57 protein-coding genes (2 of these 57 cut by a window edge) are annotated in these 57459 nt (G+C 49.0%); 29 read left to right on the forward strand and 28 right to left on the reverse strand.

Annotation, left to right across the window (positions count from 1 at the left end):
• From LLH06_RS02325 to rpmB, 6 genes are all read right to left on the reverse strand, one after another.
• Positions 1-151 carry the 5' end (the start) of an ABC transporter permease/substrate-binding protein gene (locus LLH06_RS02325; RefSeq protein ID WP_228171651.1) on the reverse strand. The gene continues 1421 nt to the left of window position 1, outside the view, so 151 of the gene's 1572 nt are visible here — the first part of the coding sequence; it begins with the start codon at positions 149-151; its stop codon lies beyond the left edge, outside the window.
• Positions 148-1113: an ABC transporter ATP-binding protein gene (locus LLH06_RS02330; RefSeq protein ID WP_228171652.1), complete on the reverse strand. Its 966-nt coding sequence runs from the start codon at positions 1111-1113 to the stop codon at positions 148-150. Before LLH06_RS02330 ends, LLH06_RS02325 begins: the two co-directional genes overlap by 4 nt.
• Before the next feature lie 120 nt (positions 1114-1233).
• The gene (gene ftsY / locus LLH06_RS02335; protein WP_228171653.1) at positions 1234-2199 is read right to left on the reverse strand and encodes a signal recognition particle-docking protein FtsY; all 966 of its coding nucleotides are present in this window, start codon (positions 2197-2199) and stop codon (positions 1234-1236) included.
• Positions 2200-2391: 192 nt separating this feature from the next.
• Entirely contained in the window at positions 2392-2553 is a 162-nt protein-coding gene (locus LLH06_RS02340) for a DUF4295 domain-containing protein (RefSeq protein WP_228171654.1), read from the reverse strand.
• Positions 2554-2652: 99 nt separating this feature from the next.
• The gene (gene rpmG, locus LLH06_RS02345; RefSeq protein ID WP_074490316.1) at positions 2653-2835 is read right to left on the reverse strand and encodes a 50S ribosomal protein L33; all 183 of its coding nucleotides are present in this window, start codon (positions 2833-2835) and stop codon (positions 2653-2655) included.
• 101 nt (positions 2836-2936) lie between these two features.
• On the reverse strand, positions 2937-3170 hold the full coding sequence (rpmB, locus tag LLH06_RS02350) for a 50S ribosomal protein L28 (RefSeq protein WP_228171655.1): 234 nt from the start codon (positions 3168-3170) through the stop codon (positions 2937-2939).
• A 261-nt stretch (positions 3171-3431) separates the two neighbouring features.
• On the opposite strand from rpmB, the gene acs reads away from it, so the two are divergent.
• Both acs and LLH06_RS02360 read left to right on the forward strand, forming a co-directional pair.
• A complete protein-coding gene (gene acs, locus LLH06_RS02355; RefSeq protein ID WP_228171656.1) occupies positions 3432-5333 on the forward strand; it encodes an acetate--CoA ligase in 1902 nt (633 codons plus the stop codon).
• Between the two features lie 111 nt (positions 5334-5444).
• Complete coding sequence (locus LLH06_RS02360; protein WP_228171657.1) at positions 5445-6791, forward strand: alpha/beta hydrolase family protein; 1347 nt, start codon at positions 5445-5447, stop codon at positions 6789-6791.
• Between the two features lie 83 nt (positions 6792-6874).
• Here LLH06_RS02360 and LLH06_RS02365 read toward each other — a convergent pair whose 3' ends face one another.
• From LLH06_RS02365 to LLH06_RS02395, 7 genes are all read right to left on the reverse strand, one after another.
• Positions 6875-7414 (reverse strand): RNA polymerase sigma factor, encoded by a 540-nt coding sequence (locus LLH06_RS02365; protein WP_228171658.1) that lies wholly within the window; start codon positions 7412-7414, stop codon positions 6875-6877.
• A 296-nt stretch (positions 7415-7710) separates the two neighbouring features.
• Complete coding sequence (murB, locus tag LLH06_RS02370) at positions 7711-8730, reverse strand: UDP-N-acetylmuramate dehydrogenase (RefSeq protein ID WP_228171659.1); 1020 nt, start codon at positions 8728-8730, stop codon at positions 7711-7713.
• 120 nt (positions 8731-8850) lie between these two features.
• On the reverse strand, positions 8851-9585 hold the full coding sequence (locus LLH06_RS02375) for a head GIN domain-containing protein (RefSeq protein ID WP_228171660.1): 735 nt from the start codon (positions 9583-9585) through the stop codon (positions 8851-8853).
• 142 nt (positions 9586-9727) lie between these two features.
• Entirely contained in the window at positions 9728-11227 is a 1500-nt protein-coding gene (gene araA / locus LLH06_RS02380) for an L-arabinose isomerase (protein ID WP_228171661.1), read from the reverse strand.
• Between the two features lie 111 nt (positions 11228-11338).
• Entirely contained in the window at positions 11339-12040 is a 702-nt protein-coding gene (locus tag LLH06_RS02385; RefSeq protein WP_228171662.1) for an L-ribulose-5-phosphate 4-epimerase, read from the reverse strand.
• A gap of 64 nt (positions 12041-12104) precedes the next feature.
• Complete coding sequence (locus LLH06_RS02390) at positions 12105-13811, reverse strand: ribulokinase (protein WP_228171663.1); 1707 nt, start codon at positions 13809-13811, stop codon at positions 12105-12107.
• Between the two features lie 85 nt (positions 13812-13896).
• Entirely contained in the window at positions 13897-14604 is a 708-nt protein-coding gene (locus LLH06_RS02395) for an NUDIX hydrolase (RefSeq protein WP_228171664.1), read from the reverse strand.
• A 224-nt stretch (positions 14605-14828) separates the two neighbouring features.
• Between LLH06_RS02395 and LLH06_RS02400 the strand changes: the two genes are divergently transcribed.
• The 9 genes from LLH06_RS02400 (at position 14829) to LLH06_RS02440 (ending at position 24328) form a co-directional block, all read left to right on the forward strand.
• A complete protein-coding gene (locus LLH06_RS02400) occupies positions 14829-15692 on the forward strand; it encodes a beta-1,6-N-acetylglucosaminyltransferase (RefSeq protein WP_228171665.1) in 864 nt (287 codons plus the stop codon).
• Between the two features lie 4 nt (positions 15693-15696).
• On the forward strand, positions 15697-16071 hold the full coding sequence (locus tag LLH06_RS02405; RefSeq protein ID WP_228171666.1) for a sugar 3,4-ketoisomerase: 375 nt from the start codon (positions 15697-15699) through the stop codon (positions 16069-16071).
• A complete protein-coding gene (locus tag LLH06_RS02410; RefSeq protein WP_228171667.1) occupies positions 16068-17156 on the forward strand; it encodes a DegT/DnrJ/EryC1/StrS family aminotransferase in 1089 nt (362 codons plus the stop codon). Before LLH06_RS02405 ends, LLH06_RS02410 begins: the two co-directional genes overlap by 4 nt.
• Before the next feature lie 124 nt (positions 17157-17280).
• Entirely contained in the window at positions 17281-18012 is a 732-nt protein-coding gene (locus LLH06_RS02415) for a TolC family protein (protein WP_228171668.1), read from the forward strand.
• Positions 18012-20180 (forward strand): exopolysaccharide transport family protein, encoded by a 2169-nt coding sequence (locus tag LLH06_RS02420; RefSeq protein ID WP_228171669.1) that lies wholly within the window; start codon positions 18012-18014, stop codon positions 20178-20180. The genes LLH06_RS02415 and LLH06_RS02420 overlap by 1 nt, the downstream gene beginning before the upstream one ends.
• A gap of 23 nt (positions 20181-20203) precedes the next feature.
• The gene (locus tag LLH06_RS02425) at positions 20204-21391 is read left to right on the forward strand and encodes a glycosyltransferase (RefSeq protein ID WP_228171670.1); all 1188 of its coding nucleotides are present in this window, start codon (positions 20204-20206) and stop codon (positions 21389-21391) included.
• A 3-nt stretch (positions 21392-21394) separates the two neighbouring features.
• Positions 21395-21544 (forward strand): hypothetical protein, encoded by a 150-nt coding sequence (locus tag LLH06_RS02430; RefSeq protein ID WP_228171671.1) that lies wholly within the window; start codon positions 21395-21397, stop codon positions 21542-21544.
• A gap of 30 nt (positions 21545-21574) precedes the next feature.
• Positions 21575-23101 (forward strand): O-antigen ligase family protein, encoded by a 1527-nt coding sequence (locus LLH06_RS02435; protein WP_228171672.1) that lies wholly within the window; start codon positions 21575-21577, stop codon positions 23099-23101.
• Positions 23102-23110: 9 nt separating this feature from the next.
• On the forward strand, positions 23111-24328 hold the full coding sequence (locus LLH06_RS02440; protein WP_228171673.1) for a glycosyltransferase: 1218 nt from the start codon (positions 23111-23113) through the stop codon (positions 24326-24328).
• On the opposite strand, the gene LLH06_RS02445 is transcribed toward LLH06_RS02440, so the two are convergent.
• Both LLH06_RS02445 and LLH06_RS02450 read right to left on the reverse strand, forming a co-directional pair.
• Positions 24300-25067: a glycosyltransferase family 2 protein gene (locus tag LLH06_RS02445; protein ID WP_228171674.1), complete on the reverse strand. Its 768-nt coding sequence runs from the start codon at positions 25065-25067 to the stop codon at positions 24300-24302. The genes LLH06_RS02440 and LLH06_RS02445 overlap by 29 nt on opposite strands.
• Positions 25068-25100: 33 nt before the next feature.
• The gene (locus tag LLH06_RS02450) at positions 25101-25898 is read right to left on the reverse strand and encodes a glycosyltransferase (protein WP_228171675.1); all 798 of its coding nucleotides are present in this window, start codon (positions 25896-25898) and stop codon (positions 25101-25103) included.
• Between the two features lie 78 nt (positions 25899-25976).
• On the opposite strand from LLH06_RS02450, the gene LLH06_RS02455 reads away from it, so the two are divergent.
• Both LLH06_RS02455 and LLH06_RS02460 read left to right on the forward strand, forming a co-directional pair.
• A complete protein-coding gene (locus LLH06_RS02455) occupies positions 25977-27311 on the forward strand; it encodes a lipopolysaccharide biosynthesis protein (RefSeq protein WP_228171676.1) in 1335 nt (444 codons plus the stop codon).
• Between the two features lie 50 nt (positions 27312-27361).
• On the forward strand, positions 27362-28240 hold the full coding sequence (locus tag LLH06_RS02460) for a beta-1,6-N-acetylglucosaminyltransferase (RefSeq protein WP_228171677.1): 879 nt from the start codon (positions 27362-27364) through the stop codon (positions 28238-28240).
• Here the strand turns inward: LLH06_RS02460 and LLH06_RS02465 are convergent.
• The 4 genes from LLH06_RS02465 to LLH06_RS02480 are packed head-to-tail and all read right to left on the reverse strand — an operon-like array spanning position 28232 to position 30774.
• Entirely contained in the window at positions 28232-28741 is a 510-nt protein-coding gene (locus tag LLH06_RS02465) for a hypothetical protein (RefSeq protein WP_228171678.1), read from the reverse strand. The genes LLH06_RS02460 and LLH06_RS02465 overlap by 9 nt on opposite strands.
• A gap of 8 nt (positions 28742-28749) precedes the next feature.
• Positions 28750-29091 carry an STAS domain-containing protein gene (locus tag LLH06_RS02470; RefSeq protein WP_228171679.1) on the reverse strand — a complete coding sequence of 114 codons (342 nt, stop codon included), beginning with the start codon at positions 29089-29091 and terminating at the stop codon, positions 28750-28752.
• Positions 29088-30230, reverse strand: coding sequence for a SpoIIE family protein phosphatase (locus tag LLH06_RS02475; protein WP_228171680.1), 1143 nt, complete (start codon positions 30228-30230; stop codon positions 29088-29090). The genes LLH06_RS02470 and LLH06_RS02475 overlap by 4 nt, the downstream gene beginning before the upstream one ends.
• A gap of 1 nt (position 30231) precedes the next feature.
• Complete coding sequence (locus tag LLH06_RS02480; RefSeq protein WP_228171681.1) at positions 30232-30774, reverse strand: hypothetical protein; 543 nt, start codon at positions 30772-30774, stop codon at positions 30232-30234.
• A 65-nt stretch (positions 30775-30839) separates the two neighbouring features.
• On the opposite strand from LLH06_RS02480, the gene LLH06_RS02485 reads away from it, so the two are divergent.
• From LLH06_RS02485 to LLH06_RS02495, 3 genes are all read left to right on the forward strand, one after another.
• Positions 30840-31757 carry a glycosyltransferase family 2 protein gene (locus LLH06_RS02485; protein ID WP_228171682.1) on the forward strand — a complete coding sequence of 306 codons (918 nt, stop codon included), beginning with the start codon at positions 30840-30842 and terminating at the stop codon, positions 31755-31757.
• A 4-nt stretch (positions 31758-31761) separates the two neighbouring features.
• Positions 31762-32934, forward strand: coding sequence for a glycosyltransferase family 2 protein (locus LLH06_RS02490; RefSeq protein ID WP_228171683.1), 1173 nt, complete (start codon positions 31762-31764; stop codon positions 32932-32934).
• Between the two features lie 133 nt (positions 32935-33067).
• Positions 33068-33682, forward strand: a complete 615-nt coding sequence (locus LLH06_RS02495; RefSeq protein WP_228171684.1) for an acyltransferase — start codon at positions 33068-33070, stop codon at positions 33680-33682.
• On the opposite strand, the gene LLH06_RS02500 is transcribed toward LLH06_RS02495, so the two are convergent.
• Positions 33679-35556, reverse strand: coding sequence for a mechanosensitive ion channel family protein (locus LLH06_RS02500; RefSeq protein ID WP_228171685.1), 1878 nt, complete (start codon positions 35554-35556; stop codon positions 33679-33681). The two genes, LLH06_RS02495 and LLH06_RS02500, sit on opposite strands and share 4 nt — an antisense overlap.
• Positions 35557-35677: 121 nt before the next feature.
• Complete coding sequence (locus LLH06_RS02505; RefSeq protein ID WP_228171686.1) at positions 35678-36406, reverse strand: zinc metallopeptidase; 729 nt, start codon at positions 36404-36406, stop codon at positions 35678-35680.
• 185 nt (positions 36407-36591) lie between these two features.
• Between LLH06_RS02505 and LLH06_RS02510 the strand changes: the two genes are divergently transcribed.
• Entirely contained in the window at positions 36592-36987 is a 396-nt protein-coding gene (locus LLH06_RS02510) for a hypothetical protein (RefSeq protein ID WP_228171687.1), read from the forward strand.
• Position 36988: 1 nt separating this feature from the next.
• On the opposite strand, the gene LLH06_RS02515 is transcribed toward LLH06_RS02510, so the two are convergent.
• Entirely contained in the window at positions 36989-38296 is a 1308-nt protein-coding gene (locus LLH06_RS02515; protein WP_228171688.1) for a UDP-N-acetylmuramoyl-tripeptide--D-alanyl-D-alanine ligase, read from the reverse strand.
• Between the two features lie 60 nt (positions 38297-38356).
• The gene (locus LLH06_RS02520) at positions 38357-38980 is read right to left on the reverse strand and encodes a LysE family translocator (RefSeq protein ID WP_228171689.1); all 624 of its coding nucleotides are present in this window, start codon (positions 38978-38980) and stop codon (positions 38357-38359) included.
• A gap of 108 nt (positions 38981-39088) precedes the next feature.
• Here LLH06_RS02520 and LLH06_RS02525 point away from each other — a divergent pair, with 108 nt between their 5' ends.
• The 6 genes from LLH06_RS02525 (at position 39089) to LLH06_RS02550 (ending at position 45988) form a co-directional block, all read left to right on the forward strand.
• Positions 39089-40012 (forward strand): cobalamin-binding protein, encoded by a 924-nt coding sequence (locus LLH06_RS02525; protein WP_228171690.1) that lies wholly within the window; start codon positions 39089-39091, stop codon positions 40010-40012.
• A 436-nt stretch (positions 40013-40448) separates the two neighbouring features.
• Complete coding sequence (locus tag LLH06_RS02530) at positions 40449-41828, forward strand: rhamnogalacturonan acetylesterase (protein WP_228171691.1); 1380 nt, start codon at positions 40449-40451, stop codon at positions 41826-41828.
• A gap of 12 nt (positions 41829-41840) precedes the next feature.
• Positions 41841-43073, forward strand: coding sequence for an oligogalacturonate lyase family protein (locus tag LLH06_RS02535; RefSeq protein WP_228171692.1), 1233 nt, complete (start codon positions 41841-41843; stop codon positions 43071-43073).
• Positions 43074-43132: 59 nt separating this feature from the next.
• Positions 43133-43900: a rhamnogalacturonan acetylesterase gene (locus tag LLH06_RS02540; protein WP_228171693.1), complete on the forward strand. Its 768-nt coding sequence runs from the start codon at positions 43133-43135 to the stop codon at positions 43898-43900.
• A gap of 6 nt (positions 43901-43906) precedes the next feature.
• Entirely contained in the window at positions 43907-44701 is a 795-nt protein-coding gene (locus LLH06_RS02545; protein ID WP_228171694.1) for a rhamnogalacturonan acetylesterase, read from the forward strand.
• 150 nt (positions 44702-44851) lie between these two features.
• Positions 44852-45988 carry a glycoside hydrolase family 88/105 protein gene (locus tag LLH06_RS02550; protein WP_228171695.1) on the forward strand — a complete coding sequence of 379 codons (1137 nt, stop codon included), beginning with the start codon at positions 44852-44854 and terminating at the stop codon, positions 45986-45988.
• Positions 45989-46057: 69 nt separating this feature from the next.
• On the opposite strand, the gene LLH06_RS02555 is transcribed toward LLH06_RS02550, so the two are convergent.
• The 3 genes from LLH06_RS02555 to LLH06_RS02565 form a co-directional block, all read right to left on the reverse strand.
• Positions 46058-48142, reverse strand: a complete 2085-nt coding sequence (locus LLH06_RS02555) for a TonB-dependent receptor (RefSeq protein ID WP_228171696.1) — start codon at positions 48140-48142, stop codon at positions 46058-46060.
• Between the two features lie 84 nt (positions 48143-48226).
• Positions 48227-49549 (reverse strand): PQQ-dependent sugar dehydrogenase, encoded by a 1323-nt coding sequence (locus tag LLH06_RS02560; protein ID WP_228171697.1) that lies wholly within the window; start codon positions 49547-49549, stop codon positions 48227-48229.
• A gap of 241 nt (positions 49550-49790) precedes the next feature.
• Entirely contained in the window at positions 49791-50312 is a 522-nt protein-coding gene (locus tag LLH06_RS02565; RefSeq protein WP_228171698.1) for an NADPH-dependent FMN reductase, read from the reverse strand.
• Positions 50313-50469: 157 nt separating this feature from the next.
• On the opposite strand from LLH06_RS02565, the gene LLH06_RS02570 reads away from it, so the two are divergent.
• Genes LLH06_RS02570 through lepB form a run of 5 tightly spaced genes read left to right on the forward strand, consistent with a single transcriptional unit; the run spans position 50470 to position 54808 of the window.
• Complete coding sequence (locus tag LLH06_RS02570; protein WP_228171699.1) at positions 50470-51279, forward strand: ParA family protein; 810 nt, start codon at positions 50470-50472, stop codon at positions 51277-51279.
• Positions 51279-52193, forward strand: a complete 915-nt coding sequence (locus tag LLH06_RS02575) for a ParB/RepB/Spo0J family partition protein (RefSeq protein WP_228171700.1) — start codon at positions 51279-51281, stop codon at positions 52191-52193. Before LLH06_RS02570 ends, LLH06_RS02575 begins: the two co-directional genes overlap by 1 nt.
• Complete coding sequence (locus tag LLH06_RS02580) at positions 52194-52883, forward strand: DUF5683 domain-containing protein (RefSeq protein WP_228171701.1); 690 nt, start codon at positions 52194-52196, stop codon at positions 52881-52883.
• A 43-nt stretch (positions 52884-52926) separates the two neighbouring features.
• Positions 52927-53679, forward strand: a complete 753-nt coding sequence (gene dapB / locus LLH06_RS02585; RefSeq protein ID WP_228171702.1) for a 4-hydroxy-tetrahydrodipicolinate reductase — start codon at positions 52927-52929, stop codon at positions 53677-53679.
• 22 nt (positions 53680-53701) lie between these two features.
• Positions 53702-54808 (forward strand): signal peptidase I, encoded by a 1107-nt coding sequence (gene lepB / locus LLH06_RS02590; RefSeq protein ID WP_228171703.1) that lies wholly within the window; start codon positions 53702-53704, stop codon positions 54806-54808.
• Between the two features lie 88 nt (positions 54809-54896).
• Here lepB and LLH06_RS02595 read toward each other — a convergent pair whose 3' ends face one another.
• Together LLH06_RS02595 and lpdA are read right to left on the reverse strand one after the other, a co-directional pair.
• Entirely contained in the window at positions 54897-55316 is a 420-nt protein-coding gene (locus tag LLH06_RS02595) for a DUF5675 family protein (RefSeq protein ID WP_228171704.1), read from the reverse strand.
• A gap of 301 nt (positions 55317-55617) precedes the next feature.
• Positions 55618-57021: a dihydrolipoyl dehydrogenase gene (gene lpdA / locus LLH06_RS02600; protein WP_228171705.1), complete on the reverse strand. Its 1404-nt coding sequence runs from the start codon at positions 57019-57021 to the stop codon at positions 55618-55620.
• Between the two features lie 250 nt (positions 57022-57271).
• Between lpdA and LLH06_RS02605 the strand changes: the two genes are divergently transcribed.
• On the forward strand, positions 57272-57459 hold the 5' end (the start) of the coding sequence (locus tag LLH06_RS02605) for a hypothetical protein (RefSeq protein ID WP_228171706.1). It continues 1108 nt past the right edge of the window; only the first 188 of its 1296 coding nucleotides appear in the window; it begins with the start codon at positions 57272-57274; the stop codon falls past the right edge of the window.

The raw sequence follows: 57459 nt of genomic DNA on the forward strand, positions 1-57459 counted from the left end.
TACGGGCGATCAATATTCCCAATGGCAAGCCAATGATGACCGCTATGATCAGCGAAACGATGGTGAGACCGATATGCTGAACCGTTTGCGCAAGTAACTTGTCTTGCTGCTGATGCATGAACTGCCAAAGCGTTTGTTGCTGTTCGTTCATGCGGTCAGGGTGTTTTGATGTTGATACCAGGCTGACATCAATTGGTCGAACGTTACCGTTTTGGGTTCATGGGCGGGAGAGGGCATGATCAACAAGTGCTGGGGATGCTTGCGCTCCAGGATTTCCATGGCTGCCCAAATATTGGCGGTAGATGGAATGGTGAGGTCGGTCTTCGATACCTCTACCGCTGATGGAAGCAGGTCCCAGACATCGGTCAAATGAACGGCTTTTAACTCGAGCTGTAAGCGCTGCGAACGCAGAAAATCGCTTACAAACGTGTTCACCGGTTTAAAGAGTAACTCGGCCGGTGTGCCTAATTGAACGATGCTGCCTTTATCCATAATGGCAATGCGGTCGCCTAATTCAAAGGCCTCCTGTACGTCATGTGTTACCATTACGATGGTCTTGCGTTGGAGCTCATCCAGCTGCTTGAATTCTGACTGGATATTAGCACGAGTGATGTTATCTAATGCCCCAAAAGGCTCATCCATCAATAGCACAGGCGCATCGGTCATGAGCGCACGGGCCAGGCCTACACGCTGCTGTTGGCCGCCGCTCAATTGACGGGGATATTTATCAAGCAAATCAGTAGGTAAATGCAACTTGCTGATCAGCTCTTCGGTACGTTGACTGATCTGCGCGTTGCTCCATTTAAGCAGCTTCGGAACCACGGCGATGTTCTGCGAAATGGTATAATGTGGAAAAAGGCCAGTGTTCTGTAGTACATAACCTATGTTGCGCCGTAAAAGTTCAGGCTTTTGCAGGGTGATATCCTCATCGTTGATCAGCACCTGGCCCGAAGTAGGCTCAATAAGCCGGTTCAGCATTTTCAGGGTCGTGGTCTTGCCGCAACCGCTGGTGCCCAACAGGATCAGGTTCTCTCCTTCGCCCACCTCGAACGATACATCGTCGACCGCCACGGTTCGGCCATATTGTTTGCGCAGGTTTTGAACCTTGATCATGTTTAAAGTTAATAAGATCAGGCGTTGGTTGTTTGCGCGGTTGTGAAAATATTGGTTGCTTTATTTACAAAAAAGGGCCATCCTCATCGGACGGCCCTTTTTGTGTTCGTATCATTTATCTTACTTCTTAAATAACGAATCTACAAATCCCTTGCGGTCGAAGAGTTGTAGGTCATTCATTCCTTCGCCTACGCCTATATATTTCACCGGGATCTTAAATTGGTCAGATATCCCGATCACTACACCGCCTTTGGCCGTGCCGTCCAATTTGGTCAAGGCTAAGGCATTCACTGCCGTGGCTTCGGTGAATTGTTTACATTGCTCTATGGCGTTCTGGCCGGTAGAGGCGTCTAATACAAGCAAGATCTCGTGAGGAGCGTTGGGGATGACCTTTTGCATCACATTCTTGATCTTGGTAAGCTCATTCATCAAGCCTACCTTATTATGTAAACGGCCGGCGGTATCAATGATCACCACATCCTCACCATTAGATACGGCCGAACGCAGCGTATCATAAGCTACCGACGCAGGATCAGAACCCATGGCCTGGGCAACTACGCGCACGCCTACGCGTTCTCCCCATAGTAGGATCTGGTCAACAGCCGCCGCACGGAAAGTATCAGCAGCACCTAATACCACTTTATTTCCGGCTTGTTTCAGTTGATGGGCCAGCTTGCCAATGGTGGTGGTTTTACCCACACCATTAACGCCAACCACCATGATCACGTATGGTTTGTGGTCGCCGTACTCAAAGTTCTGGAAATCGTTGCTGTTATTTTCGGCCAGCAAGTGTTGTATCTCGTCGCGCAGGAGGGTGTTCAGGTCGGCAGTACTCACATACTTATCGCGGGCTACACGGGCCTGGATACGATCAATGATCTTCAGGGTAGTGGTCACACCCACATCTGAGGTCACCAATACCTCCTCCAGGTCATCAAGCACCTCGTCATCCACGGTCGACTTCCCGGCGATCACCTTAGTTATTTTGGAGAAAAAGCTATCCTTGGTCTTTTCAAGACCCGTGTCCAAAGCTTCTTGTTGCTGTGGTGTGGTGTCCTTTTTCTTAAAAAAATCGAATAGTCCCATGCGTTAAAATGTGCTGATCTTTATGTGCAGTGATGCAAATATAGCTAAAGCCACTCAACCCCTTGATGGCCGAACACTTATTATACAATTATATGAGATAATGCGTATCGCCTTTCGGAATACCGTAACAGAAAAAAGCCATCCCTGTATACAAGGACGGCTTCAAATATCTTTTAGTAAAAGAGCGGATAATTAAGCTTTAGCTTCGCTGATCGCGTCTTTAACGTGATCGTTGTGTACCATTTGCTCTTTGAATGAATAAGCACCTGTTTTAGGCGACTTGATCATCGTAATTACCTTTGAGTACTCTTTACCTTTACCGGTTTTCAGGGTTGCAACTACTTTCTTTGCCATATCTTTGTGGTGTTAGTAATTATTAGGTCATTGTGTTATTAGATCAACGGTCGTTAAATACGACCTGTACCGTATAACAAGTAACTTAATAACTAAAAATTACTTAATTTCTTTGTGAACGGTAACTTTACGCAGTACAGGGTTAAATTTCTTTAACTCTAAACGCTCGGTTGTATTTTTCTTGTTCTTGGTGGTAATGTAACGAGACATGCCCGGCATACCGCTCTCTTTATGCTCGGTGCACTCTAAGATCACCTGAACTCTGTTGCCTTTCTTTGCCATCTTATATGTTGGTGTTTGGGTTATTGAGTTATTAAGGTCATTGAGTTATCCAGCCAGTTGCAGTGAACGACCCAATAACTTTATCAACCAATAACTATCTACTATATATATCCTTTTTTAACAAATTTATTGATACAAGCAGTGATACCATTTTTGCTAATGGTCTTGATCGCTGAAGTAGATACTTTCAAAGTGATCCATTTATCTTCTTCAGGGATATAAAACTTCTTGATCTTCAGGTTAGGATAAAACTTACGGTTGGTCTTAACGTTCGAGTTCGATACGTTATGGCCGTTCAATGGGCTTTTTCCTGTTAAATCACAAATTCTTGACATGACAAAACTTTTTAATGTTTCTTTTTCTAAAAGAGTTTGCAAATATCAGAAAATTAAGAGGATAATGCAATAGTGCCTTCAAAAATAATTTTAAATCTTTTTGAACGACCGCTTGACCCGTCTCAATAACCAAAACCATTGTCTACCCGATCGCATTGTTAAAGATAGTTGTTTAATTATGGCCTATCAGCAACGATAACGATGGGTAAGTATCCAAGATCGTTTATATTGCGCCTACCAATTTAAATATTCTTACTTGTTATGAAAATCAATTCGTTCGACCATTACCACGAGGTCTTTAAACAGAGCGTTGAACAACCCGAGCAATTTTGGGAGAGCATAGCCGATACCTTCCAATGGCGAAAGAAATGGGACAAGACCCTTGAATGGAATTTTAAAGAGCCTAACATCAAATGGTTCCAGGGTGGTAAACTTAACATCACCGAGAATTGCCTCGACCGCCAGTTAGATAAAAATGGTGACACCCCCGCCATTATTTGGGAGCCCAACGACCCTACCGAAGATCACCGCATAATCACTTATAAACAGCTGTATGACAAGGTTTGCCAGTTCGCTAACGTGCTCAAGAACAATGGTGTAAAAAAAGGCGACCGCATTTGTATATACATGCCCATGATACCTGAGCTTGCTATTGCCGTGCTGGCCTGTGCGCGTATCGGTGCTGTACATTCGGTAATATTCGGTGGCTTTTCGGCACAATCTATTGCCGATCGCATACAAGATGCGCAATGCAACGTGGTGATCACCGCCGATGGTGGTTATCGTGGCGCCAAGGACCTGCCGCTGAAATCTGTGATCGATGATGCGCTGGTACAGTGCCCTTCGGTAAAACGGGTGATCGTACTAACCCGCAGTCACACACCGGTAAGTATGATCAAAGGCCGCGACGTATGGTGGGAAGATGAGATCAGAAAAGTAGAGACGCAAGGCAACCCTGATTGCCCTGCCGAGGAGATGGATGCCGAGGACATGTTATTCATCCTTTATACGTCCGGATCCACCGGTAAGCCAAAAGGGGTAGTACATACCTGCGGCGGCTACATGGTGTATGCGGGTTACACATTCGATACCGCGTTTCAATATCAGCCCGGCGAGGTGTACTTCTGTACCGCCGATATCGGTTGGATCACTGGTCATTCTTACATCGTATATGGTCCGCTAACACAAGGCGCTACGGCCGTGATGTTCGAAGGCGTACCTACCTGGCCGGATGCCGGTCGTTTGTGGGATATCGTCGAAAAATTTAAGGTAAATATTTTATATACCGCACCGACCGCCATCCGCTCGTTAATGAGCTTTGGGCTGGATATGGTAAAAGACAAAGACCTGAGTTCGCTGACCAAGCTGGGTTCGGTAGGAGAGCCACTGAACGAGGAGGCCTGGCACTGGTTCGATGAAAATGTGGGCCATGGTAATTGCCCGATCGTTGATACGTGGTGGCAAACTGAGACGGGTGGTTTCATGATATCGCCTATTGCCAACGTGACGCCGCTTAAGCCTGGTTATGCCAGCTTGCCGTTGCCGGGCGTACAACCGATACTGGTGGATGAGAATGGTAAAGAGATAGAGGGTAACGATGTAAGCGGGAACCTTTGTATCAAGTTTCCTTGGCCAGGCATGCTGCGCACCACTTACGGTGATCATGAGCGTTGCCGCACTACTTATTTCGCCACCTATCCTGATATGTATTTTACCGGCGACGGTAGCTTGCGCGATGCTGATGGCTATTACCGCATCACCGGTCGGGTGGATGACGTACTGAACGTATCAGGTCACCGTATAGGTACCGCCGAGGTGGAAAATGCTATCAATATGCACAGTAGCGTGGTGGAGTCGGCCGTGGTGGGTTACCCGCACGACATTAAAGGACAGGGCGTTTACGCATTTGTGATCAGTCCTGACAAACATGAGAACGAAGAACTGACCCGCAAGGATATCCTCATGACCGTAAGCCGGATCATTGGACCGATAGCCAAGCCTGACAAGATCCAATTTGTTAGCGGATTGCCTAAAACGCGCTCGGGCAAGATCATGCGTCGCATATTACGTAAGATCGCCGAAGGAGATACCTCTAACTTGGGCGATACCAGCACACTGCTGGATCCAAGCGTGGTGGACGAGATCAAAGACGGAGCTTTGTAACAAGGCCTTAAAAGTATGATTATAACGACCGGACGTTCGCAGAGCGGTCCGGTCTTGTTTTTAATAAGTGGCCGGTTCATCCATTTTACTTAACCATATTAGCCAGTGTTTATGTGGCGTTATACTTTGATCTTATTTTTTGTCGCTATCGGCCTCAGAAGCCAAGCGACCACTACTGGTAAGTGGCCAAGCCTGGTGACCGGTGGTAGTATTCAATTCAGCATCACCGAAGCTAAAATGCCTCTTAAGGACTTTGACGGCCGTATTATGACGGTAGTTTACCTGGAGCGACTGAAGCTGAGAAAGGTCGGCCGTAATAGTATTAAAAACGATGTGTCTTGGCTGTTGGCTCAGGGCTATAGGGTGGTGGAGCTTGACTATGCCCATCATCAAAAGGCCATCTCGCCCAACATCAACGCCGACATTATTGCCATCAATGACTCTATTAGCGCCGGAAAGTTTTGCGGTTTGCATGACTGCTCGCAATACCGGTCATACGTGCTTTTTGAAGGCTACCGATTGATGCGCGATGTGCCTTACTTTGTAGATGATCCAAAGGTGTACAACACGCCAAAGGAGTATTTTAAAGGCGATAGTTTGTACATGGACATCATTTATCCGGCCAACACGCGCAAACAGGTACCGGTGGTGCTCTCCTTCTCTTACAGCAACAGCTATGCTACCTATGATCAAGCCAAGGGAGTACTTACTGATCAAAACAAACATCAACGGCTAAAGCAGGCATACACACTGGCGGCATTCAATGATTCGTTTTTGGAAGGGGCGCCGGGTAGAGGCATAGCCTGGGCCATTGCGGATCATCCTAAATACTGTCCGTGGGGAAAAGGTCAACCGGTGAATGGCCGCAATGATACCTATCGCTCGTTTGAGGACGGCATAGATGCTGCCCGTAAGGTACGGTCAGGAATAAGGACATTGCGTACGATAGGCAAGAGTATAGGCTTATCGGGTAAGATAGGTATCTACGGCTTCTCAAGAGGCTCTACAGCAGGTTCAATGGCCATTGGCGACAGGAAGGTGCCGGCCATCGATACTGCCGGTTTTAACAAGGAAACTAACGCGCAGGTGCAGGCCGCTGCGCTTGGTCCGGGGGTGTTCGACCACACACAAATTTACAACACTATCAATGATGGCGATGCCAATCTGGAAACGCATTGCCCATGGGTTTGGGGCGAATTGGAGAAGAACCGTGCTGTTTGGGAGCGACAAGGCGCTGCTTACCTGGTCAATTCATCGGCTACTGCGCCTGTGATGTTCTTTCACAATACCGATGATGATCATTACTACGACGACCAGATCCAACATTTCAAGGCAAAGCTTTCATCTTTGAATGTGCCGGTGTTATCGATCACCAATTATGGCAAGGGCCATTCGGTACCGCAAACTGGAGAGGTGCTGTCGCAACTGTATGATTTTTTTGAGCAGTACTTGAAATAGTCAAGAACATCCCAATAAAAAAAGCGGCTGCCCTATAAGGCAGCCGCTTCCAGTTGTATATATTGAGTTTAAATGTGCTCTAACTATTCTTCGTCGGCGTATACCGCTTTTTTCACACCGTTATCATAAGCCTTCAAGTTCTTTTTAAGAAGCTTGCGAGCAACATGGATACGTGTTTTTACGGTACCGATAGGGATAGCTAAGTGATCAGCTATCTCATGATACTTATGGCCTTCAAAGTACATGGTGAAAGGCACATAGTAGTCTTCAGGTAATCTGTCTAAAGCGCGACGGATGTCATCCATGATGAACTTCGACTCGCCTTGATTTTTGGTAGAGCTGAACACCAGGTTCGCTGAAGATATCTCTTCTGACTTGGTAACAAATGTGCTCATCTTAACGAACCTGCGGTAATTATTGATGAACGTATTTTTCATGATGGTATACAACCATCCTTTTAAGTTAGTACCTTCTTTGAACTTGTTATAGTAGGTAATAGCCTTCAACATTGTGTCCTGGACAAGGTCGTTAGCATCGTCTGCATCGTGCGTAAAGTGCAATGCGTATGAACGTAGTGAACTTGCCTGACGCAGTACCATGGTGTTAAACTCAATCTTTGTCATTATGTTATCTGTTAAAGTTTTGTACACAGACAGTGACAAACATGATACCGTTTTGGCCAAAGCCGAAATTATTGATGCCTAAAGCGCGGTGCTTTTGAACTTAAATATCAAAAAAGTGGCCTGGATCAAAACAAAAGGAGGGTGTATAATATATTGTTTACCAGAAATTTACCTATGGTTAATCTGTAAAGTAATTAATTAACTATAAGGTTAAGATGAGGTGTGTTGCATTTTGCATACAATAACCTACGTACTGTTCACATTATTGGATGGTGAAACACAAAATGTTGTATGATCTACTGGATAATGTTCACTTCACGCTCCAATATTACTCCAAAACGCTCCTTCACACTGTCAATGATCTGTGAGGAAAGATCATAGATCTCTTGCCCGGTGGCTCCACCATGATTGACCAACACAAGCGCTTGGTTCTTCCAGGTACCGGTATGGCCTACTACCTTTCCTTTCCAGCCGCATTGCTCGATCAGCCAGCCGGCCGCCAGTTTGACCAGGCCTTCGCCTGCAGGGTAATGTGATATGTTGGGATGCTGTGCTTGTATGGCTGAGAACTGCTCCTGTGTAATGACCGGGTTCTTAAAAAAGCTACCCGAGTTGCCTATGGTAGATGGATCAGGAAGCTTGGATACCCTGATGGCCGATATCACTTGAGATACATCTTTGATGGTAGGATTGTCAATATGGCGTGCTGTAAGTTCCTGCTTAATGGCCCCGTAGCTTAAGTTGAGCTTAGGTATGGTGCTGAGTTTGTATTTAACAGAAGTGATGATGAACTCTCCTTTGAGGGTAGATTTAAAAACACTTTCGCGGTAACCAAAGTGGCAATCAGCATTGGTGAACGTTTTGATCTGCCCGGTGGCGATCTCAAAAGCGCGACAGCTTTCAAAAATGTCCTTGATCTCGACACCGTAAGCGCCAATGTTCTGGATAGGAGATGCACCGACCGATCCGGGTATCAGGCTCAGGTTCTCCATGCCGGCAAAACCATGGTCCACGCAGAAGTTCACCAGGTCGTTCCATACTTCGCCAGCCCCTGCATCAACGGTCACGGTGTCGCCATTGATCTGATGCTCGATACCCCGTATGTTCATGCGGATCACCAGTCCGTCAAAGTTGTTCACCAGTAACAGGTTGCTGCCTCCGCCCAATACAAGCCTTGGTATACGTTGCCAGCGCTCGTCCATGAACAGTTCGCGGAGTTGTTCTTCCCGGCTTATCTCAACAAAATACCGTGCCTGTGCCTCGATACCAAAGGTGTTGAAATTTTTGAGGGATACGTTCTCTTCTATCTGTAACATGGTGTATGGGTGTTTAGCGCGCAAATCTCGTTAATTATTATCAGATCCGCTTCATGGCCGGTGGTATAACATTCAAAGGCGCAACAAGTGCGCCTTTGAATGTATATAATAAGGTTTATGTTAGAACTTGATCAGGTCGCCGCTACCGCTGATATTGCTGTTCACGTTGCGGGCACCGCCGGTGTAACGCACATCCCCCGAGCCTGAGGTAGAGGCATCGATCTTTTCGGTAGCATTTACGGTAGCATCGCCTGAGCCTGAGATGCGAATGGTGGTGCTGGTGGTCACTAAATTCTTGCCGCTAAAATCGCCTGAGCCTGATATGCGGATGTTCGACACATCGGCACGGCCGGTCAGTTTGATGTCACCAGAGCCGCTGCTTACACTTTCAAGGTTCTTTACATCTACCTTGCCTTCAATATCGCCAGAGCCGCTGGTGCTCACCTTTAAGGCCTGTGTGCGGAAACCTTCTTTAAAGTAAATATCGCCGGAGCCGCTCATGCCTATACTTTTCAGATCCTTGGCCACTATGCGTACCACACGTTTGCTGTCGCTATTCCAGTTCCAGGTAAAACCGCTGCTGCTTTTGTTGTAGATCTTCAGCACGCCGTCCTTTACCTCGGTAATGATCTTATCGATCTCGTTGCCATTGGCTTCCACCTTTACCGATTCAGTAGAACCTTGTGTGATATACACATCGAACGAGCCCGAAACAGCAACAGCCGAGAAGCCCGATAAATGACGGTCCTGTACATCATACCGTGATATATTAACAGCAGGTGTTGGTTTAGCGAAAGTTTGAGTGGTGCCTGCGATCAGTGCAGTAGCCAGTAATATGCGAGACAAAGTTTTCATGGTCATTAACGTTAGTTATTGATAAGACGCCGGCTGTTCACGAATGGTTACAGTGAAAAATGAAATTATCTTGGGCGCATCGCTGCCCAATGAAAAAGCCACCGCTGTTGGACGGTGGCTTTGATAACTTTATTAGATCGTATTACTTGATCAGCTTGTAATAAGCATCGTTCCAGGCGATCTCTTTTTGGAACTCGCGTAGTTTGGTGTCCTGACCGATCAACAGGTATTCGATACCGGCCATTTCAGCAAAGGCATGCAAATGCTCGTCGGTAAGGTTCTGGCTGTAGCAAGTATGGTGTGCACCACCAGCATAGATCCAGGCCGCACATCCGTCCTTCATGTTCGGGTATGGTTTCCAAAGTACGCGGGCAACAGGCAGCTTAGGCAGGTCATGAGTAGGCTCAACCGCTTCCACCTCATTAACGATCATACGGAAACGGTTACCCATATCTACGATGGATGCGTTCAGCGCTGCGCCACCGGCCACGTTAAATACTAATCGTACAGGGTCAGCTTTGCCGCCTATACCTAATTGATGCACTTCTACCTTTGGTTTGCCGGTAGCAATGGCAGGATCAACCTCCAACATGTGCGATCCTAACACCAGGGAGTTATTACCGTCGAAGTGGTAAGTGTAGTCTTCCATAAAGGCGTTACCTCCTGGCAGGCCGGCACCCATCACTTTCATGGCACGTACCAAGGCTGCGGTCTTCCAGTCGCCTTCGCCGGCAAAGCCGTAACCTTCGGCCATCAGGCGTTGTGCGCCAATACCCGGCAGTTGTACCATGCCATGCAGATCCTCAAATGTATCACTGAAGCCTTTGAAGCCACCTTGTTTCAGGAACGTACGTAAGCCAACCTCGATCTTAGCGGCCTCCACTAATGACTGGTGCTGGTCTCCACCTTTAAGCAATGACGGCATCACGTCGTACAGGTCAAAATACTCCTGGATCTGCTGGTCGATCAGTGCATGGTCAAGCGAGTTGATCACATGTACCAGGTCGCCGATACCATATGAGTTCACTGAGAAACCGAACTGCAGCTCAGCTTCTACCTTATCGCCATCGGTAACGGCCACATAACGCATGTTATCGCCAAAACGGGCAAATTTGGCACCTTGCCAGTCATGCCAACCGGCAGCAGCACGTGCCCAAACATTGATCTGGTCGGCTACTTCTTTTTCTTGCCAGTGGCCAACCACTACCTTGCGGCGTAAACGCATACGGCTAACCATGAAACCGAACTCGCGGTCGCCGTGAGCACTTTGGTTCAGGTTCATAAAGTCCATATCGATGCTCGACCATGGTATCTCGGCGTTGAACTGGGTATGCAGGTGCAGTATCGGTTTTTTAAGGATGCTTAAACCTCGGATCCACATTTTAGCGGGCGAGAAAGTATGCATCCAGGTGATCAGACCTATACAGTTAGGCGCTACGTTAGCTTGCTGTACCAGGCTATATATCTCTTCAGATGACTTAACGGTAGGTTTGAATACTACGGTCACCGGGATGGTCGCGTTAGCGTTCAGGCCATTGGCTATCTCTTGCGAGTGAGCGGCTACCTGTTTAAGGGTCTCCTCACCATAAAGGTCCTGGCTACCGGTAACGAACCATACTTCTAATTCTTTTAAGTTTATCATTTTTCTGTTGAAAAAAAGTTAAGATGTTGATCAGTTAAATAGTTAAGTTGTTATTGGTGAGCAATGTTATGGCAGTATCAACTACTTTGCCACTCACCGCTCACTCCTCACTTAACTTTGTCCATAATAAGAATCTGGCCCGTGCTTGCGTTCATAGTGCTTGCGGATCAGGGCGTCTTTCAGGCGCGGAGCTTGTGGGTTGATCTGCTCGGTAAGCAAGGCCATTTTGGCTATAGCTTCTAAAACTGCGCTGTTATGCACTGCTTTGGCTGCGGTCTTGCCCCAGCTGAATGGTGCGTGGTTGCCCACTAATACCATCTCCACTTCTTTATGATCAAGGCCCTTGTCGGCAAATACATCCATGATCTGGAAGCCGGTCTTGTACTCGTAATCACCTTGGATGTACTCATCGCTCATTGGAGGTGCACAGGGGATATCCACAGTATTGTAATCGGCATGAGTGGTGCCAAAGATCGGGATGTCCCGTTGCGATTGCGCCCATGCGGTACCGTAAGTAGAGTGCGTGTGGCAGATGCCGCCAACCGTTGGCCAGTGTTTGTACAACACGGCGTGGGTCTTGGTATCTGATGACGGGCGCAGGTCACCTTCAACGGTGTTGCCATCAAAGTCAACGATCACCATTTTTTCGGTCGATAGGTCCTCGTAAGGCACGCCACTGGGTTTGATCGCAAAAACGCCCAGCTCGTGGTCGGCGGCGCTTACGTTACCAAAGGTAAAGATCACCAGCCCCAACTTGGGTAGTTCCATGTTAGCCTCATAGGCGGCCTGTTGTATGTGTGCGTATTTGCTCATTATGCTTGAACCGGAATTTTAGGAATTTATTGAAGTTGCAGAAGTGATCAATAGGTGTGTCGAATTAAGCGGTCGCTTCTGCCTTTTTGTTATTTGCTTTTACCTGTTGCTCGGTGAATTTGCCCAGCGCCAAGTACTGCTCGTAGCGTTTATTGTAAAAGTCGGTGTTTGCTGTGTCGGGGAAATACTCCACGTCGAAACCGCCGCCCATGGCCGCCATCGCATCTTCTACTTTAGGATAGATGCCTGCTACGGTAGCCGCGAACATTGCCGCACCCAAAGCGCAAGTATGTTCGAACTGGTGAATACGGATCGGCATTTGCAGTACATCGGCCATCATTTGCATAATGTAAGGCGACTTTTTAGCCACGCCACCGATACCGATGATGCCTTCTACCGGCACACCTTCGCTACGGAAACGCTCCACGATGTTGCGTGCACCAAAGCAAGTGGCTTCGGCCAATGCACGGAAAACACGTGGGGCATCGCTACCTAAGCCTAAACCGGTAATGGTACCTTTTAACAATTGGTTAGCATCAGGAGTACGACGGCCGTTGAACCAATCGATGGCCAGTTCGGCCTTCTCACTTAATGGTAATGTAGCGGCTTGTTTGCTCAGTTCCGGAATGATCTTATTCAGCATTTCCTCCTTCAAGGCACCTGCGGTTTGCGCATCGATCACTGCAGAGTCGTTCAGCAGGTTTTGGATCGGCCAGGCGATCAGGTTCTTGAACCAGGCATAGGTATCGCCAAAGGCGCTTTGACCTGCTTCCAGGCCGGCCATGCCCGGGATCACGGAACCGTCCACTTGTCCGCAAATACCTTTTACCAGTTTGCCGTCCATATCACGGTTAGGCGCTACCAATATATCGCAGGTCGAGGTACCCATCACCTTGCTCAGGTGATAAGGCTCGATCTGGCCACCAACGGCACCCATGTGAGCGTCGAAAGCGCCTACACCGATCAACACATCGGTGCTCAGGCCTAAACGCTCGGCCCACTCGGCACTCAGGTTGCCGGCCGATACGTCTGATGTGTAAGTGTCTTTATATAAACGGTCAGTAAAGCCATCTAACAATGGGTCAAGACTGGCGAAGAATTCATTTGGAGGTAAGCCACCGAACTCTTCGGCCCAAAGTGCCTTATGGCCTGATGAACAGCGTCCGCGTAACATCTGATCTGCATCGGTACCACCAGTTAGCAGGAAAGGTATCCAGTCGCAATGCTCTACCCATGAATAGATGTTATTTCGAACCTTCTCGTCGGTACGTAAGATGTGCAGTAACTTAGCCCAGAACCATTCTGAAGAGTAGATACCACCTACATATTGCAGATAATTGGTGTCGAACTTGGTAGCATGCTCGTTGATCTCGGCTGCTTCGCGTACCGAGGTATGATCTTTCCAAAGCACGAACATGGCGCCCGGATGATGCTCAAATTCCGGCAACAAGGCTAACGGAACGCCAGCTTTATTCACCGCTACCGGTGTAGAGCCAGTAGTATCAACGGCTATACCTTTTACATTGGCGGCCACATCGGTACCTGCTTTGGCCAGGCAATTCTTGATGGTGGTCTCTAATCCTTCTATATAGTCCAGAGGGTGCTGGCGAAACTGATCTTCAGCAGCATTGCAGTAAAGGCCCTTTTGCCAGCGTGGGTAATAAAATACAGATGAGGCCAGTTCCTTGCCATCGGCAGCGTTCACGATCACCGAGCGCACCGAGTCAGAACCGTAATCAACACCTATCACATATTGAGGTTTATTGGTCATGGTTAGCTGTTTAGCTATTAATTGTTAATTTGACGTTTAATGGGGTAAATGTAGATCTATTTGGTCAGCCGAACAAATAGTTGGTTTAGAAAAATTGCAGGTGCTCAGGGGTGATAATAAGGCTGAATATCTTATAAAGATTCTCTTTGTACTTGTCCTTATTAAGGGTGTAATAGTAAGCCCCTTTTTTCGACCCCAGCTTGTCTTTTTCGTCCAGTTTGATCAATAGCCCGGTCGATAACAGCTTGCGGCTGAAGTTCCTTTTATCAAAGTTGACCTCGTAGATGGCATCATACATGGCCTGGATCTGCGGCAGGGTGAATTTTTCGGGCAATAGTTCAAATACTACGGGGTGAAGGGCCGCTTTGTATTGCAGGCGCTTTTTAGCGGCCTCTACCATCTCGTCATGATCAAAGATCAGCTTGGGTACTTTTTTGATCGGGAACCATTCGGCATGGTAGTCATGGCTAAGCTGCTGTTTGTAGTCAGCTATATCGATAAGTGCAAAATAGGCCACGCTGATCGTGCGTTCGTTGGTATCACGGTCAACAGCGCCGTAAGTGTGCAGTTGTTCCAGGTAAACGCCTTGCAGTCCGGTAAGGCGGTGCAGGATCCTGGCCGATGCATCATCAACGCTTTCGTCCTCCTCAACGTACCCGCCCATCAAGCTCCATTTATGCCTTTCAGGATCTATGGCCCTCTGTATCAGTAGTAACTTAAGTTCAGATCCATCAAATCCAAAAACGATACTATCTATGGCTACAGTAATATGGGGAGCTTTCTTCTTATTCATCAGTTCTATAAAACTTAACGAATGTAATCATTACAGTTCTTAACAAAAAGTTATTGATGCGATCAGATGTTCGAACACGCTTTCTAATCATATCCTAATAAATTCTTGCTAACATTACCCCAAGTGTGGAACACACGGCATTGAACTGGCACGATATTATATTAAAGCTACTAAAAGGTCGTAATTGTTTCGTATAATCGCACTCCTCGATCCGATAGATATTTATGAAAATAGCCCATCTGATCCTGACTTACACCGATCCTAAATTAACGGAGAGGTTGATCAAGGTCTTAGCCCATCCGCAGTTCGACTTTTATATACATGTTGATCAAAAATTTAGCATCGAGCCCTATCTGTACCTCAAAAAATACCCCAATGTTTTCTTCATCAAAGATCGGGAAGATGTGCGTTGGGCAGGCTATAATACGATCAAAGCCACATTCAAATGCATACGAGAGATCGTGGCCAGCGGCATCCAGTACGGCTATATCAACTTTATGAGCGGTCAGGACTACCCTATACGTTCGGCTCAATATATCCTCGATTTTTTTGAGCGCAATAAGGGTAAGCAATTTATTGAATACCAAAGCATTGATAAAGATTGGATAGAGGCGCAGCCGCGTATTAGTCAATACCACCTCACTAACTTCAAATTCAAAGGCAAGCATCGTGTAGAACGAGTGCTGAATATGATCACACCTAAGCGTAAACTACCCAATGATCTGGTGCCTTACGGAAAGGCCATGTTTTGGGTAATGGAGCCTGAGCGTGCGATGTATGTGGTACGATATGTGGAAGAACATCCACGGTTGGACCGCTTTTTTCGTTTTACCTGGGGCAGCGATGAGTTCGTATTTCAAACGATATTAATGAATTCTGCACACCGGAACGAGTTAGTAAATGATGACCTCCGTTACATCGACTGGTCGGGCGGTGGGTCGCACCCCAAGGTATTAGATAAAAGCGACCTTGATAAGATCCTGGCCTCTGACGACCTGTTCATCCGTAAAGTAAATTCAAAAGTGAGCGGCGAACTGCTGGACGCCCTCGATCAACATATTTTAGCTACTCCATCTGCCAAGACCTGATCCCATGGCATACTTAATAGATATTCCCACTTTTAGCGACGAGCGCGGCAACCTTACCGTGTTGGATGATAAGATCCCGTTCCAGATCAAGCGTTTATTTTACATCTACGGGGTCGACAACTCTGCTCGTGGAGGCCACCGTCACCATCAGACCGTGCAAGCCGCCATTTGCATACAAGGACGATGTTCCATCATTAATGATGATGGTGATAAGGAGGAACGTTACGAACTGGATGAACCTCGCAAGTGCCTGATCCTGGAGACCAAGGATTGGCATGTGATGACCGATTTTAGCGCCGATGCTATCTTGCTGGTATTGGCAAGCACGAACTTTGATCCTGCCGACTACATTTTCACACCGTACGAGCACAATTCATGATCGCTTACGAGAATCTTCACGAACTGAATAAGCCTTTTGTTGAGCGTTTCAAACAGGAGTTCGATGCTTTTTTGGATTCAGGTTGGTATATTTTAGGTAAGAGCGTAAGCCGATTTGAAGAAGAGTACGCCGCATGGAACGGTTCGGCATACTGTGTTGGCCTGGCCAATGGGCTCGATGCGCTCACGCTGGCCCTCAAGGCGTATGATCTGGAGCCTGGCAGTGAGGTGATCGTGCCTTCGAATACCTACATAGCCACCATACTTTCTATACTCAATAATGGGTTGGTGCCTGTATTGGTGGAGCCTGATATACGGACCTACAACATCGATCCGCAGTTGATCAAAAAGGCTATAACTCCACGCACCAAAGCGATCATGGTGGTACACCTTTACGGTAAATGCTGTGAAATGGAAGCCATAACGGCTATAAGTAAGCAGCATGACCTGATCCTGATCGAGGATTGTGCCCAGGCTCATGGCGCGGCTTTGAACGGACGTAAGACCGGCACGTTCGGTCACTTTGGTGCCTTTAGCTTTTACCCGACCAAAAATTTGGGAGCTTTAGGCGATGCCGGCGCTGTGACCACTAACAATGCCGAACTGGCTGGTGTGATGCGGCAGTTACGTAACTACGGCTCCAGTGTGAAATATCATAATGAGAGGATCGGTACCAATTCGCGCCTTGATGAATTGCAGGCCGCGTTCCTGAGCATCAAGCTGAAAGCCATTGATGCGATCAATGATCATAAGCGCGAACTTGCTGCCTTGTACCTGCAAGGTTTGAATGATCATGTGATCAAACCGGTGGTTCAGGAAGGATATCATGATGTGTATCACATCTTCAATATCAGGCATGACCGTCGCGATGAATTGAAGGCTCACCTGCTGCAAAAGGGTATCGGTACCGAGATACATTACCCTGTTGCTCCACATCAGCAACAGGCTTTAAGTAAGGCGCTTATCGATCAAGAATTCCCGATTTCGGCGGAGATACATCGCACCACTTTGAGCTTGCCATGCTCATACTGGCACACGCCTGGACAGGTAGAAAAGGTGATCGATGCGGTCAACGCTTTTGGATAAAAAAGCCTATACCGCACAAAAAATAAACCCTAACACTATTTTTGACGTATAAATGTATTTGAGTAATTTCCGCTCTTAAAACAGGTATATTTGCTTGAAGTAATATGCCCGCAAACAACACTTGATGAACAAAACATCTACACTTGTTTTAGTACTGTTACTAAGTGTGATCACTATCTCTAACAAAGTGATGGCACAAAGCTCGATCATACCTGATATCAATGAGGCCTATCTGGAAAAGCTCATTGCTACGGCTAAGGTCAATTATCCGCATTTACGGTCATTGCAAAGCCGTGTGGAGATCGCTAAAGGCAATATCGGCCGCGCCCGGTTGTCATACCTTGACGCATTGACGTTCTCATACGTTTATCAGCCAAAGACCACCTTCAATCTTAACGCATTGCAGCCAGGCAATACCGATGGGTCGTTAGCCGGTACTAATAACCGTACCAGCTTGTTCAGCGGTACGCAGTTCGGTCTGTTCTTTAACCTGGGGTCTTACCTACAAAAGCCATTCGCGGTAAGGCAGTCCAAACAAGAGCTGGCCATTGCCAATAACGAGATCCAGGAATATACGCTTACACTCACCACCCAGGTACGCAAGCGTTATTACCAGTACATACAGCGTTTGGGTGCATTGAAGCTGCAATCGCAAGCTACCATTGATGCGCAGAACGTACTGAAGGATATACGCTACCGTTTCGAAAAAGGGGAGGAGACCCTCGACAATTATAACAAAGCGCGCATCACGCTTGTGCAACAGAACCAGACCAAGATCACGGCCGAGGCCGATCTTTTTTTGGCCAAGGCCGATCTGGAGGAGTTGCTGGGCGATAGATTAGAAAATATCAAATAATGGATCTAAGTAGTTTTTTGAAACTTTTGTTACGGCACAAGTACACGCTTATCGTTGTACCACTGGCAGCCGTGATCATTACTTATTTCCTGGTGCGCAATCAGCCCGATTCGTACATGTCCAGTACGCAGCTAGCCACGGGCATCGTAGATCAAACTCAAAAAGGACTTAACTCGTCAGAGACCTTGCAGGATGCGCAGGTAAGTCAGCAGTTCAGCAACCTGACCGCCATGCTGCGGTCTAAAAAAATGTTAGATCAGGTATCATACCTGCTCATGATCCATGACCTGTCTGAACCTGCGCCTTACCGTAAGCCGAGCAAACTGATGCTTGGGCTCAACGCGAGCGCCAGGGCACATGCATTAAGCTTATTTAAAGAATATTATAGCAAACGACGTTCATTGTCCTTGTTTGACCCTGATCAAAAAGGATTGCATGACCTATTGGCATCAATGAATTACGATGACCAATCTTTATCGAACAAGTTGACCGTTTACCGCGATGGTAACAGTGATTTCATTGTGGTGCAATACGAGTCGGAGAACCCATATATGTCCGCCATGGTGGTGAACGACCTGTGTAAGGAGTTCATTACTTACTACACTTACCTGGTAAAAGAGAACCAACGCAAGGCGGTCGACTTTTATAGCGAACTGTTGCAGAATAAACAGGATACGCTCAACAAACGCCTGGACCAACTGAAAGACTACAAGATCAAGAACCGGGTACTGAGCTTGAGCGAACAGGCAAAATCATTATATGGACAGGTGTCAGATTTTGAGACCCGCCGTGAGCAAGCCGACAAGGATGCGATAGCTTACAAGGCGGCCATTGATAACATTGATAGCCAATTTGACCCAGCCGACCGCCGCTATGTGGAAAGCTCGATGGTGCGCATCAACCAACAATTGCTGAACACACGTACCCAGTTGGAGACCGTGAACGATCAGTACGTACAAAGTGGCTTTGATGAGTCATATCAAAAGAAGATCGACTCGCTTACCCGTGTGATAGCCGGGCAGATCAGTCGTGCGTCTGACAAGTACATCGTTAATCCAATGGTGAACAAGCAGGCCTTGATCCAGCAAAAACTTACCTTGCAGATCCAGTATGATCTGGCCAATAGCAGCAAGTATTCCATACAAAAAGAGCTGGTACGCCTGAACGAACGTTTGACCAAGCTGGTGCCTCACGAAGCAGTAGTTCAGGCGGATGAGAGCGCCATACAGATCGCCCGCGACGAGTACATGGACGTGTTGGAAAAATACAACCAGACCCGCCTGGAATCGAACTATTCGGTACTGTTGAGGCAATTAGAAACTGCCATGCCGGGTGCCGCGCAGCCATCTAAAAAGATGTTGCTGGTGATCATTAGCGGTGTGGTGAGCTTTATGTTCTGTGTATTGGTACTGTTCGTGCTGTTCTACCTGGACAATACCATTAAGGTACCACGCGATCTGGCCAACGCTACCAAGACGCCGGTGTTAGGTTACCTGAACCGTTTAGAAGGGGAATCGCTCAACCTGCGTGACCTTTGGATGGACGGACGTGGCGGGCCCGACGGTAAGAACTTTACCAACCTGATGCAGGCCATCAGATATGAGATCGATGCCGAATTGCATGGCAAAAAGATATTAGTGATCAATAGCCTGGCCAAGGATGAAGGCAAGACCTTTTTCGCACTGAACCTGGCTTATGCTTACTCATTAGTGAACAAACGCGTGTTGCTGATCGATGGCGACTTTACCCACCCAGATATTACCAAAGCGGTAAAAGCTCAATACTTTTTCGAAGATTACTTCAATTGTGGCATGCAGGAAGGTGACCTTTCGGGTGCGTCTACCATTACGGTGCTGGGTAACAAAGGCAAAGATGTGTCCTTGTTCCAGGTTGGGGCCGAGGAGGATGTAAGGCACGAGCTTGATCAGTTGAAGCATATTTACGATATCATCATTATCGAAGCACCGGCATTGAACGCCCTCAACCGCTCTAAAGAGTGGGTGAAGATATCAGATAAAGTGTTGACCGTGCTTAAAGCCGGCCAGGCACTTAAGGAGAATAAAAAAGTACACATCAACTACCTGAAAGGCCTCAATGGCAAATTCATGGGTTGGGTGTTAAATGAGGTAGATAAAGGTAACTTACCGGCAACCGAGCAGCAGGCGTAAACTACATTCATGAACTAACGGATATGACAGTGTTGAATGTGATATGGATAGTGTTTCAGGTATTGATCGGCTACAACCTGGTGCTGCCTATCTTTTTGTATCTGCTCTACAGCATCAAGAAAAAGCCGCAGTTAACACCTCTCGAACCTGCTGAGGCCGATTACGCTATTATTGTGACCGCGTACGAATGGGTTGGCTCTATCCCCGAGGTGGTCAACTCCTTACTGGCGCTTGATCACAGCAACTACCTGATCTATGTGGTGGCCGATAAGTGCGACATCAGTGGTTTGCACTTCGACGATGAACGGGTGATCATTCTACGCCCTGAGGAGACGCTTGCCGGCAACGTGCGCTCGCACTTTTATGCCATACAACGCTTTAAACGCCCACATGAACGCCTGACCATCATTGATAGCGATAACATGGTCGATCCATCATACCTGACCGAGCTCGATAAAATGTTCGCTCAAGGTTTTAAGGCAGTACAAGGTATCCGTGAGGCCAAGAATTTAGATACCACCTATGCCTGTCTGGATGGTGCACGTGATATATACTATCATTTTTACGATGGCAAGGTCCTGTTCGGTGTAGGGTCATCGGCCACGTTGGCCGGCTCGGGTATGGCTTTCACCACCGCGCTGTACCGCCAATGCCTGGAAGGACGTGATGTAAGCGGCGCCGGTTTTGATAAGGTGTTACAGGCCGCCATCCTCAATCAAGACAAACGCATAGCTTTCGCCGAGAAAGCGGTAGTTTATGATGAAAAGACAACGCACTCTGAGCAGTTGGTGAAACAACGTGCGCGCTGGATCAATACCTGGTTCAAGTACTTTAAATACGGTTTTACATTAGTGGGCCGCTCGGTCGGTAATTTTAGCCTCAACCAGTTCCTGTTCGGGCTGATCTTATTGAGGCCACCACTTTTTATCTTTTTGATACTGGCCGTATTTTGCATGCTGGCCAATGTGTTCATTAATGCATGGGGTGTGGTATTATGGCTGGCCGGTTTTGTATTATTTGTGTTGGGCTTTTACCTGGCACTGGCCAAGTCGCCTACCGATGCCAGGATATGGCGCTCATTGGTCAATATTCCAAAATTCATTTATTTCCAGGTGCTGTCGTTGTTGAAGGTTCGTAAGGCCAATCAGCACTCGGTAGCCACACGCGGCTCGGCCGACCCGGTTCCCCCTAATAACAACAACGAAAGATAAGCAGTGAGAACTGATCCTACAGCAAAAGCCCTTCGTGATAATAAGGTAGACCCTGAGGTTCAGGAGCGCATTAACAACGTGACCCGTATCGTGGCCATTGTAGTGGCGTTTCTGAGCACCTTCTTTCTATTCGTTAAGATACTATTTTTGTAAACGATACCACGCAGCAGTTCACACGTATACATGAACGACCTACAAGCGATCATACCCGGCAGTAAACCGAGCGGCGGCCTCAGGCAGCGTATGGTGCGCTTTTTCTTAATCCAAAAGTTGCGTTCACCTGCGGGTATAGCCATCTTACTGGCCGCTGCTGCCATCATAGCAGTAGGTACGGTGAGGTCGGGGGCGGCGTTCGGGGCCTTAATGCTGGTGGGTTTGGGTGTGTTACCGTTGATGAACATCATTGTCAACTATCCTAAGTTCGGTATCATCTTACAACTCATCATGGCCTACTTCCTGTTCATGCTGGGCAGGTGGGGCGTACCCGGACCGATCGGTACCATCATGGATGGAATACAAGCTTTATTGCTATTAGGCCTGATCATCAAGGTAAAGGAGGACGATAATAATTGGAGCTATTTTAAAAGCCCGATAACTACCGTACTGCTGATCTGGTTAGGCTATAACATTCTGGAGTTCGGTAACCCAACCGCCGAATCACGTTTGGCCTGGGTGTATACCATACGTACGGTGGCCATCGTGTTGTTAGGATACTTCGTGCATTTCTACAATATCCGCTCGGTCAGCTACATCAGGCTTATCTTCAAGCTATGGCTGCTCATGAGCCTTATAGCGGCACTATATGCCTACAAGCAGGAGTACATCGGTTTCTCTGATGCTGAGGAGGCTTATCTGCACTCTGACCCCAACATCGCCTCGTTGCTGTTCATTGCTGGGCACTGGCGTAAGTTCTCTACCTTTTCAGATCCGGTGTCATTCTCGTACAACATGGTGATGCCTACCATTTTGTGTATATGCGTAATAGCGGGCAAGTTCAAAACCTGGAAAAAGATCGTTTTGGTGGTATGTGCCTTTTTGTACATGAGTTCAATGCTGTTCTCAGGTACTCGTGGTGCTAACGTACTATTGCCTGCTGCGCTGTTGTTGTTCGCGATACTAAATTATAGCCAGCGTGTGCTGATCTTCACTTGCGTGGCTGCAGTATTTTTATTGGTGCTGATCAACATCCCCACAGGTAACGCCAACATTCAACGGTTCCAAACGGCTTTCAGGCCAAATAATGACGACTCATACAACCTGCGTAAGCAGAACCAAAAACGGATACAGCCTTACATCCTTACGCACCCTATGGGAGGCGGTTTAGGTGCCACGGGCGACTGGGGTAAAAAGTTCGCTCCGGGATCTTTCCTGGCCCACTTCCCGCCTGATAGTGGTTACATACGCGTAGCGGTTGAGGAAGGCTTTATCGGGTTGTTCCTGTTCTGTTTCATGATGTTCACCATCATTAAAAAGGGGATCAACAACTATTACCAAATGCGCGACCCCGAACTCAAGACCTATTGTTTGGCCATGACGCTGGTGGTTTTTGCGTATAATATCGCTAACTTTCCGCAGGAGGCACTGGTGCAATATCCGTCCAACGTGTTCTTTTACCTCGAGGTTGCCCTGATCGAGATCACATTCAGGTTAGATCAGGCCAAACAAAAGGAGCAGGCTGCCCAAAATACCTTAAAAGCAATACCCGTATAACCTACTTATATGAGCAACGCGATCATCCAAAATAAAGACATCATTATTGTAGGTCAGCAGCCATGGGATGTTGAGATCGGCAGTAATTGTAAGAATATAGCACTCGAGTTCAGCAAGCATAACCGGGTATTATATGTAAACTCCCCTTTGGATCGTATCACCTTGCTGCGGCACAAGGATTCGCCCAACGTAAAAAAGCGGCTTGAGGTGATCAAAGGCAAGACCAACGGTTTAGTAAGGCTTGATGAGAACCTTTGGACCTACTACCCCGATGAGATGATCGAATCGGTGAATTGGATCAAGAACGATACTTTTTATACTTTCCTCAATAAATTGAATAACAAGCGTTTTGCCCGCAGTATCAAAAAGGCGGTCAAAGAATTGGGTTTTACCGATTACGTGCTGTTCAATGACAACGATATGTTCCGCAGCTTTTATTTGAAAGAGCTGTTGACCCCGGCCGTAAGCATTTACTACTCCCGCGATTTTATGCTGGCGGTAGACTACTGGAAGCTTCATGGCACCACCATGGAGCCCGAGCTGATCGCTAAAAGCGACCTGTGCGTGGCCAACTCCACCTACCTGGCCAATTACTGCAAACAATACAATAGTAATTCTTTCTATGTAGGTCAGGGTTGTGACCTAGATACCTTTACAGCGTATGATCAGCAAAAGCAGTTCCCTAAAGATGTGATGTATATTCCTAATCCGGTGATCGGTTACGTTGGGGCGCTGCAAAGTATAAGGCTTGATATGGAGCTGCTGCGCTACGTGGCCCGTCAACGACCGCATTGGAGCATCGTACTGGTAGGACCCGAAGATGGCGAGTTCGCTAAAAGTGATCTGCACAGTATCCCTAACATCCATTTCTTAGGCGCCAAGAACCCCGACCTGCTTCCGGCATACATCAGTGCTTTTGATGTATGTATCAATCCGCAGATCGTTAATCAGGTCACGATCGGTAATTACCCGCGTAAGATCGATGAGTATCTGGCTATGGGCAAACCAGTGGTGGCTACCCGCACCGAGGCCATGAGCGCTTTCGCTGATCATGTTTATCTGGGCGAGACCAAAGAGGATTACGTGCAACTGATCGACAAGGCACTTGCCGAGAACAGCGAGACGCTGAAACAGGAACGTATACGTTTTGCAGGCACGCACACCTGGACCAACAACGTGGCCGAGATCTATAGTGCTATTAAAAAAGTACTTCCCACGTATGCTTAACATTGCGGTAAATGGCCCTGATCAGTACAATGACGGGGTTATTGCTTTGCTTTAGATCGCTGCGGGTGTTGGTCATGGTACTTGGCTCATCTGAAGTGTTCAGCTGATCAAATAAGCCCTTAAAATCTTCATAGAACATGGCCTTGCCTTTCTTTTTGATGAAGGACAGGTTCATTAAAAACTCTGTACGGTCGCCTTTTAGTCCTTCGGCATATCGCCCGAATTTTTGGAAAAAGGATGTGCGCCTTAAATGCGGGTGATCGCTGTAAACATGGAACTTGCGGTAACCTGGATACCAGATCTTGAACACCATCTCAGAAAATCCCTTACGGAACGGCTTTAGATACGGATATTTAAAATAAGCGTAAAAGCGTACCACGTCCACATCGGCCCGCTCATCCATGATCTCGATCGCATCGGTCAAATGCTCCGCATAGCCTGGCTTAGGGTCAAAATCTTCCTGAACGTATAAGGTATAGGGGGAGGTCACCGCATCCTGCCCTTTGTTGATGTTGTTACCCAACCCGCGGTTCTGCGGTGTGGTGATGAGCCTGAATCCGTATGCAGGCGCTATCTGTTTCAACCTTTCCTGGTGTTCGGGCTTACTGCCATCATCTGACACTACGATATCGCCAAAACTTATATCCTGTTGCTGGAAGGCCTGCAACAAACGTTCGAGCGACCGGCTGCGGTTGTAATGAGTGATCAGTAAAGTGATGGTAGGAAAATGCGTGGGCATGTCAACTATTGTTGTTGAAGATAAAGGTACGGATCAGTTGTCTTTTTTATATAATACATCGTAGGTCCAGCGAGCCAGTTTGACCTTCAGGTACACAGCACGCAGGGCAAGCATGAGCGGGTTACGGCTTTCGCGCCAGCCGGCACGATCCATGGTACTTGGTTCGTCGCTTGAGTTCTTCTGGTAGAACAGGTCATTGAAGCGCTCAAAAAAGATGCCTTTGCCTTTATTGCGAATGAACGACCGCGCCATGCGGTATTCGGTGATATCGCCTTTCACCCCTTCGGCATAACGCCCGAATTTTTGAAAGAATGAGGTACGCCGCAAATGCGGGTGATCGCTGTACACATAAAATTTAAGATGGTTGCTGGCCCACAACTGAGGCTTAAAGATCATTTGAACAAAGCCCTTACCGTAGGGTTTAGTATATGGATAAGCAAAATAAGCGTAAAAGCGGGCAATGTCCAGTTCGGGGTCGGCCTCAAAATAACCGAGCGCATCTCTAAAGTGATCAATGAACGCTGGCTTGGGTTCAAAGTCCTCCTGAACGTAAAGGGTGTAAGGTGTGGTCACTGCATCCTGCCCTTTGTTGATATTATTGCCCAATCCGCGATTTTTAGGCGTGGTCACCAGGTCATATCCGTAAACGCTCTGCTGATGTTTCAGCACTTCCAGATGCTCTGGTTGACTACCATCGTCAGACACTACGATGCCGCCAAAAGAAAAATTTTGCTGGCTAAAGGTCTCTAACAAACGTAGTAACGACCTGCTGCGGTTGTAATGAGTGATGAGCAGGGTAACATCAGGAAATGATTTTACGTTTACATCCATATCGTGCTAATATGCTAATTATGTGCCGGATCTTTGCAGGCACCATTATTGAAATGCTTGCACTGTTTTCTACGTTAAATGTGGCATAAAGTTATTACACTCATCCAAAACAAACACTTTCTGTCTCTGGCGGGAAACGTGATCATGTCAGGCCTGGCACTGGTCACCATGGTATTCATCTATCATGCCTTGACCGTTGCTAACGCAGGGATATGGGTGTTCTTTCAATCAGTGTTGATATTGGTGGAGACGTTGCGCTCGGGCTTTTTGACCACTGCTTTCATTAAATTTTACGCCGGAGCTACTGCTGAACGTAAGGCCGAAGTGGCTGGCTCGGCATGGTACATCGCCTCGCTGATCACAGGCCTGTTATTGCTGCTCAACTTACCGCTTAGCTTTTTGGTGCCGTATGTTCAGCATGATCAAAGTCTGGTCATGTTCTTTCAATGGTCGGGTTTGTGTTACGTTTCATCATTACCCTGGTTCATGGCCACGTGCATATTACAAGGCGAGCAGCGTTTTGACCGTTTGCTGTACGTGCGGCTGATCAATCAGCTTTCTTTTATAGCAGGTGTAGCGGCGCTTTACTTCAGTGGTGCCATCAGCGTCTATACGATCCTGTACGCGTATATCGGATCCAATGTGATCACCAGTGCATATGTGTTCGTGATGGGTTGGAGCGGATTTACCTGGCTTAAACATCGGAGTAAGCACCATGTTGCCGAGATGTATCATTTTGGTAAGTACAGTGTAGGTACTACTTTAAGCGCTAACCTGTTCCGTACCTCTGATACGTTCATCATCAACTTTATGCTTAATAAGCAGGCAGTGGCTATTTATAATCTTGGCCAAACGCTGATGCAATTAGTGGAGATCCCTTTGCGCAGCTTTGCCGCTACCTGTATGCCCGAACTTTCAGAGGCATATAACCAAAATGATCGTGCTGCCGTAATAAAGGTGATGAAACGGTATACAGGTACCATAAGCGTAGTGCTTGTGCCGCTGGTGATCGCAGGTTGCTTATTAGCGGATTTGCCAATTTATCTGATCGGTGGCGGTAAGTATGTGGGCACCGAAGCAGCGAACGTGTTCAGGTGGTTCCTGAGCTTTGCGTTACTATACCCGGCCGATCGCTTTTTTGCCCTCACGCTGGATGTGATCCACCGGCCTAAGGTCAACTTTTACAAAGTGCTGGTAATGCTGGCCGCTAATCTTTTTTTCGATTGGTTGGGCGTGCACTGGTTAGGGAGTATATATGGCATAGCTATTGCGACATTATTCCCGGTATTGATCGGCACACTGATCGGTTATTATGCGCTTCGCAAGTATCAGTGGTTCGGATTATGGGATGTTTATGTGGCCGGATACCAGCAAGTAAAGGCATGGTTAATGCCCAAGTTTCGAACCGTATAGTTTCTCTTAGCAACAACAATAGGCTACAGTATTGATCAAAGTTTAAAGTAATGAAGATCGCCCATTTGATATTGGCTCACAATAACCCGCAGCAGTTAGAGCATCTGATCGATAGTTTGACCTATGCGGAAGATAGCATCTTCGTCCACCTGGACGAGAAAGCCGATATACAACCCTTCGAACACCTGAAGCAGCGCTCTAATGTCACCTTCATCCATCAACGCGTAAAAGTGAAGTGGGGTGCCTACAGTATCGTACAAGCTACGATCAATAGCTTTGAGCAGATGGTGAAACAGGCCGGTGATCATGATTTTGTGAACTTGCTTAGCGGTGCCGATCTTCCGTTACAGCGACCGCAGGACATACATTCTTTTTTGGAGCTCAATAAAGGCAAGATCTTCATGAGTTATATGCCTATACTGGAGGAGTGGACAGACGCCGTATCGCGCATCGTACATTACCACTTCAATGAGTACGCTTTTCCGGGTGTATACAAGCTGCAAGGCCTGGTGAACAAGATCATGCCGAAGCGAAAATTACCTGATGGTATGGTAGGCGTGGGGCATTCGCAGTGGTTCACCACAAGCATGGAAAGCGTTGGCTATATGGTAAAGTACTGGAACGAGCATCCCAATTTCAGGCGGTTCATCAAACTTACCTGGGGACCAGACGAATTCGTTTTCCAGACCATGTTATTCAACTCACCTTTACGTGCTCAAATGGTGAACGATAACTTACGCTACATTGATTGGAGCGCGGGCGGTGCGAGCCCCAAAACCTTCCAGGCAGAAGATATACCAGCGTTGCTGGTCTCCAACAAATTATACGCACGCAAATTTGATCTGCAGAACCATGGCGAAGTGATCGCGGCGATCGATAAAAAGCTTGCCGCAGATGATCAGCCACGAACCGAATTGATATCAGCTTAGATCAAGCTGAGCGCAGAATATATTTTCAGGATGTTCGAACCGGTAAATGAACTCATCAGCAGCTTTGGTGATGATGAGTAAACCCATATGTTCGCTCAACTCGGTGGCATCTACCTTAAGCGTAAAGTTCTCTTTGCAAAAAAAGTGAACGGTATCCTCTTTTACCACCGCATACAATAAATGCATCGCATCGGCGCTTACCACGATCTGGTCTTTTGGCGCCTGCACATGCTCGATCAGGTTGAACGGGCGACCTTTGTCTCGCTTACTGATAGAAACACACGAAGGTTCTACTTTGATGATGAATTGCGTAAGCTCAGTGCCTGAATGTTTCACGGCGTTGTTCAGCAACTCAGCAATGATGAATTTGCTTCGGAGCATTACGGCGCGCGTTCGGGGGTGCCCGTCAAGCAAAATCTCCATGCGGCCAAGCATTTGCCGGGTGAAAGCGCCAATATTTGACGCCTGGTTATCGAACTCAAAGGTCTCAACGCCTTGCATAATTCAGGTCAGATCTGTGCAGCTTTGCGGGCTTCTTCCTCGCTACTGTATATCTTGAAAACCCTGTCGAGGCGTATCAGTTTTAAAAGATCCTCTATATCTTTTTGCAGGCCCAATAGTACCACATCGGCCTTCATGCTGATGGCGTGTTTCAATGCGGCCACCAGGGCTCCTAAAAAGGAACTGTCCACATAACTCACCTTATGCATATCCACCCATAAACTGCGGCCTTTAGCTTCCAGGAATGATATCAGGTCCTCTTTTACCTGGTCGGCATGGCTTAAGTTAGCTTCAGTAAGATCTACCTGTACGATCAAATGTGTTGGTTCTTCCTTTATCAGGCTTATCATGTATGGGGAGTTTTAAGAATATGTATAATGCTACTATCATCAACCAAATTGGCCGATCGCTGTTTCAAACTTTCTTTTAATTGTGCAAAGGTATACCCATCCTGCAAATGCTGTTGCAATTGTCTGGCAAATGAATGATAATCGCTTTTTTTCTCGTCGCCTACGGCCATGTCCGTAAGTCCATCGCTAAAGATGAACAGCTGATCGCCAGGCAGTAGTGTGATCGGCCGGTCAGAATAACCTCCATCGGCCATGAGCCCTAATAACAGGCCTGACGAATCGATCTGCTGCATTTGGCCGCTGTTTGCCTGGTAGTGTAGCAGCGGAAGATCACCGGCGCCTGCATAACTCATCTCTCCGGTGCGCTTATCTACCCCGATCAGCGAGAGGCTGGCCAGTATGCCACTTAAACGCTCATCATCATAGATCAGGGTATTCATGGTGCGCAGCATCTCGGCAGCGGTATATGCGCCTAACTGGGTACCCATGCGTATGGCCGCGCGTATATAGCTCAAGTAACCAAAGGTATAGAACCAGGCCTTCCATTTTTTGCCCATCACATCGCTCAACACGATGTACACGTGATGTTCGTCAGGCTCAATAAAGTCGATCACATCACCGCCGGGAATGTCCTGGTAGTCTTGGTGCCAAAGGTCAAATTCTAACCCGTTGATCTTCGGTACATGGCCGGTAACTGTCTTGATGTTCAGCGCGGCCACTGTATTGCGGATCTCCAGTTCCGACAACTGCCGCTGCTTATCCACAGTGCGCAGCAGATTGCTCACTTTGGCAATGATCACCTCAATAGGCGTATCCTTGATCACATAGTCGATGGCTTGCAGGCCTAATCCTTTGTAGCGGGTGCGTTCATCATTAACGCCGGTCAGGAAAATAAAGGGTATATCCTTTAAGCGCTCCTCGTTCATGAGCTCACGTCTGAACTCCATGCCGTTACGGCCAGGCATCTCATAGTCCGATAAAATGATGTCGGGCGTATTATGCTGCAGATGTTCTAACGCTTCGGCTACCGAAAGCGCCGTATGGCAGCTAATGCCGCTTTTGGTAAAGGCCTGCTTAAGCAGCTTTAAAAAAAGCGGGTTATCATCAACCAGTAATATGTTCTTCGATCGGGTGGCCATCTTAATTACCGGTACTTAATTTTTTGTGCAGAGACCTGACCAGTAAGTAAACGCCGCACAGGATCACTAACAACGATATCACATCCATGAGGGTGATACCATCCTGCGGGTTGAACCAAATGATCGTGAACATCTCGAAGTAAGGCGGAGCTGGCATAATGATCATGGCAAAACCCAAAGTGATCAGCACCAGCCCGATCAGCACCAGCACCCCGCGCGAAACACGCTCGGCCTGCAGGTACTTTTTCGACATCTTGCTATCGATCTGGTTATTGGCCAGCAGTACGGTCAGGTCGTCAAGCATGGCCTCTCGGTCGGTACGGTGGTCTATTTGTTTAAAGGCATCAAGCCTGATGTGGTGTGGAGTGGCTTCGTCAAGCGCGTTGTCCATCCGCAGGCGTATCTGCTTGGCCTTTTCGCTGTCGATCTGGCCATGGGCCAGTAGCTCCAATAATTCATCGAGTTTGGTATCGATCGCGGCGTTCTTATCGCTAAGCAACTGCAATCGTTCCACTTCTTTTTTTATATCTCCCTGCTCGCTCAATATCAATATAAAGTGATAATTTCATCACCAAAACTTTTGCGGTTCAAATACCGTAAACCTGCAAAATGAGTACGGTATCGATCATTACGGTCAATTATAATCAAACTAAAATTACCGAGCAATTGCTGGCATCGGTTTTTGCTACCAATGCCTACCCGGCGGTTGAATTGATCGTGGTCGACAACGCCAGTAAAGATTATCCCATCCCGGCGTGGCGTACCCAGTATCCGCACATCACCTTTATACGGTCAGAAGTGAATTTGGGTTTTGCAGGCGGCAACAATTTAGGCGTCAGGGCATCCAAAGGCGACTACCTGTTCTTTGTGAACAACGATACCGAATTTACCGAAGGTTTGGTGGCAAGTTTGGTGGCTATTTTGGATAATAATCCAAGGGTGGGCATGGTATCGCCCAAGATCAGGTACTTTGATCAGCCTGGGGTGTTGCAGTATGCGGGGTTCACCAACATGAACTATTATACCATGCGCAATCGCTGCATAGGCCAGTTCGAACAGGACAACGGGCAATATGACCGCAACACCGGCCCCACGGGATACGTACACGGAGCAGCCATGATGGTACGCCGCGAGGCCGCCGATAAAGCCGGCCTGATGGCCGAGAACTTTTTTTTGTACTACGAGGAGATGGACTGGAACGACCACATCAAACGAGCGGGTTACGACATATGGTTAGAGCCGCGAGCGCTCATCTATCATAAAGAGTCCGTATCGGTAGGGCGGGTAAGTGCCTTGAAGGAGTACTTTATGAATCGTAACCGCCTGCTGTTCATCAGGCGTAATGCGCCATCGGCGTTAACGGTCATGGTGTTTTACACTTACTTTTTACTGGTGGTAACGCCCCGCAATGTGATCAACTATTTACGTAAAGGCTATAAAGGCTTCACCTCGGTATTGTTCAAGGCCATTTGGTGGAACTTTACGCACAGCAAGGACAGCACTGACCTTGGTTATCCGCTCAAATAAATATATGGAGATACTATTCTGGATAAGTCTGTTCATTGTTTTCTATGCCTTTTTTGGCTACGGGATCCTGCTTTTTATCATCATCAAGATCAAGCGGGCACTGCGTGGTCGCCCGGTGCCGCCAGCCATCGAGCCTGACCGGTTACCTACCTGCACGCTGGTGATCGCCGCCTATAACGAAGAAGGTTTTATTTTAGAAAAGATCAGGAATACGCTGGAACTGCAATACCCGGCCGGTAAACTGGAACTGCTGTTCGTGACCGATGGTTCGAACGACCGTACGCCCGAGATCGTGGCTCAGTACCCGCAGATCAGGCTCATGCACTCGCCCGAGCGCAAGGGCAAGATCATGGCTATGCACCGTGCCATGGAGACCGTGACCACTGATGTAGTAGTTTTCACTGACGCTAATACTTACCTGAACCCCGACGCTTTATTGCTGATCTGCCGGCATTACGCTGATCCTAAAGTGGGTGCCGTGGCTGGCGAAAAGCGCATTCATGTAGATGCCAGTGCCGATGCCACCGCAGGCGAAGGTTTTTATTGGAAATATGAATCGAAGCTGAAGGCATGGGATGCTGAGCTATACACCATCGTTGGTGCAGCAGGCGAATTGTTCAGCGTGCGCCGGTCATTGTACAAGCCGGTATCTCAAGACGCCATATTAGATGATTTTATGATATCGATGCGGGTAGCCGAGGACGGCTATCGCGTATTGTATGAGCCGGAAGCTTATGCCACCGAGACCACCTCGGCCAATGTAAAAGAAGAGCTCAAACGTAAGATACGCATTGCCGCAGGTGGTATACAGTCCATCATTTGGTTGAAAGGATTGTTGCTACCGTTCAAGCAGCCATTGCTCTCGTTCCAGTATATCAGTCACCGCGTGTTGCGATGGACGGTCGTTCCTTTCCTGATGATATTATGCGTGTGGCTTAACATCGCTATCGTGATCCATCAGAACGGTAGTTTGTTCTATAATTTCATTCTGCTTTGTCAGCTACTGTTCTACGTAGCAGCATTTGCCGGATGGATGCTGGAGCGCCGCGAGATCAAGGTGAAGGTGCTGTTCATCCCATACTATTTTTGCATGATGAATTATGCTGTGCTGCGGGGCATATTCCGTTACGCATTTGGCGCGCAGAGCGCGGCGTGGGAGAAATCGCAGAGGAAGTAGGGCCACGTGGCCCCCTCTGGATCCCCCCCGGGAGGGGAGACTTAAAAAAAAAGTTATGTTCTTAAGCCCTCCCTACCGGGGAGGGTTTGGGTGGGGCTGTGTTTGTTTAATGAATAGATAAATCATTTGCGCAATGTCGCTTAAAGAGAAGATAAAGAGTGACCCATCGCTTAAAAAGCTGGTGCATTGGATGCTGATCCCTACGGGTGAGGCTGCGCCAAGGCTTTGGGTGAAGTGGTTCGTTAACCCAATGGTGCATAAACGAGGCAAAGGCGCAAAGGTGCGCTGGCGTACCCGTATGGACGTGTTGCCTTTCAATCGTTTTGAGCTGGGCGCCAAGTCGACCATTGAGGACTTTTGCACAGTGAACAATGGCGTGGGCGATGTACTGATCGGTAGCAACAGTTTAGTGGGGATGAGCAATGTGATCATTGGGCCGGTCACCATTGGCAACAATGTGATCATGGCGCAAAACATTGTGGCCAGCGGGCTCAATCATGAATATCGCGATGTGACCATGCCCATACATGAGCAAAAGATCATCACGGCCCCCATCGTGATCGAGGATGATTGCTGGATCGCAGCCAACTCGGTGATCACGGCAGGTGTCACCATTGGTAAACATAGCGTAGTGGCTGGTGGGGCAGTGGTCACCAAGAGTATACCGCCTTACTCGGTAGCGGCGGGTAACCCGGCTAAAGTGATCAAACGTTACGACTTTGACTTGAAGGACTGGGTAAAAGCCTAACCTTTCTTCGAGCCGCTGCTATCGATCTTTATACCCGGGGCCACATAGTCTTTGGGCAAGTTCGCAGTTGGGATATTGATCACACTGCCATCACGTACGGCATGAAAATGTGGCGACATCACCTCGATACCTGCCTCATGAAAGATGTCGAGTACGTTCTGGTAAAGTTCAGAGTAGATCACTGCCTGCTTACTGGCATGTTTGGTGTATGCATTGATCTCATAGGCCACATAAAAATCTTCTAAGCTGGTCTGCAATACAAAAGGTTTGGGTTCCGGTTCGATGAGCGTGGTCTTGGTCGCAGCTTTTAACAAAAGCTCGTGCACCCTTTGCCACGGAATATCATAACCGATCGTTACTGTTTTATGGATGATGAGGCCTTTGGTCTCGGCCTCTACCGTGAAGTTAACGGTGTGGTTGCTCATCACCATGGAGTTCGGGATAGATATCACCTCGTTCTTGATGGTACGGATGCGGGTCACTAACAAAGAGCGCTCGATGATGTCGCCGGTGGCATCGGCGATCTTTACCCGGTCGCCTATCCGGAAGGCACGCATATAGGTCAACACCAAACCCGCTACCACATTTCCCAGCGCCCCGGCCGATCCAAAGGTGAATAGCACGCCCACAAAGACCGATACTCCCTTAAATATGGGCGAACCCGAGCCAGGGAGGTAGGGGAAAACCACGATCAACATGAAGGCCAATACCATTATTCTAATGATCTGGAAGGTAGGATTAGCCCAGTCGGTGTAAAACCCCGGGATCTTCAACACCCCGCGTTCTACCTCATCCTTTAAAAAGCGCAGGAACCTGATGATGTATTTGAATACCACCACCAGTACGATGATGGTGATCAGGTTAGGGATGTAAGCCCAAATAGCCTTTAGTATATTTTTGACCGGCGTGAGGAAGTACCCTATAAGTTTTACCGAGTAGCCTTCGGTCCATGGGAAAATGCCGAACAACAAAGGCAACGCCAGGTACACTACCACAATGGCCAGTATCCATTTGATCAGGTTAGCCACCACGATCAGTACACCTACCGAGCGATCGGCCGTGAGCAGTTCATAGTTCTTGATCCGTAAGCCCTTGATCAAAGTGCCTTTTAATGCCGTGATGCGCCGCTCGGACCAATTGGAAGCTTTTTGTAGTAGATAGATGAGCAGTATGGCACCGGCGATAACGGCCAAAGCAAGCGCCGCCTCGGTAAGTAAGGTGCGCCAACTGGTGGCGTCATTATAAGCGGTGATCACCGCTATGATCTTAGCACGGTAGCGTTGAGCAAGTGCGGTTTTGGGTATTCCTGCCCATAGCGCATCCAGTTCGGAAATGCTCATGATCAATGTATTGCCGTATTGCAGGTCAATAGTCTGTTCAGCGTTCACGATCTTCAATGAATCGGGACTGAAAAAATGCATGGCGCCGATCTTATCTATCCGTTGCACCACTGCTGCCGCCCGTTCTTTTGCCGAAAAACTGCCCTGGCGACTGTAAATACGCATCAGTGTGTCGTTGAAGAAGACGACCGGTTCTCCGGCCACATACCTGCGTAACGAATCTATCTCAGATCTTTGCCGGCGTATCCTCACCGAATCCTGTCCTTTAAGGTCATCCAGTTCGCGCAGCAGCGACGACCTTCGATTGGCATCGTTAGTTTTCAGCGCTTTCAACTCTTCCTGTAATGCGATCTTTTTGAGCGAATCGGCCACGTGCTCAGCTTGTAACTGCTGTAAGCGGCTTAATTGCTCATTTACCACTGCGGTATTCAGCGCCGTGGAATCAGCACGCTTGGCAACGGTATCAGTTTGGGCACTGACAGCGCCGCTGTATGTAAAAAGAAAAATGAGAAAAGCTCGGTAAAATATCGGCATGAACAGGAAATTGGATGTAGTTGATGTTAATGATACAGCAAAAGTTAGCAATATGTTGTTAAAAATAAAAGGCCGGCCAGTATCATACTGGCCAGCCTTTCAAATTATCATGTGCCCGTGCTTAGTCACGTCGGCTGTTGAGGATCTGTAAATAGTACAGCAAAGTAGCTAAAGAACCTAAAGCGGCCACTACGTAGGTCATGGCTGCCCACCATAAAGCATCCTTAGCTTCGGTGTGTTCCTGTTTGGTTTGCATTACCGTATAATTGTTATCCAGCCAGGCCAGTGCCCGGCGGCTGGCATCAAATTCTACCGGTAAGGTGATAAAGCTGAACGCGGTCACCACGCCCAACGCCAACACACCAATAAATAGCACTGTAGGGTTGCGGGCCGCGAACATCAGGATCACGCCGATCATCAATGTCCATTGCACCAAGGTAGAGGCCGTTTGTACGATCGGTACCAAAGCCGAACGTAGCCTTAACCAGCTGTAAGCCTTGGCGTGCTGTACTGCGTGACCGCACTCGTGAGCGGCAACGGCAGCAGCGGCTACACTGCGGCTGTGGTAAACATCATCACTCAGATTCACCGTGCGGTTCTCCGGGTTATAGTGGTCGGTCAACTGACCTTCTACTGATATCACCTGCACGTTGTTGATGCCGTTATCGCGCAGCATGCGCTGGGCCACCTCGGCACCGGTCATACCTGATGATAGCGGTATCTCGGCATATTGCTTGAATTTGCTCCTGAAACGCCACTGCACCACCATGCTGATCAGTGCGATGGCGATCATCAATAGCCAGCCTGAGTTCATACCCACCTGGCCTAATATTATCGTTAAATTGCTCATTTCTTATCTGTATACACTGTATGGCACAAAAAGTATTCCGCTTGTTCAATGCACAAGGGGCATAAGGTCAAGCTGTCATACTTAAGCTTATAACAATGAAAAAATGACCGGAGTTTATTAGAAAGTGCTAAGAGATAGCGCGAAATGATACTTGACCAAAGCGTTTAAGTTGCCTAACTTGCTTTATGCCTATACAGCAATTAATGACCGGTAACGTGATGTGGTGCTACGATCACGAGTTAGAGCAAGCCAACACGGCCGATGAGTTTCGGGTGATGTTATCGTTCGCGCAACCGTTGCATTACCACGCCGGGCAGATCGTACTTACTGATACCGCTTTGCTGATCAGTGGTGATATAGACCTGCATATCCCGTTGGATGCCATGGAGCAGCTGTACATGGGCTTTGATGATCACTACAAACGCATGTACGTAAAAAATGGCGGCCTTTTCTGGCAGCCATTACGAGTGACCTATGCAAATGGAAGTACCACTTCAACGGTGTATCTGATCATTGATCACGACTGGATGGGAGCGCGCAACAAGATCTGGTACGAAGCGCTCACCAGTATGTTCGCATAACTTATAGCAAACTGACCAGGCGCTCCAAAGCCATGCCTCTTGATCCTTTGATCAGTATGGTACTGTTGGTGATCGGTCGGCTTTGCATAGCGGCAATGGCCTCCTCGGCGGTGCGATAATAGGTGCCCTGCTGATCTTGCTTTTGCTGGTAGAACTCGTTCCCCACAAATATATGCTCATCGGCTGGAGCGGCCAGCGCGGCCTTGATGATGGCCTCGTGCTCGGCAGCGGCCTCTTCGCCCATCTCGAACATATCGCCCAGGATCAGCACTTTGTGTTCGGCAGCCATTTTGTTGAGGTTATCAATAGCTACCACCATGCTGCTGGGGTTAGCATTATAATAATCACATATCAGGGTGTTAGTGGCTGTTTTGGTGATCTGTGATCGGTTGTTACGGGGCTGATAGCCGGCTACTCCTGCGTTGATCTGGTCGGGCGTTAACCCAAAATGATGACCGATGCAGATCGCCGCCAAAATATTGTCGAGGTTGTACTCGCCGGTCAGTTGCGAGGCTACGGAATGTTCTTCAGGTACATCCTTAATGCCCCATCGCAGGGATAAAAAAGGTGCATTTCCGGTCAGTTGACCATAAATGGTATCTTTCTGCTTGTCGCGGCCATAGTGGATCACTTTTTGGAGGTCACGGTCTTGCTGCATTTTCAGCAGGTCGGTGATGTTGCTGTTCACAAAGGCTATACCTTCGTGAGCCTTCAGGTGATCGTACAGCTCACCCTTTCCTTTTTTAACGCCCTCTATACCGCCGAAACCTTCTAAATGAGCCTTGCCCACGTTGGTGATCAGGCCATGGGTAGGTTGAGAGATGGAGCATAAAAGATCGATCTCTTTTTGATGGTTGGCCCCCATTTCGATCACGGCCATTTGGTGTGAAGCGTTGATGGTTAGAATCGTGAGCGGGACTCCTATATGGTTATTCAAATTACCCTGAGTAGCCAGCGTAGTGAATTTTTGTGATAGCACGGCATTGATCAGCTCCTTGGAGGTCGTTTTACCATTGGAGCCGGTGAGGCCGATCACCGGGATCTGTAATTGCTTGCGGTGATATCGGGCCAGGTCCTGCAAAGTTTCCAGCACGTCATCTACCAAAATATATCGCTCTGATATACGGTAGGCCGCGTTATCGATGATAGCATATGCAGCACCTGCCTCAATGGCTTGCTGAGCAAAGGTGTTGGCATCGAACTTATCGCCTTTTAGGGCAAAGAACAAGCTTGACGGCGCGATCTTGCGCGTATCGGTACTGATGGTGGGATGCTGCAGATACAGCTCGTATAATTTCTCGATGACCATGCACAAATATAGAACAGAAACCGATCAGTTGGCTACATCGGCTATAGATGCGCAGGAGTCCTAATGCTTAAAAAACACTACGTAGATCTGCTTCACGATGTGGTATGCCGCCAGCGAGAAGAAAAGGATGGCGATGCTCTTATTCAGCAACTGTGTGCTCAAAGCGAATTTACTTTGGATGTACTTGGCCGACCGTGCATACAGGTATAAGCAAAGGAACGATCCGGCCGCCGATCCCAAACTGAAGATCACCAGTGCGAACATGCCCGGCAGTATCCAGTGATGGGCCAGCAGGTAAGTACCAGCGATCATCCAAAAAGGGATCTGCATAGGGTTGATGAAGCCCAGCAGGATGCCGTAACGGATGCTTTCGCGGTCGTTGTATTTGGCTTTGGGGGGCTTGTTGCGGTTGATCCAGGTAATGGTACCCATCACGCTGAAGAGCACGATCATCACCCAGTCGATAATGGTATCAACATGTTTTTGGGCGGCCAGCCACTCGGCGGCCTGCATAATGATGATGGTAAAGATGAACTCGACACTCGAAAAAGCGGTGATAAAACGCAACGCCTGGCGCATACCACGGTTAATGGTCAATTGCGTTAGGGTAAGGTTTATGTTGCCTGGGGGTATATAGCCTATGAAGTTGGCTATCAACCCCAGGAAGAATGTCAGAAAGATCATCACCTCAAAAATAAGGCGTTTTTTGAAATTACCACGACCATTATTTTTTGACCGCCGTTAAAATTGATCTTTATTTGCACTTTGTTAAATACCACTCATACGCTGAAAATGCCTGCTAATAGGATCATCACTTTATTACCCGCCGCTACCGAGATCGTTTGTGCCTTAGGGCTGGAAGATCGTTTAGTGGGCCGTTCGCACGAGTGCGATCACCCCGAAACGGTGAAACTGCTCCCGGTTTGCTCGCACGATAGGCTGGCCGCCAACCTGAGCAGCCGCCAGATCGATGAGCAGATAAAAAGCATGGTGACCAATGCCATATCGGTGTATGAGGTAGATGCCGAAAAGATCAAACAACTGGCGCCCGATGTGGTGATCACCCAGGATCAGTGCGCTGCGTGTGCGGTATCATTGCCCGAGGTTGAGCAGGCACTGGCCGATCAGCTTGACAAGCCTGCACGGATCATTTCCTTACAGCCTGATAGTTTGGAGGATATATTTGCCAATATCACCGAGGTGGCCCAGGCCCTGGATGCCATGCCTGCGGCGGAGCTACTGCTGGAGGAGATGAACGAGCGTATCGACATCATCAGGCATAAGCTTAAGTTCATTGATAAAAAGCCTACGGTGGCCTGCATCGAGTGGCTTGACCCGTTGATGGCCTCCGGTAACTGGATACCCGAGCTGGTGGAGATCGCTGGTGGTACGCCCATCATGGCCCAAAAAGGCAAGCATTCGCCATATATACAATGGGAGGACCTGCGCCTGGAAGACCCCGAAGTGATCGTGATCATGGCCTGTGGTTTTTCGGTAGAGCGTACCATGCGCGAGATGGATGTGCTGCTGCAACTGCCGGGCTTCACCGATCTGCAGGCCGTTAAGAACTCGCGCTTGTACATCACCGATGGGAACCAGTACTTTAACCGCCCCGGCCCGCGTATGGTGGACTCGATCGAGATACTGGCCGAGATCATTAATCCCAAGCAGTTCATATTCGGGTATGAAGGTAACGGCTGGGTAAGTTTCGGCTAAGCTCCTGTCATTATCAATTTCGTAAAACGGTGTCGGATGTGAGGTGTTCAGGGCCGATCACGACACCTGATCACACAATTACGGTGTTACATTTGCGTGTTCAAGTGTTACATTTGGTGTTACATTCTTGCTTTTTGCAGAAAATTCTGGAAAAAGTTGGGTTTTTACGAATTTCGCAATGCCAAAAAGTGGGGAAATTTGGGGAATTCTGTTACAGCGCTGTAACACCTTTTCGATACACTAAGCGCATGCCTGGGTAGCTTATCCGACCTCCGGCCTCAGCCATCTGACCTCACTCTTTCCTCATCCCTCACACCTACCTCTTCCCATTATAACAACTTCGATACAATGCCGCACAGCGGCCATCGGAGGCTCGTTTTTCAGGACGGTGCAGGACACCCTTTGATCCCTCATCCGATACATTTGACCTACCGTTATGACCACGCCCTCACCTGATGGGCCCGAACCGCTGCAGATAATGATGATGATCAAGAGGCTTTCCTCCAAACCTTTACTGTCCGTAACCTTCGCGGCACTACTGGCTGCGTATACACCTGCCGCACGTGCTCAAAACACGTATACTTACCATTTTGATATGCGCCCCGGTCAGCCCAAGGCGGGCTGGATCGCTGTAAAGCCTGATCAGGCATACAATGGCAGCTATGGGTTCGATATGGGCACAGTGGTAAAGGCGGTGGCGCACCCCGGCAAAAAGGTCTCGGGGGCGGTCACTTCTGATCAGCCTTTTTACTTTTCGGCCTCGGTTCCTGAGGGCAATTACCGCATTACGCTCACTTTGGGCGATCAAGAACAAAGCAGCAATACGACGGTCAAGGCCGAATCGCGCCGGTTGATGCTCGAGAACGTGGTCACCAAACCGGGGGAGTTCAAGATCATCAGCTTCATGGTCAACGTGCGTAAGCCGCAGATCAGCGGGGGCGACAGCGTAAGGCTGAAACCGCGCGAGGTGGGCAAACTGGACTGGGATGATAAGTTAACGCTCGAGTTCGATGGCAAAACGTTCCTCAATACCCTCGAGATACAAAAGGTGACCGATCAGATCACCGTATACCTGGCTGGTAACTCCACGGTGGTGGATCAGGACGATGAGCCCTGGGCCGCCTGGGGGCAAATGATCCCGAGGTTCTTTAAGCAGGGTGTGGCCGTGGCCAACCACGCCGAATCGGGCCTAACGCTGGGCAGCTTTATGGGCAGCAAACGGCTCGATAAGGTAATGAGCCTCATTCGCCCCGGCGACTACCTGTTCATCGAGTTCGGCCATAATGATCAAAAAGAGAAAGGACCTAACGATGGCCCGTGGCGGTCATATGCCGAACGGTTAAAGACCTATATTGCCCGTACGCGTCAAAAAGGGGCCATTCCGGTCATCGTGACCTCAACGGCACGCCGCTCGTTCGATGCCGAAGGCCGTACAGTGAACACCCTGGGCGAATACCCCGACGCGGCCCGCAAGGTGGCCAGGGATGAGGGCGTGACCCTGATCGATCTGAACGCCATGACCACTAGATTTTATGATGCGCTGGGTGTAGAGCCATCCAAAAAAGCATTGGTACATTACCCGGCCAATACCTTCCCCGGGCAGACCAAGGCGTTTGAAGATAACACCCATTTTAATCCATACGGTGCATATGAACTGGCCAAATGTGTGGCCCAAGGCATCCGCACAAGCGATCTGGCCTTGAAAGAGTACCTGGTCGACATGCCAGCGTTCGACCCATCGCACCCCGATGCGCTCGATAGTTTTAACTGGCCGCTAAGCCCCAAGAACTCTACCATTAAACCTGATGGTAATTAACAACACCAAGCTATGATGAAGAAGGAATTGTTGACCCTGTTGTTGCTTGCCGGCGTTGGCCTGGCCGCCCTGGCGCAACCCGTGCTGGAGACCGGTGCAGGCAAAAAGCCCATGTCTGTTAACGAGTGGATCGATAAAGATACCGGCCACAAAGTGGTGCGTTTGGTATCACGGCCGGGCGGTAACTCAAGTTTTTATTTTAATAATGAATGCTTTGTGCCGCAAAAAGGTACCGAGGGCGATATCATGGTGTTCACCGGGGGAACGACCAAGGGTAAACAATTGTTCACCATCAACCTAAAGACCAAGGCCGTAACACAGTTGACCTTCCGCAGCAAGGTATCGGGCGAGATGGTTTGCCCTAAAACACGCGAGGCCTTTTACCAATGTGGCGATAGCATTTTTGCTGCCAATGTAGATACTCGTAAAGAGCGGTTCATTTATGCTTTTGATCCCTCGTTCAAAGGCAGGGTAGGTACCGTAAATGCCGATGGTACGTACATGGCCTGCGTAAAGGCGGTAGGCGATCAGGAGCGCGAGATATTGAAGCAATACCCCGAAAAACGCGATTTTTTCCAGCGCATCTATAATGCCCACATCGAGCATGTGCTGTACATCTTAGATACCCGCACCAAACAGTTAAAGGAAGTGAACCGTGAGAACGAGTGGACCAACCATTTGCTGTTCTCGCCAACTGACCCCAACGTGTTATCCTACTGCCATGAGGGCCCGTGGGAAAAGGTGGACCGCATATGGAACTACAACATCGCCACTAATAGGTCGATCCTGTTGCACAAGCGTACTATGCCTATGGAGATCGCCGGTCATGAGTTCTTTTCACCGCGCGGTAATACCGAATGGTTCGATCTGCAAAAGCCTAAGGGACAGACCTTCTTTTTGGCAGGCTATGACATGGCTACAGGTAAAGAGAAGATATACCAGATGGACCGCAACGAGTGGTCGATCCACTTTAACGTAACGGCCGACGAAAAGCTTTTTTGCGGCGATGGGGGCGACCCTAACCAGGTGGCCAAAGCACCCGACGGCATGTGGATCTACTTGTTCCACCCCAATGGCGACCGTTTCCGGTCAGAAAAGCTGGTGAACATGAAGAACCATTATTACAAATTCGAGCCGAACGTCCATTTCTCACCCGATGAAAAATGGGTGATCTTTAGAGCTAACTTTGAAGGGCATGAGGAGATATATGCTGTTGAGATAGACAAAGCCACCCAGGCCGGATAAACCCTGGCGGTCGCTTTTGGTCGAACCTGATCTGAACCTGTTGTACAAACCCGATATACATGAGAACATTACGATACACCGCGATCATCCTTTTAGCTGCTGTAGCCATGCTGGCCTTCAGGCAACCATCTAAACCGGTCATTTACCTCATTGGCGATTCTACCGTTCACAACGCCGACAAAGAGACCTGGGGCTGGGGTTCCATCATTGGCAACTACTTTGACGACAGCAAGATCACGGTGAACAACCAGGCCATGGCCGGGCGCAGCACCCGTACCTTTATCAAGGAGAACCGCTGGCACCGGGTAGATTCGATGCTAAAACCGGGCGATTATGTGCTGATGCAATTTGGCCACAACGAGGGCAGCAAGCCCGATACCAATAAGGCCGGTTACCGTGGTGTATTGAATGGCACCGGCGAGGAGACCGTTGACCTGACCTGGCCCAACGGCACCAAAGAGACCGTGCACACCTATGGCTACTACCTGCGCAAATTCATCCGCGAGACCAAAGCTAAAGGCGCTACCCCGATCGTGCTTTCGATGATCCCGCGTAACGATTGGAAGGATGGTAAGGTAAAGCGCGCCAGTAATGACTACGGCAAGTGGGCTAAAGAGATAGCAGACCAGGAAGGTGCGTCGTTCATCGACTTGAACGCCATTACGGCCGATAAATATGACGCCTGGGGTGCCGATTCGGTGAAGAAACACTTCCCGATCGATCATACGCACCCGAACAAGATGGGTGCTACGGTAAATGCCGAATCCATAGTGGCGGGCATCAAAGCCAACAAAAAGATCAAATTGAACCAATATTTAAAGAAATAGCCGATCATGTATAAAGGTCATTTAACAAGAAGCATTAAAGCTGCCGTGATCATGGTAGCAGCACTGGCACTGTACTCGTTCATGCAGGCGCCCAAACCGGTACTTTACCTCGTGGGCGATTCTACCGTGAAGAACGGCAAAGGCAAAGGCGATGGCGGCCTGTGGGGCTGGGGAAATTACGTAGGCGCGTATTTTGACAGCACCCGCATCACGGTAGAGAATGATGCTTTGGGTGGTACCAGCAGCCGTACCTTTCAAACGCAAGGCCACTGGGATAAGGTACTGGCCAAGATCAAGCCCGGCGACTATGTGATGATGCAGTTCGGGCACAATGATTCGAGCCCGCTGGTTGACACCTCACGTGCCCGCGGCACCATCAAAAGCAATGGCGATGAGCAACAGGACCTGTACAACCCGCTAACTAAAAAGCAGGAGGTGATCCACAGCTATGGCTGGTACCTGCGTAAAATGATCGGCGAGGCTAAGGCTAAAGGCGCTACTGTACTGGTGTGCTCATTGATCCCACGCAACGCCTGGAAGGATGGCAAGGTGACCCGCAGCAGTGCCGATTACGGCCTGTGGGCCAAACAGGCCGCTGCCCAGGCAGGCGCTACTTTTATTGACCTGAACACCCTGGTGGCCGATGTTTACGACAGCGAAGGCCAGCAAAAAGTAGGCACCGTTTACTTTACCGATAAGGATCATACGCATACCATTGAAGCAGGTGCTAAACTGAACGCTCAGTTGGTGGCCAAAGGCATTAAAGAGAGCAGTTCACCTTTGCGCAGCTACCTGAAATAAGCGTGAGTGGCAGTGGCCTTCGCTGCTTTGAGCTTAAAAAATTTTGACAACGAACAAGGGTGAATGGCCCTTTGATCATCATTGATAGTGATGTCCGATCGGCAGATCAGGCATCACTTAACTATTAAAGAACCGATAATGACCATGCGAATGAGAAGACCGATACCGTTTATGGTAGCCGCTTTGATGCTGATCGCCCCACTGAAAACTTTGCAGGCGCAAAAGCTGCCTGCCAAAGCCAAGATCGTGAGCGATATGGCACTGGCCAATGAATACTTCATGAAAAAATGGCCCGACCCATCTACCCCAACCAACGTGAATAAGGTACGGTCGAGCAACTTGTGGACCCGCGCCGTTTACTATGAGGGATTGATGGCGTTGCATAAGATCGATCCGCTGCAAAAATATAAGAAGTACGCGCTGGACTGGGGCACCTTCCATAAATGGGAACCACGCGACGGACTGAACACCCGCAACGCCGATAACCAGTGCTGCGGACAGACCTACATCGAGCTGTACGAACTGGATAAAAAGCCCGAATACATCGAACCGATCAAAAAGAACATCGACATGATGCTCACCGGTGATAAGATCGATGATTGGAACTGGATCGACGCGCTGCAAATGGCCATGCCGGTTTTTGCCAAGTTAGGCGCCATTTACAAGGACGACCGCTACTACGAGCGCATGTACGAGATCTACAATTACTCCAAGACCAAGCACGGCGGCAATGGCCTGTACAACCCGCAGGAGCATTTGTGGTGGCGCGATAAGGACTTTGTTCCGCCCTACAAAGAGCCTAACGGTGCCAACTGTTACTGGTCGCGCGGTAACGGCTGGGTAGTGGCCGCCATGGTACGCGTGTTGGAAGTGATGCCAAAGAACGCGCCGCACCGCAATGAATACCTGACAATGTATAAGGACATGGTCGAGGCATTGGTGCCTCTACAAAGAGCAGATGGTTACTGGAACGTTAGCCTGATGGACCCGACCCACTTTGGTGGAAAGGAACTGACCGGTACGGCGCTGTTCGCTTATGGTATGGCCTGGGGTGTTAACAACGGCATCCTGAAAAAGAAGACCTACCAGCCGATCATCACCAAGGCCTGGAACGCCATGGTGAAAGATTGCCTGCACCCTGATGGCATGCTGGGCTTTGTACAAGGCACCGGCAAAGAGCCGAAAGATGGCCAACCCGTAGCTTACGACCATATCCCCGACTTTGAGGATTACGGTCTGGGTTGTTTCCTGCTGGCTGGCAGCGAGGTGTACCGCCTGAGCAAGTAAAAGATATTCTCAATTCATAAATTTGTTCGCTACCGTCTGTTGTACACCAGTGCAACAGACGTTTTTTGTTTATATACCGATGCTGAACCCTGCGTAGTAATTGCGTAAAGGTGCCGGGTTATAATAGCGGTTGCCTACGGCGTTAAGATCGTTACCTAAGCTATAGCGCTGGTTGAGCAGGTTATCGGCCCCGGCGTACAGGTTGAGGCGGGTAGCCCTGCCTACACTGAACTGCCAGCCTGCTTTGGCCTGCAATAAGTGATAAGCTTTGGCGTAAACCGAGTTGGCATCGTTAACGGGCAGCTTGCCGGTATAGTTATGCTGCACGAACACATAAATGGCCTGTGGCAACCTGAACTGCAAACTGCTCACCACCACCTGGCGCGGTACACCTGTAAGGCGGTTACCCGAATAGTCCACATTGTTCACACGATAATCGCGGAAGTTGAAACGGCTCACCGTAAGCGCCTCATTCAATTGCACTCCCCTGATCACGCCTGTGCTTTGCGGCTTAAGCAGCCAGGCACTGAAGTTCAGTTCAAGACCTAATTGCCTGGTGCCGCCTGCGTTGATGAAATAGTCCGTCTCGTTAGTCAGGCGCTGGTTCACGATCGAGTTGCTGAGCCGGTAGTAGAACACCGAGGCATCCAGCATCAGGGTCTCGTCGCGGTCGCGCAAACGGAAGCCGGTCTCGTAGTTCCAGCCGTTCTCGGGCTGCAGGTCGGTGTTCACAATGTTGTTGGTAGGCCTAACTTCGGCAATAGTAGGGGTGGAGTAACCCCGGCTCACCGATGCTCTCCAAATAAAATTGCTCAGGATCTGGTAAGATAGCGCCAACCTCGGCATTAGTTGCGGGTCGAAGTTCTTGGTGTTGCTTCCCGGCTGATAAAGCGGGTAAATGTTGCGGTACTTATACTGGTAATAGTTCAGGCTCAGTGCTGCCTCAATGTTCAACCGGCGGGCCACGGTAGCGGCATAGCGCGTAAAAAAGAAGTGCTGATCGGTGTTCACCTCATCAATGGCTTGTGGCTTGCCTTTAATGCCTTTCAGGTTGTCATAATTGTTGATATCGGCATTGGTGCGCTGCCACTCGGCGCCCAGGTCAAGCTTCCACTCGAAGGCAACGGCCGGTAAGCTGCTCAGCTCAAAGTAGGTGCGTGCGCCGTAGGTGCCTTCGGTGCGTTGCTCGTAGTTGGTGATAAAGGGGTTGGCAAAATCCACATGCGAGCCAAATATGGTGGCCACATTGCGGATGCGGTCGCTCAGTCGGGCCTCGTTCACCAAGCCGCCATATAGCATCTTGGTGCTGATGCCGATGTTCTGATCGATGGCGCTGCCCGTGGCCGGTGTGGCCGGCCGCGATGCACGCGGGTTGGCCTCGAACTGTGCCAGCGTGAGTCCGCCAGGTGTTTGGTATTTCAGGTCACTGTAAAAGCCGATGGCCTTGAGCTGGTTGCCTTTGCCATAGCGGTAACGGTCGGCTAATTGAAAGTAATGGCGGCGCATGTAGCTATGGTCGCGGTAACCATCATAGCTTTGATAGCCCTGGCCAATGTTGAGGTCGTTACTGCCCCAACGCTGATGAACGGTCGCGTTCTGGTGGATCAAACCGTATGAGCCGGCGTTGACGTTGAGGGAGGCAGTACTGCTGTCGTTGCCGCGGTTCACGGGATCGATCAGTACCACACCGCCCGAGTTAGCCCCGAAGAGGCTGCCATCTGGCCCCTTCAATACCTCGATGCTATACAGATCGGCGATATCGAGCGCGTTGAGGTAGGTGTTGCCGCCTGCATCGGTGAGCGGCATCTCGTCAAAGTAGATCTTCACGTTACGCACCCCGAACGGCGACCGAAGCAAACTTCCCCTGATAGACAATCGGTAACTGCCCGGTGTACGCTCTTCCATGCGGATGCCAGGCAGCGTGTTCATGGCGCTGACCAGTGAGTTACTGGGTTGCAGCGTAAGCTGTTTAGCGCTTAACACGCCTACTGAGGCAGGCACCTGGATCATCTGCTGTTCGCTCAGGTAACCTCTCACCATAACCGAGCGCAGTTTTCGGGCGCTGTCGGTAACGGTGGTATCACGTTGCTGGGCAAAAGCGGAAAAGGTGGAGATGGATAGCAGTAAGCAGATGGAAGTAGACAGTTTGATCATAGATGGTGTAATAAAACAAAAGTAGCCCTTTTGGTGCAAGGGCTACTTTTGTTAGATCGTAAAATATATGTGTTAATGCGGCGCTTATTTGGCAGCAGCTACCCGCCAGATCTTGTTGCCTGAATCGTCAGCTACCAGCAGGGAGCCATCCTTAGCCACGGCCACACCCACCGGGCGACCGTATACTTCTTTCTTGGCCTCATTGGCAACAAAGCCGGTCAAAAAGTCCTCAGGTTTACCGGGTTTGCTGCCGTTGAACGGTACGGCCACTACTTTGTAACCCACCAGTTTGGAGCTGTTCCATGAGCCGTGCTGGCCAATAAAGGCCGCGTTCTTGTACTTGCCGCCAAAGGCATCATCAGGGTAAAATGCCAGGCCTAATGAGGCTGTATGAGAACCCAAAGCCACGTCAGGCACGATGGTCTTTTTCACCATGTCAGGGCGCTGACCTTTCAGGCGCGGGTCCTCATGCTGACCAAAGTAGGCGTATGGCCAGCCGTAAAAGCCACCTTCTTTAACGCTGGTCAGGTAATCGGGAACCAGCATATCGCCCAGTTCGTCGCGCTCGTTAACGGCGGTCCAAATGGTCTGAGTGCCGGGGAAAAAGCCCACACCTACCGGATTACGCAGCCCGCTGGCGTATATCTTTTCGTTGGCGCCATCTTTATCTACCACCAATATATTGGCGCGACGAGCTTCATTGGCCAGGCCATGCTCCGCTACGTTACTGCCTGATCCTACGGTGATATAGATCTTACTGCTATCGGCACTCACCAGCAGGTTGCGGGTCCAGTGATTATTATAGCCACCGGCAGGAAGTTTCAAAATGCGTGTACCATCTTTGGTGATTCGGGTATCGCCGGGAGAGTAAGGATAACGCCACAAGCCATCGGTGTTAGCTACGTAAAAGTAACGGCCAATAATGGCCATACCGAAAGGTTGGTTCAAGCCGCTTAAAAACATCCCTTTGTTGTCAACCACGCCGTCGCCATCCTTGTCGCGCAGGATCACGATCTGGTTAGGGCTGTCACCCATATTTTGTGAGTCATCCTGTCCTACTAAGGCCGATCCCACTTTCTTCAGGCCTTTAGCCTCAGTGGTGGCTAAGGCAACAAGCACATCGCCGTTAGGGGCTATGTAAATGTTACGCGGGTTGTTCAGCTTTTCGGCATACAAGGAGACCTTGAAGCCTTCGGGAGCGGTAGGGGTTTTGCCGGCAGGCCAGCCGATCACTTTACAAAAATTCTTTACTGACTTGGTCTCGTAAGGTGGTGGTAGGTCAACGGTCTGCTCGGCGGTGCTGGCCACGGTATCGGCCTTGGCCGGGTCGGGCTTTTTATTTTGCTGGCAACTGGCCAAAAGCGTACCGGCAGCAGCCAGGGTAAATAGTAAGTTGTTGCTTTTCATACAGAAGTGTGGTTCATTGATGTAATAAGAACTTAACCTGTATGATAAATATTTGTTTCAACATCAAGCCGAACCCACAGCAAACGCAGACCGATCGTGAGTGAGGGCTTTCAATGCTTGGTCGCATAGAACCTCGCTTTTCTACTAATTACTTCAAGTTTGGAATGATATCTTCTTATAAGGCCTCCCTTCCGGGGGAGGGCCTGTATGGGACCACTACTTTGTAGGTTTCGTGCGGAGCTTAAAACTTCACGAACTTTTCCACCTGTTCATTCACGAAATTGATGGTGCGTTCGTTCACGAGCTGGCCATCGGCGTCCATCTCCTGGCGTATGCCGGGGATGTGGATGCGCAGGGGCAAAACGTGTAAATGCAGGTAGCTGCACACGCCGGCAAAATGGTCGATGCCGCGTATGTTACCGTACGTGCCTGACGACAGTCCCACCAGTGCGGCCTTCTTATCATAAAAGCTATCAGGGAAGGTACACGAGTCGATAAAGGCCTTCAACACACCCGGAAAACTGCCATTGTATTCGGGTATCACGAACAGGAACTTTTGGGTGGCCGTGATCAGTTGCTGTATGGGCTCAAACGCTTCGCTGCGCGCACCGAACATATCGGTCTTGATAAAATCAGCGGGCAGGTCCTGCAAGGATAGCACATTAACTTCCAGTTGTTTATTTAAAAGAAGCTGCTGATAATATTTGGCCAGTTTTAGCGTAGAACTACCAGGGCGGTTGGTGGAAGCAATGATGCTGATCATTTAAAAGTGTTTATAAGTTAACGCGACGGGTAGCCAGCCTAATTGTTTAAATTCGTATCTTTAGCCCCCGGTCAAATAAAAGCGAAAGTATAAATTTTTAGCTTCACTTTTTTGACCGACCGGCAAAGGCACGTGTTGTAATATTTGAGGTAAAAAAATGAGTAAGATAATTGCTTTGGCTAACCAAAAAGGGGGTGTTGGCAAAACAACATCGTCCATAAACCTGGCGGCAAGTTTGGCCGTATTAGAGTACCGGACGTTGCTGGTGGATGCTGATCCGCAGGCCAACTCTACCTCGGGTATAGGTTTTGATCCGCGCACGATCAAGAACAGCATTTACGAGTGCATCATTAACCAGGTGGACCCGGCCGAGGCCATCCAACGCACCGAAACTCCGAATCTTGACCTGTTGCCAGCACACATCGACCTGGTGGGTGCCGAGATAGAGATGATCAACCTGGCCGATCGTGAATATAAGATGAAGGCCATTTTGGATAAGGTGCGCGATCAGTATGATTTCATCATCATTGATTGCTCGCCATCATTGGGTTTGATCACGATCAATGCCCTTACCGCGGCCGATTCGGTGATCATTCCTGTTCAGTGCGAATATTTCGCCCTGGAAGGTTTAGGCAAGTTGCTAAACACGATCAAGATCGTGCAGAACCGCCTGAACCCGCAACTGAGCATCGAGGGTATATTACTCACCATGTACGATGTAAGGCTGAGGCTGAGCAACCAGGTGGTAGAGGAGGTGCGCACGCACTTTGAGGACCTGGTGTTCGATACCATCATTCAGCGTAATACCCGTTTAAGCGAGGCGCCAAGCTTTGGCGTATCAGTGATCATGCACGATGCCACCTGTAAAGGTGCCGTGAACTACCTGAACCTGGCGCGCGAGATCATTCGCAAGAACGGTTTGGAACAAACAGCAGGCAAGGCAAGTCCGGAAGCATTAGTTAAGTAATGAGCGTAGACAAAAAGAAAGCATTAGGCAAAGGATTAAGCGCCCTGTTGAATGATACGCCCAGCGTAACATCACATAAAAGCTTCTCATCATCGCCCGAGACCACCGTTAACACCGGTAATAGCTTAGGTTCAGTGAATGAGATCCGCATAGCCGAGATCGAGATAAATCCTTTTCAGCCCCGTACCGATTTTGATGAGCAGGCCCTGATCGAATTGGCCGAATCCATCAAAGTACAGGGACTGATCCAACCCATCACCGTTAGGCGGGTAAACTCGCACTCGTACCAATTGATATCGGGCGAGCGCCGTTTACGTGCCTCTAAACGTGCCGGGTTAAATACCATACCGGCGTACGTACGCACGGCCAACGATCAGCAAATGCTGGAGATGGCCCTGATCGAGAACATACAGCGCGAAGATCTGAACGCCATGGAAGTGGCCCTGAGCTTTCAGCGTATGATCGATGAGTGCAGCCTGAAACAGGAAGAGCTGGGTGAGCGCGTGAGCAAGAACCGCAGTACCGTGAACAACTACCTGCGCCTGCTTAAATTGCCGCCAAGCATACAGGCCAGCATACGCGATGGCGATATCAGCATGGGCCATGCCCGTGCGCTGATCACCATTGCCGACCCGATCAAACAGGTACACCTGCACCAGCAGATCCTGCAGTACGGGCTATCGGTACGTAAGGTAGAGGAGATGGTGCGCGCCCTGCAAAATGGTGGCGAAAAGAAAGAAGGCCGCAAGCCTGAGCCACTATCCTACCAGGTGCAAAAGATTCAGGATGACCTGGCCTCGCGTTTTAGCACCCGTGTAAAACTGACCATTAGCCCTAAGGGCGCCGGCCGTATCGAGATCCCTTTCCTATCGGAAGATGATCTGGGCCGTATACTCGAAATGCTTGACCAATAAATGATGAACAGGCTGCTGCTTACCCTATCGCTCATCCTTACGTGGGGAGCCTTGTATGCTCAAAAGCCTGATACCGTTAAGGTGAAGGACCCTGCCCAGGTGCAGCAGCGCAAGCGCGATTCCATTTTGGGTAAGCCGGTCATCACCGAAAAGATCACCTCCAAAAATAAAAAGATATACCGCCCCGATAGTACCCACAGCCCAAGCCTGGCCTTCAAGCGCTCGGGCATTATACCGGGTTGGGGGCAGTTATACAACGGCCGCTGGTGGAAAGTGCCGATCATTTATGGTGGCCTGGGTTTGCTGGGTGTGGCCGTTGAGTTCAACGTGCGCTATCAAAAGCAATTCCTGAGGGCATACCGTTTAAGGCAAAGCGGTGAACCGGCCTCCAGCGATGATACTCCGCTGGTGAAGCAGTTGCTGGCCAATAGCGGCTATACTACCTCGGTGCTCGAGAATGCCGTGAACGGTTACCAGCGTAATATGCAGCTCAGTATACTGGGTATAGTGGGCGCATGGGGCATTCAAATGATCGATGCCTACATCGATGCCAAATTCATACACTCCTACACCATGGACCGCGACCTGAGTTTCAAGGTAACGCCGGGCGTGCTGCCTGCCGGGCCCATGTATGCCGGTAATATTCCTGCGGTTATGCCGGTCATAAAGCTTACCTTTACCATGAGATAAGCCAATAAACTGTTCTGTCGCAATAAACACTCCCTTACAAAAAATGAAGATCGCATTATTGGGCTACGGCAAAATGGGCAAGATCATTGAAAAGATCGCCACTGACCGCAACCACCAGATCGTACTCAAAATAGATAAAGACAATGTACACGAGGCCACGCCCGAGAACCTGAAACAGGCCGATGTGGCCATCGAGTTCAGTACGCCGGGCACCGTGTTAGCCAATATTGACCGTTGTTTTGAAGCGGGCATACCCATTATAGTGGGCACCACCGGCTGGTACGAGCAGCTGGATGAGGTGAAGCAGAAATGTATTGATACCAACGGCACTTTGCTTTACGGATCTAACTACAGCGTGGGGGTTAACGTGTTTTTTCACGTGAACCGCATACTGGCCAAGATCATGAACAAATACCCGTACTATGATGTGCAGGTAGAGGAGATACACCACACCCAAAAGCTCGACTCGCCAAGCGGAACGGCCATTACCATTGCCGAAGGCATCATCGATGGGCTGGAAGCCAAGCAGAACTGGAAGAACGTGCTGGTGGATGATAGCGCAGCACCGACCGACGACCTGTTACAGAACAACGAGCTGCTGATCGAATCTCTCCGGATCGAGAACGTGCCGGGTACCCATACTGTGATGTATGACTCGGAAGTGGACAGCATCGAGTTCAAGCACACGGCGCATAACCGTAACGGCTTTGCTTTAGGCGCTGTGCTGGCGGCCGAATGGGTGAGCGATAAAAAAGGATTTTATCAGGTGACCGATATGTTTAACTTTAACGCCTGATCGATATAAACTGTACGACCAAATGAATTGGAAATTCTGGAATAAAAATACTAACGACCAGACAAAGAAGAAGAAAAGCGCGGCCCGCGAGTGGACCGACGCTATCATATTTGCAGTGGTTGCCGCTACGCTGATCCGTACGCTGTTCATCGAAGCGTATACCATACCAACCGAATCAATGGAGCGCTCCTTATTGGTGGGCGACTTTTTATTCGTGAGCAAGGTCAATTACGGTGCCCGCACGCCCATGACGCCTATCGCGTTCCCATTCGCGCATCATACCATGCCGATCATTAATACCAAAGCTTACTGGGATGGCATCAAATTACCTTACTACCGTTTGCCGGGGTTAAGCCACATTAAAAAAGGCGATGTAGTGGTATTTAACTACCCAATGGAGGCCGATTCGCCTTTTTACCGCCCGGTAGATAAGCGCGAGAACTACATCAAACGTTGCCAGGGTACCCCGGGCGATACCTTATCCATTGCTGATGCACAGGTATTCGTGAACGGCAAGGCCAATCCTAACCCGCCCGAAGGTCAGATCAACTATGATGTGAACGTGAGCGGCTCGGGCCTTAACCCTAAGCTGATCGATGAGCTGCACATTTCCCTGTCAGATTATAATACGCTGCTTACCATGACCAAGGCCTCGGCCGCGGCCTTAAAGAACTACAGCAACGTGACCTCGGTAAAACCACACATCACGCCAAAAGACTCGGTAGAGTACGGTGGTGAGGTGTTCCCGAATGACAAGCATTACGCTAAATGGAACCAGGACAACTATGGGCCGATCATTATCCCTAAAAAAGGCTGGACCGTTAAACTTGATAGCCTGACCCTGCCGTTCTATAAACGTGCCATCACCGTTTACGAAGGCAACAAGCTGGAAGTAAAAGGTGCCGATATTTTGATCAACGGCCAAAAGACCGACAGCTACACCTTTAAAATGGACTACTACTGGATGATGGGTGATAACCGCCACAACTCATACGATTCGCGCTTTTGGGGTTTCGTACCTGAGGACCACATCGTGGGTAAGGCCCTGTTCGTTTGGATGAGCTGGGATACCAACGGTAGTTTCTTCAGCAAGATCCGCTGGAACCGTTTGTTCATGGGCATCCACTAAACGTAACGTTAGGCACCAAAATATAAAAGCCTTTCAGGATCATCTCCTGAAAGGCTTTTTGCATTTAATAGGGGGGAAGTAGGCCGGCTCAGCCCTTAACGATCTCGATCCACATCTTTTCTTTTTTCTCGATGCTTTTGAGCAGCGCTACCAGGTTGTTCACCTTGCTGGCGCAATTCCAGATGCGGGTCTTCATGTCGCCATTCTCGCCTACCAGTATGCAGCCTTCGGTGTTATCGGGCGTATTGCCACCATGTATGCGTATACCGGCGAACCATTTGACGTTGAGCAGCAACGGCAGGTACTTTTTGAAGCGGTTACTGTAGCTAAGGATAACCTCGTATTTGCCGTAGTCGATCGCGGTTTTGCTGTGCACCTTGCCGCTGCCATCGGCTTTGAGGTCGCGCACGGTGTCCTCGCAGGTGTAAGCATAAAATTGGCCATTGAGATACATTTTGCCAAAGGTGGCGGTAGGAGTGAATACAGAGCGTACTACTTTAAGATCCATGGGTGTGTGTTGGGGTATATGATAAAATAAAAGTCGATTTGAACCGGTCCGTAAATCGAACCGAAGTGTTGACAGATGCTTGCCATAACGAAAGGTCTGAATCTATCTAAACAGCAAGAGAGCAGTGCATCGGGAAATGCACTTTCAATACCACTAATATACTAAAAAAATTAGCAATTGCAAGGTTTTTGTGAACTTTTATTGGAAGAGGGAACGGAGGAACTTAAACGAAAAAAGCTGCAAGGGTCACTTGCAGCTTTTAATTATTCTGGAGGTATGGTTAAAACACTATACCGTGATCTTAAATGTGTATAGCGCGGTTATCGGTAGCGGCTAAGCAAGCCTCACGAATGGCCTCGGTATAGGTGGGGTGAGCGTGGCTCATGCGGGTCACGTCCTCAGCGCTGGCACGGAACTCCATAGCAACCACACCCTCGGCGATCATATCGGCCGCACGCGGACCGATCATGTGTACGCCTAGTATCTCGTCGGTAGTGGCATCGGCCAGTACTTTAACAAAACCATCTATATCCATGCTGGCACGTGCACGGCCACTGGCCTTGAACGGGAACGAGCCGGCCTTGTATTTAACGCCTTGTTCTTTCAGTTGCTCCTCGGTTTGGCCAACGCTGGCAACCTCTGGCCAGGTATACACCACACCAGGTATCAGGTTATAGTTGATATGTGGTTTTTGACCGGCAATGATCTCGGCCACAAAAGTACCTTCGTCCTCAGCTTTGTGAGCCAGCATAGCGCCGCGGATCACGTCGCCAATGGCGTAAATGCCTTTTACCTTGGTCTCCAGGTGCTCGTCAACAGTGATCTTTTTGCCGCGTTCTTCTACGGTGATTCCAATGTTCTCTAAACCTAAACCATCGGTATATGCTACACGGCCAACGGCCACCAGGCAGTAGTCGCCTTTCAGCTCTTTGCTTTCGCCTTTCGGGGTGTCAAAGCTAACGGTCACTTCGTCGCCTTCAACTTTAGCGCCGGTCACTTTGTGCCCCAGGTAAAATTCCATGCCGATCTTCTCAAGGCTTTTCTTCAGTTCTTTACCCAAACCTTTATCCATGGTCGGGATGATCGAATCCATGAACTCGATCACTGATACTTTGGCACCCAAACGGGCGTATACCGAACCCAGTTCCAGGCCGATCACACCACCGCCGATCAGCACCAGATGTTTAGGTACCTCAGGCAGGGTAAGGGCCTCGGTAGAGGTGATGACACGTTTTTTATCGATCGGTAAAAATGGTAACGACGACGGCTTCGAACCGGTAGCGATGATCACATTTTTGGTGGTCAGGGTCTCTTCGGTACCATCGGCCTTTTTAACCACGATGGTGTTCTTGTCCTTAAATGAACCTACACCTTGGTAAGTGGTTACCTTGTTCTTCTTCATCAGGAAAGTGATACCGCCGGTGGTTTGTGCAACTACCTCATTTTTGCGGGTGATCATTTGCTTGAAGTCTACCGAAAGGTTATCCAGGTTAATGCCGTGGGTCTTGAACGTGTGAGCAGCATTGTGGTAGTGCTCGCTCGAATCAAGCAGGGCTTTTGACGGGATACAGCCCACATTTAAGCAGGTGCCACCAAAGGTGCTGTATTTCTCGATCATGGCCGTTTTCAGACCCAGTTGGGCGCAGCGTATAGCAGCCACATAGCCACCCGGACCCGAACCTATTACGATAACATCATATTGCATAACGGTAAGATATTTTGTTGGTGCCCAAAGGTAATACTACACCGGGTAAAACAGGTAATATTTGAGTAAAAGAATGTGGGGGGATGTGGGGTGAGAGGTGAGTAGTGAGGGGTGAGTGGTCGGTAGTTCGGTGCCCTGGTAGTACTGTTCACTTTAATTCGACTCTCACTAAATACCAAATGGGCGCCGCAGAGCATTTCGCTATATAACAAAAGATCATTACTTTAACCTCATCCTATCCATCACCATTATGACCGATCTTGCTGCCGACCACCACACGCCTTGGCCGTTCGGGCTTAAATTCGCTTTCCGGTTCTTTTTCGTGTTCTTTATCCTGTTCGTGTTCTTCGTACCGAATGGGGCGGTGCCTTTGCTAAACGTGTTTTACGATAGCTACATACAGCCCATGCACGGGTTGGTGGTATGGCTGGGCGCCCA

The organism is Mucilaginibacter daejeonensis (genome assembly GCF_020783335.1).
GTDB classification, from domain to species: domain Bacteria; phylum Bacteroidota; class Bacteroidia; order Sphingobacteriales; family Sphingobacteriaceae; genus Mucilaginibacter; species Mucilaginibacter daejeonensis.

Excerpts from the sequence above, each read along its gene's own strand:
- LLH06_RS02330 (WP_228171652.1), bottom strand. The coding sequence starts at position 1,113 with ATGATCAAGGTTCAAAACCTGCGCAAACAATATGGCCGAACCGTGGCG.
- ftsY (WP_228171653.1), bottom strand. The coding sequence starts at position 2,199 with ATGGGACTATTCGATTTTTTTAAGAAAAAGGACACCACACCACAGCAA.
- LLH06_RS02340 (WP_228171654.1), bottom strand. The coding sequence starts at position 2,553 with ATGGCAAAGAAAGTAGTTGCAACCCTGAAAACCGGTAAAGGTAAAGAG.
- rpmG (WP_074490316.1), bottom strand. The coding sequence starts at position 2,835 with ATGGCAAAGAAAGGCAACAGAGTTCAGGTGATCTTAGAGTGCACCGAG.
- rpmB (WP_228171655.1), bottom strand. The coding sequence starts at position 3,170 with ATGTCAAGAATTTGTGATTTAACAGGAAAAAGCCCATTGAACGGCCAT.
- acs (WP_228171656.1), top strand. The coding sequence starts at position 3,432 with ATGAAAATCAATTCGTTCGACCATTACCACGAGGTCTTTAAACAGAGC.
- LLH06_RS02360 (WP_228171657.1), top strand. The coding sequence starts at position 5,445 with ATGTGGCGTTATACTTTGATCTTATTTTTTGTCGCTATCGGCCTCAGA.
- LLH06_RS02365 (WP_228171658.1), bottom strand. The coding sequence starts at position 7,414 with ATGACAAAGATTGAGTTTAACACCATGGTACTGCGTCAGGCAAGTTCA.
- murB (WP_228171659.1), bottom strand. The coding sequence starts at position 8,730 with ATGTTACAGATAGAAGAGAACGTATCCCTCAAAAATTTCAACACCTTT.
- LLH06_RS02375 (WP_228171660.1), bottom strand. The coding sequence starts at position 9,585 with ATGAAAACTTTGTCTCGCATATTACTGGCTACTGCACTGATCGCAGGC.
- araA (WP_228171661.1), bottom strand. The coding sequence starts at position 11,227 with ATGATAAACTTAAAAGAATTAGAAGTATGGTTCGTTACCGGTAGCCAG.
- LLH06_RS02385 (WP_228171662.1), bottom strand. The coding sequence starts at position 12,040 with ATGAGCAAATACGCACACATACAACAGGCCGCCTATGAGGCTAACATG.
- LLH06_RS02390 (WP_228171663.1), bottom strand. The coding sequence starts at position 13,811 with ATGACCAATAAACCTCAATATGTGATAGGTGTTGATTACGGTTCTGAC.
- LLH06_RS02395 (WP_228171664.1), bottom strand. The coding sequence starts at position 14,604 with ATGAATAAGAAGAAAGCTCCCCATATTACTGTAGCCATAGATAGTATC.
- LLH06_RS02400 (WP_228171665.1), top strand. The coding sequence starts at position 14,829 with ATGAAAATAGCCCATCTGATCCTGACTTACACCGATCCTAAATTAACG.
- LLH06_RS02405 (WP_228171666.1), top strand. The coding sequence starts at position 15,697 with ATGGCATACTTAATAGATATTCCCACTTTTAGCGACGAGCGCGGCAAC.
- LLH06_RS02410 (WP_228171667.1), top strand. The coding sequence starts at position 16,068 with ATGATCGCTTACGAGAATCTTCACGAACTGAATAAGCCTTTTGTTGAG.
- LLH06_RS02415 (WP_228171668.1), top strand. The coding sequence starts at position 17,281 with ATGAACAAAACATCTACACTTGTTTTAGTACTGTTACTAAGTGTGATC.
- LLH06_RS02420 (WP_228171669.1), top strand. The coding sequence starts at position 18,012 with ATGGATCTAAGTAGTTTTTTGAAACTTTTGTTACGGCACAAGTACACG.
- LLH06_RS02425 (WP_228171670.1), top strand. The coding sequence starts at position 20,204 with ATGACAGTGTTGAATGTGATATGGATAGTGTTTCAGGTATTGATCGGC.
- LLH06_RS02435 (WP_228171672.1), top strand. The coding sequence starts at position 21,575 with ATGAACGACCTACAAGCGATCATACCCGGCAGTAAACCGAGCGGCGGC.
- LLH06_RS02440 (WP_228171673.1), top strand. The coding sequence starts at position 23,111 with ATGAGCAACGCGATCATCCAAAATAAAGACATCATTATTGTAGGTCAG.
- LLH06_RS02445 (WP_228171674.1), bottom strand. The coding sequence starts at position 25,067 with ATGCCCACGCATTTTCCTACCATCACTTTACTGATCACTCATTACAAC.
- LLH06_RS02450 (WP_228171675.1), bottom strand. The coding sequence starts at position 25,898 with ATGGATGTAAACGTAAAATCATTTCCTGATGTTACCCTGCTCATCACT.
- LLH06_RS02455 (WP_228171676.1), top strand. The coding sequence starts at position 25,977 with ATGTGGCATAAAGTTATTACACTCATCCAAAACAAACACTTTCTGTCT.
- LLH06_RS02460 (WP_228171677.1), top strand. The coding sequence starts at position 27,362 with ATGAAGATCGCCCATTTGATATTGGCTCACAATAACCCGCAGCAGTTA.
- LLH06_RS02465 (WP_228171678.1), bottom strand. The coding sequence starts at position 28,741 with ATGCAAGGCGTTGAGACCTTTGAGTTCGATAACCAGGCGTCAAATATT.
- LLH06_RS02470 (WP_228171679.1), bottom strand. The coding sequence starts at position 29,091 with ATGATAAGCCTGATAAAGGAAGAACCAACACATTTGATCGTACAGGTA.
- LLH06_RS02475 (WP_228171680.1), bottom strand. The coding sequence starts at position 30,230 with ATGGCCACCCGATCGAAGAACATATTACTGGTTGATGATAACCCGCTT.
- LLH06_RS02485 (WP_228171682.1), top strand. The coding sequence starts at position 30,840 with ATGAGTACGGTATCGATCATTACGGTCAATTATAATCAAACTAAAATT.
- LLH06_RS02490 (WP_228171683.1), top strand. The coding sequence starts at position 31,762 with ATGGAGATACTATTCTGGATAAGTCTGTTCATTGTTTTCTATGCCTTT.
- LLH06_RS02495 (WP_228171684.1), top strand. The coding sequence starts at position 33,068 with ATGTCGCTTAAAGAGAAGATAAAGAGTGACCCATCGCTTAAAAAGCTG.
- LLH06_RS02500 (WP_228171685.1), bottom strand. The coding sequence starts at position 35,556 with ATGCCGATATTTTACCGAGCTTTTCTCATTTTTCTTTTTACATACAGC.
- LLH06_RS02505 (WP_228171686.1), bottom strand. The coding sequence starts at position 36,406 with ATGAGCAATTTAACGATAATATTAGGCCAGGTGGGTATGAACTCAGGC.
- LLH06_RS02510 (WP_228171687.1), top strand. The coding sequence starts at position 36,592 with ATGCCTATACAGCAATTAATGACCGGTAACGTGATGTGGTGCTACGAT.
- LLH06_RS02515 (WP_228171688.1), bottom strand. The coding sequence starts at position 38,296 with ATGGTCATCGAGAAATTATACGAGCTGTATCTGCAGCATCCCACCATC.
- LLH06_RS02520 (WP_228171689.1), bottom strand. The coding sequence starts at position 38,980 with ATGATCTTTCTGACATTCTTCCTGGGGTTGATAGCCAACTTCATAGGC.
- LLH06_RS02525 (WP_228171690.1), top strand. The coding sequence starts at position 39,089 with ATGCCTGCTAATAGGATCATCACTTTATTACCCGCCGCTACCGAGATC.
- LLH06_RS02530 (WP_228171691.1), top strand. The coding sequence starts at position 40,449 with ATGACCACGCCCTCACCTGATGGGCCCGAACCGCTGCAGATAATGATG.
- LLH06_RS02535 (WP_228171692.1), top strand. The coding sequence starts at position 41,841 with ATGATGAAGAAGGAATTGTTGACCCTGTTGTTGCTTGCCGGCGTTGGC.
- LLH06_RS02540 (WP_228171693.1), top strand. The coding sequence starts at position 43,133 with ATGAGAACATTACGATACACCGCGATCATCCTTTTAGCTGCTGTAGCC.
- LLH06_RS02545 (WP_228171694.1), top strand. The coding sequence starts at position 43,907 with ATGTATAAAGGTCATTTAACAAGAAGCATTAAAGCTGCCGTGATCATG.
- LLH06_RS02550 (WP_228171695.1), top strand. The coding sequence starts at position 44,852 with ATGAGAAGACCGATACCGTTTATGGTAGCCGCTTTGATGCTGATCGCC.
- LLH06_RS02555 (WP_228171696.1), bottom strand. The coding sequence starts at position 48,142 with ATGATCAAACTGTCTACTTCCATCTGCTTACTGCTATCCATCTCCACC.
- LLH06_RS02560 (WP_228171697.1), bottom strand. The coding sequence starts at position 49,549 with ATGAAAAGCAACAACTTACTATTTACCCTGGCTGCTGCCGGTACGCTT.
- LLH06_RS02565 (WP_228171698.1), bottom strand. The coding sequence starts at position 50,312 with ATGATCAGCATCATTGCTTCCACCAACCGCCCTGGTAGTTCTACGCTA.
- LLH06_RS02570 (WP_228171699.1), top strand. The coding sequence starts at position 50,470 with ATGAGTAAGATAATTGCTTTGGCTAACCAAAAAGGGGGTGTTGGCAAA.
- LLH06_RS02575 (WP_228171700.1), top strand. The coding sequence starts at position 51,279 with ATGAGCGTAGACAAAAAGAAAGCATTAGGCAAAGGATTAAGCGCCCTG.
- LLH06_RS02580 (WP_228171701.1), top strand. The coding sequence starts at position 52,194 with ATGATGAACAGGCTGCTGCTTACCCTATCGCTCATCCTTACGTGGGGA.
- dapB (WP_228171702.1), top strand. The coding sequence starts at position 52,927 with ATGAAGATCGCATTATTGGGCTACGGCAAAATGGGCAAGATCATTGAA.
- lepB (WP_228171703.1), top strand. The coding sequence starts at position 53,702 with ATGAATTGGAAATTCTGGAATAAAAATACTAACGACCAGACAAAGAAG.
- LLH06_RS02595 (WP_228171704.1), bottom strand. The coding sequence starts at position 55,316 with ATGGATCTTAAAGTAGTACGCTCTGTATTCACTCCTACCGCCACCTTT.
- lpdA (WP_228171705.1), bottom strand. The coding sequence starts at position 57,021 with ATGCAATATGATGTTATCGTAATAGGTTCGGGTCCGGGTGGCTATGTG.